General features: G+C 59.6%; 35 protein-coding genes and 8 pseudogenes. 19 read left to right on the forward strand and 24 right to left on the reverse strand.

The genetic code is table 11. The features are described from left to right. The first annotated feature begins 384 nt into the window (after positions 1–384). Entirely contained in the window at positions 385–810 is a 426-nt protein-coding gene (locus GJ633_RS01305; protein ID WP_231741178.1) for a nucleoside 2-deoxyribosyltransferase, read from the forward strand. 444 nt (positions 811–1,254) lie between these two features. On the opposite strand, the gene GJ633_RS01310 is transcribed toward GJ633_RS01305, so the two are convergent. Together GJ633_RS01310 and GJ633_RS01315 are read right to left on the reverse strand one after the other, a co-directional pair. Then, entirely contained in the window at positions 1,255–1,788 is a 534-nt protein-coding gene (locus tag GJ633_RS01310) for a nucleoside 2-deoxyribosyltransferase (RefSeq protein ID WP_156586514.1), read from the reverse strand. A 287-nt stretch (positions 1,789–2,075) separates the two neighbouring features. Next, a complete protein-coding gene (locus GJ633_RS01315) occupies positions 2,076–2,459 on the reverse strand; it encodes a hypothetical protein (RefSeq protein WP_156586516.1) in 384 nt (127 codons plus the stop codon). 62 nt (positions 2,460–2,521) lie between these two features. Here GJ633_RS01315 and GJ633_RS01320 point away from each other — a divergent pair, with 62 nt between their 5' ends. The 5 genes from GJ633_RS01320 (at position 2,522) to GJ633_RS01340 (ending at position 9,766) form a co-directional block, all read left to right on the forward strand. Continuing rightward, positions 2,522–3,445, forward strand: coding sequence for a nucleoside hydrolase (locus tag GJ633_RS01320; protein WP_197431170.1), 924 nt, complete (start codon positions 2,522–2,524; stop codon positions 3,443–3,445). After that, positions 3,442–5,121, forward strand: a complete 1,680-nt coding sequence (locus tag GJ633_RS01325; RefSeq protein ID WP_156586518.1) for an adenine deaminase — start codon at positions 3,442–3,444, stop codon at positions 5,119–5,121. Before GJ633_RS01320 ends, GJ633_RS01325 begins: the two co-directional genes overlap by 4 nt. A 240-nt stretch (positions 5,122–5,361) precedes the next feature. Next, positions 5,362–6,567, forward strand: a complete 1,206-nt coding sequence (locus tag GJ633_RS01330; RefSeq protein WP_156586520.1) for a CynX/NimT family MFS transporter — start codon at positions 5,362–5,364, stop codon at positions 6,565–6,567. A 611-nt stretch (positions 6,568–7,178) separates the two neighbouring features. Beyond that, positions 7,179–8,024: an energy-coupling factor transporter transmembrane protein EcfT gene (locus tag GJ633_RS01335; protein ID WP_156586522.1), complete on the forward strand. Its 846-nt coding sequence runs from the start codon at positions 7,179–7,181 to the stop codon at positions 8,022–8,024. Then, a complete protein-coding gene (locus GJ633_RS01340; protein ID WP_156586524.1) occupies positions 8,021–9,766 on the forward strand; it encodes an ABC transporter ATP-binding protein in 1,746 nt (581 codons plus the stop codon). Before GJ633_RS01335 ends, GJ633_RS01340 begins: the two co-directional genes overlap by 4 nt. An 81-nt stretch (positions 9,767–9,847) precedes the next feature. Here the strand turns inward: GJ633_RS01340 and cdd are convergent, their stop codons facing one another. Beyond that, on the reverse strand, positions 9,848–10,237 hold the full coding sequence (cdd, locus tag GJ633_RS01345; protein ID WP_156586527.1) for a cytidine deaminase: 390 nt from the start codon (positions 10,235–10,237) through the stop codon (positions 9,848–9,850). A gap of 112 nt (positions 10,238–10,349) precedes the next feature. Then, on the reverse strand, positions 10,350–10,778 hold the full coding sequence (locus GJ633_RS01350) for a nucleoside 2-deoxyribosyltransferase (RefSeq protein ID WP_156586529.1): 429 nt from the start codon (positions 10,776–10,778) through the stop codon (positions 10,350–10,352). A gap of 498 nt (positions 10,779–11,276) precedes the next feature. On the opposite strand from GJ633_RS01350, the gene GJ633_RS01355 reads away from it, so the two are divergent. Continuing rightward, on the forward strand, positions 11,277–12,206 hold the full coding sequence (locus tag GJ633_RS01355) for a queuosine salvage family protein (RefSeq protein WP_197431171.1): 930 nt from the start codon (positions 11,277–11,279) through the stop codon (positions 12,204–12,206). A gap of 285 nt (positions 12,207–12,491) precedes the next feature. On the opposite strand, the pseudogene GJ633_RS01360 reads toward GJ633_RS01355, so the two are convergent. Continuing rightward, positions 12,492–13,437: pseudogene (locus tag GJ633_RS01360) on the reverse strand (IS1595 family transposase). A 529-nt stretch (positions 13,438–13,966) separates the two neighbouring features. On the opposite strand from GJ633_RS01360, the gene GJ633_RS01365 reads away from it, so the two are divergent. After that, entirely contained in the window at positions 13,967–14,620 is a 654-nt protein-coding gene (locus GJ633_RS01365; RefSeq protein ID WP_156586533.1) for an ECF transporter S component, read from the forward strand. A 276-nt stretch (positions 14,621–14,896) separates the two neighbouring features. Here the strand turns inward: GJ633_RS01365 and GJ633_RS17495 are convergent. Further along, a pseudogene (locus GJ633_RS17495) lies at positions 14,897–15,044 on the reverse strand (transcription initiation factor IIB family protein); the annotation flags it as partial. 535 nt (positions 15,045–15,579) lie between these two features. Between GJ633_RS17495 and GJ633_RS01370 the strand changes: the two are divergent. Next, entirely contained in the window at positions 15,580–17,073 is a 1,494-nt protein-coding gene (locus GJ633_RS01370; RefSeq protein WP_156586535.1) for an MATE family efflux transporter, read from the forward strand. 236 nt (positions 17,074–17,309) lie between these two features. Here GJ633_RS01370 and GJ633_RS01375 read toward each other — a convergent pair. Together GJ633_RS01375 and GJ633_RS01385 are read right to left on the reverse strand one after the other, a co-directional pair. Beyond that, a pseudogene (locus GJ633_RS01375) lies at positions 17,310–18,309 on the reverse strand (IS200/IS605 family accessory protein TnpB-related protein); the annotation flags it as partial. Positions 18,310–18,817: 508 nt separating this feature from the next. Beyond that, positions 18,818–19,736: pseudogene (locus GJ633_RS01385) on the reverse strand (hypothetical protein). A gap of 122 nt (positions 19,737–19,858) precedes the next feature. On the opposite strand from GJ633_RS01385, the gene GJ633_RS01390 reads away from it, so the two are divergent. The 3 genes and pseudogenes from GJ633_RS01390 to GJ633_RS01400 all read left to right on the forward strand — a co-directional run. Then, positions 19,859–20,170, forward strand: coding sequence for a hypothetical protein (locus GJ633_RS01390; RefSeq protein WP_156586538.1), 312 nt, complete (start codon positions 19,859–19,861; stop codon positions 20,168–20,170). Between the two features lie 298 nt (positions 20,171–20,468). Then, entirely contained in the window at positions 20,469–20,675 is a 207-nt protein-coding gene (locus GJ633_RS17500) for a hypothetical protein (protein ID WP_231741179.1), read from the forward strand. An 11-nt stretch (positions 20,676–20,686) separates the two neighbouring features. Beyond that, positions 20,687–20,931 (forward strand): annotated as a pseudogene (locus GJ633_RS01400) (hypothetical protein); the annotation flags it as partial. Positions 20,932–20,947: 16 nt separating this feature from the next. On the opposite strand, the gene GJ633_RS01405 reads toward GJ633_RS01400, so the two are convergent. The 7 genes and pseudogenes from GJ633_RS01405 to GJ633_RS01440 form a co-directional block, all read right to left on the reverse strand. Then, the gene (locus GJ633_RS01405) at positions 20,948–21,769 is read right to left on the reverse strand and encodes an SWIM zinc finger domain-containing protein (RefSeq protein WP_156586540.1); all 822 of its coding nucleotides are present in this window, start codon (positions 21,767–21,769) and stop codon (positions 20,948–20,950) included. A 193-nt stretch (positions 21,770–21,962) separates the two neighbouring features. After that, positions 21,963–22,415 (reverse strand): hypothetical protein, encoded by a 453-nt coding sequence (locus GJ633_RS01410; RefSeq protein WP_156586542.1) that lies wholly within the window; start codon positions 22,413–22,415, stop codon positions 21,963–21,965. Continuing rightward, positions 22,412–22,924, reverse strand: a complete 513-nt coding sequence (locus GJ633_RS01415; protein ID WP_156586544.1) for a winged helix-turn-helix domain-containing protein — start codon at positions 22,922–22,924, stop codon at positions 22,412–22,414. The genes GJ633_RS01410 and GJ633_RS01415 overlap by 4 nt, the downstream gene beginning before the upstream one ends. A gap of 396 nt (positions 22,925–23,320) precedes the next feature. Further along, positions 23,321–24,219, reverse strand: a pseudogene (locus GJ633_RS01425) (DNA-binding protein). Between the two features lie 543 nt (positions 24,220–24,762). Further along, positions 24,763–25,947 (reverse strand): annotated as a pseudogene (locus tag GJ633_RS18395) (RNA-guided endonuclease TnpB family protein). Positions 25,948–25,967: 20 nt separating this feature from the next. Further along, a complete protein-coding gene (locus tag GJ633_RS16885) occupies positions 25,968–26,144 on the reverse strand; it encodes a hypothetical protein (protein ID WP_197431172.1) in 177 nt (58 codons plus the stop codon). A 314-nt stretch (positions 26,145–26,458) separates the two neighbouring features. Beyond that, positions 26,459–27,241 carry a winged helix-turn-helix domain-containing protein gene (locus GJ633_RS01440; protein ID WP_156586547.1) on the reverse strand — a complete coding sequence of 261 codons (783 nt, stop codon included), beginning with the start codon at positions 27,239–27,241 and terminating at the stop codon, positions 26,459–26,461. A 129-nt stretch (positions 27,242–27,370) separates the two neighbouring features. Here GJ633_RS01440 and GJ633_RS01445 point away from each other — a divergent pair, with 129 nt between their 5' ends. Continuing rightward, a complete protein-coding gene (locus tag GJ633_RS01445; protein WP_156586549.1) occupies positions 27,371–28,021 on the forward strand; it encodes an HAD family hydrolase in 651 nt (216 codons plus the stop codon). Positions 28,022–28,712: 691 nt separating this feature from the next. Here the strand turns inward: GJ633_RS01445 and GJ633_RS01450 are convergent. From GJ633_RS01450 to GJ633_RS01485, 7 genes and pseudogenes are all read right to left on the reverse strand, one after another. Further along, positions 28,713–29,279, reverse strand: a pseudogene (locus tag GJ633_RS01450) (hypothetical protein). Beyond that, positions 29,276–29,503 carry a hypothetical protein gene (locus GJ633_RS01455; RefSeq protein ID WP_156586552.1) on the reverse strand — a complete coding sequence of 76 codons (228 nt, stop codon included), beginning with the start codon at positions 29,501–29,503 and terminating at the stop codon, positions 29,276–29,278. The pseudogene GJ633_RS01450 and the gene GJ633_RS01455 overlap by 4 nt, the downstream one beginning before the upstream one ends. Before the next feature lie 204 nt (positions 29,504–29,707). Next, a complete protein-coding gene (locus tag GJ633_RS01465; RefSeq protein WP_156586556.1) occupies positions 29,708–30,319 on the reverse strand; it encodes a hypothetical protein in 612 nt (203 codons plus the stop codon). A gap of 69 nt (positions 30,320–30,388) precedes the next feature. Further along, positions 30,389–30,967 (reverse strand): helix-turn-helix domain-containing protein, encoded by a 579-nt coding sequence (locus tag GJ633_RS01470; RefSeq protein WP_321168851.1) that lies wholly within the window; start codon positions 30,965–30,967, stop codon positions 30,389–30,391. A gap of 157 nt (positions 30,968–31,124) precedes the next feature. Next, on the reverse strand, positions 31,125–31,703 hold the full coding sequence (locus tag GJ633_RS01475) for a hypothetical protein (RefSeq protein ID WP_156586558.1): 579 nt from the start codon (positions 31,701–31,703) through the stop codon (positions 31,125–31,127). Positions 31,704–31,768: 65 nt separating this feature from the next. Continuing rightward, the gene (locus GJ633_RS01480; RefSeq protein ID WP_156586559.1) at positions 31,769–33,373 is read right to left on the reverse strand and encodes an ATP-binding protein; all 1,605 of its coding nucleotides are present in this window, start codon (positions 33,371–33,373) and stop codon (positions 31,769–31,771) included. A 160-nt stretch (positions 33,374–33,533) separates the two neighbouring features. After that, positions 33,534–34,484 carry a DUF955 domain-containing protein gene (locus GJ633_RS01485; protein ID WP_156586561.1) on the reverse strand — a complete coding sequence of 317 codons (951 nt, stop codon included), beginning with the start codon at positions 34,482–34,484 and terminating at the stop codon, positions 33,534–33,536. 189 nt (positions 34,485–34,673) lie between these two features. On the opposite strand from GJ633_RS01485, the gene GJ633_RS01490 reads away from it, so the two are divergent. After that, positions 34,674–38,201: a type IV secretory system conjugative DNA transfer family protein gene (locus tag GJ633_RS01490; protein WP_156586563.1), complete on the forward strand. Its 3,528-nt coding sequence runs from the start codon at positions 34,674–34,676 to the stop codon at positions 38,199–38,201. Positions 38,202–38,267: 66 nt separating this feature from the next. Here the strand turns inward: GJ633_RS01490 and GJ633_RS01495 are convergent, their stop codons facing one another. Together GJ633_RS01495 and GJ633_RS01500 are read right to left on the reverse strand one after the other, a co-directional pair. Continuing rightward, positions 38,268–39,548 (reverse strand): RNA-guided endonuclease TnpB family protein, encoded by a 1,281-nt coding sequence (locus tag GJ633_RS01495; RefSeq protein WP_156586565.1) that lies wholly within the window; start codon positions 39,546–39,548, stop codon positions 38,268–38,270. Positions 39,549–39,773: 225 nt separating this feature from the next. Continuing rightward, on the reverse strand, positions 39,774–41,093 hold the full coding sequence (locus GJ633_RS01500) for a hypothetical protein (RefSeq protein ID WP_156586577.1): 1,320 nt from the start codon (positions 41,091–41,093) through the stop codon (positions 39,774–39,776). Between the two features lie 219 nt (positions 41,094–41,312). Between GJ633_RS01500 and GJ633_RS01505 the strand changes: the two genes are divergently transcribed. The 5 genes from GJ633_RS01505 to GJ633_RS01525 form a co-directional block, all read left to right on the forward strand. Then, positions 41,313–41,873 (forward strand): hypothetical protein, encoded by a 561-nt coding sequence (locus GJ633_RS01505; RefSeq protein ID WP_156586567.1) that lies wholly within the window; start codon positions 41,313–41,315, stop codon positions 41,871–41,873. Between the two features lie 15 nt (positions 41,874–41,888). Continuing rightward, positions 41,889–42,323: a hypothetical protein gene (locus tag GJ633_RS01510; protein ID WP_156586569.1), complete on the forward strand. Its 435-nt coding sequence runs from the start codon at positions 41,889–41,891 to the stop codon at positions 42,321–42,323. Positions 42,324–42,568: 245 nt separating this feature from the next. Beyond that, positions 42,569–43,843 carry an RNA-guided endonuclease TnpB family protein gene (locus GJ633_RS01515; RefSeq protein WP_156586571.1) on the forward strand — a complete coding sequence of 425 codons (1,275 nt, stop codon included), beginning with the start codon at positions 42,569–42,571 and terminating at the stop codon, positions 43,841–43,843. 741 nt (positions 43,844–44,584) lie between these two features. Next, complete coding sequence (locus GJ633_RS17515) at positions 44,585–44,743, forward strand: hypothetical protein (RefSeq protein ID WP_231741184.1); 159 nt, start codon at positions 44,585–44,587, stop codon at positions 44,741–44,743. A 103-nt stretch (positions 44,744–44,846) separates the two neighbouring features. Continuing rightward, the coding region (locus tag GJ633_RS01525) for a transposase (protein ID WP_197431173.1) at positions 44,847–45,088 on the forward strand (242 nt) is incomplete at its 3' end.

A 45,088-nucleotide genomic window follows, 5' to 3' on the forward strand; every position in this document is an offset into this window, starting at 1 on the left:
TTTTTTCTCCATCATCTTCGTCGTGACGCGGTCCATCGCGGGGAGCGCGGCGACCGCGTTCGTCCTGACCCGGCCGTCGCACTCGGGACATTGGTTCGCGCTCGATTCCGTTCGGACGTCTTCGTCGAAGCCAGTTTCGTAGATGTCTCTGGTTGCCATCGTTCGTACCATGTTTCGGGAACTCGCCAGTACGGCGAACCCCTCACCCATTGAGGGGGTAAAAAACTACACGTCAGCTACGTCAGTGACAAATGAATCAGATAAGAGACGATATGTTGAGACTTGGATCCCCTCCCCGCCACAGTACGTACATTGCCGGCTGATATCCGTTCGACCCTTGCTTCTACCAGTAATTATATATCATATATGGTTCATAAGTTAGATATGCGAATTTACTTCGCTGCACCACTATTCTGTGAGGCAGAGACAACGTACAACGAGCGTGTTTGTGGAATGCTAGAGGAGCGGGGTCACTCCGTGTTTCTCCCGCAACGTGACGGCTACGAGAATCTTGACGATCTACTGGATGATCCGGACATCGATTCAGTTGATGAGGCGAAAAACGAGATCTTTCAGCTCGACCGGCGGGAGATCCTCAACGCGGATCTATTGACAGCGATCTTGGACGGCCAGGTCCCCGATGAGGGAGTCGCCGTCGAGATCGGGATTGCACACGAAAACGACATCCCCGCGATCGGGCTAAAGACGGATCAACGGAACGACCCACTGAACGCGATGGTCTTTAGTCCGCTTGAGGAACTGACCGGATCCCCTGCTGAACTCGTCGAAGCCGTACAACACTACGACTGACGTCGTTCCAGTCTAGGTCGCGGATGTCCGACTCGGTGTGTGTGGTTCCGTCACATACTCGAACGAACCGTTCTTCCCGCCAGCGGAAGGTGAACTACTCTCGATCCGCTTCTCACCGTAGCTCGGGGATTGCCGACCGATACGCCAGCGATCGGGTGGATTGGCTTCTCCGAACCAGCACACCCGACCGGAAGTGTGCACTCGCCATCGTTTGCACCCTGTTCAAGGCCGATTTCGACACTCTCGGAGACGTCGTCTATTACTGGCTGATTCGTGGCGAACAGCATTATCGTCTGGCGCGTCGACGCGGATACGGACCCAGTAGAGATGCGGCGACCCTGCAATTCTCCGGTGAAATGCCACGTGGCATCCCAAGACAGAACTGATGAGTCAACCCGAGTGCATTCGCCCAGCTTCACTCATCAGTCCACACTTGGGACGGTACTAGAGGGCGTCGAGTTCTTCGATAATGAGATCCTCCAGATCTTCGAGGGATTCGTAGAGCCGGTGGTGCTCCGCTTCCCACTCACCGCCGTAATTATCGGCCGAAACGATGGATCCACCGCTGTCCCATATGAAGTACTCGACCTGCAAGTTCACGACGAGACCTTCGTTTTCGCCTGCGGTCCGGCTATCCGTCCGGTAGCCGACAATCGGTGTTCCGATCCCGTAGGCGTATCCGATCTCTGCAGAGGTGCCGCTGTCGGGGTCCGCGCCGTCGAGGTTTGCGAGGACGACATCTGCCTCGACGATTGCTTCACAGTTCCGTTGTCCGATACCCATCGCCCACTCGTTCAGAGCCTCGGCCCGGTCGACGCTCACGGGCTCACCCGCGAGTTCGGTGATCGAGTCATCCCCGAGGTCTGTCGGATAGATGCACTCATACCCGTTTTCTTCGAGTGACGGAATGAGTCGTTCACGGACGAATCGTTCACCTTGAGGTGTAAACACCTGTGGTCCAGCGAGGTATACCTTCATCGTGATACGCTACGTCTAGACGCACCGACATAGGTGTTTTGCTGAGAAGGGCTCTTATGGGATGGAAGCCTGGTAAGTCTCCCACGTGCGTGAAGAGGTACTGGGGTAGTCAAAGGCCGATGATTCAACAGCGTCTTAGAAGGCGTGGCTTTGATTGGCCTACCTGCCAAGGACGCACTCTCATGGGAGGCCGCCCGGATGCCGCCAGCATCCAGGCGGCGAACGCGAATAGGTGTAGCTTCCTTCACGCACAAATCGCTCCACAGGAACCAGGTACCACCTCGGAATCAGCCTTCATAAAGATGACTCGTCACGTCGCTGCTTTGGACGACGATGCCGAGGTTGTCGAAGAGTATGCCGGAGCCAAAGCGGCGCTCGAAGTAACCAGCAACTACTACACGATCTACGACATCCTCGACGAACACCTCGACGTGGTTGCCGCAGATCCAACCCAAACTCAAGCGGTCGGCTAGGCTGAGGTGAAAAACGACCGACTCGACGCGGAGTTGCGCGAACAACTTCGCCGAGCCGGCATGATCGCTGAGAGTTGCGTCCCGTCCGAAGAACTCCGACAACGCCGCGCACTCGTGCACGGCCGGGAGTGGTTGGTCGAGAAGGGCACGGACTTCAAAAATGAAGACCACCCCCTGCTGGACAAAACCTATATACATGATCGGTTGGCCGAAATCCTTCAGGAAAATAGTTTTAATCCTCGTTATCAGTGTGGTCTGTAGTGACCAGAAAGATTCTTTTCGACACCGATCCAGGGTGTGACGACGCGTCCGCGCTCTCGCTCGCACTGGCGAGTGACGAACTCGAGGTCGTCGGCGTGACCACCGTTGCAGGGAATACGACGATCGAGAATACCACCCGGAACGCGCTGTCCGTGTTGGAATTGCACGATCGAACTGACGTTCCAGTCGCCCGTGGTTGTGCCGCGCCGCTCTGGCGCCCACTCGAGACAGCGGAACACGTGCACGGTTCATCCGGCATCACCGGTTCACCACCGGTTCCCGACGTCGAAACGATCGATACGAGCGGGACCAGGTTCATGCTCGAACAAGTTTACGAGCACGGCGATGAACTGACGATCGTTGCCGTCGGTCCGTTGACGAACGTCGCTACAGCGATCGCGATCGAACCGGATCTCCCCGAGTTGATCGACGAGATCGCCATTATGGGGGGTGCTGCTCTCTGTCCTGGGAACTCGACGCCGGAGGCAGAATTCAACTTCTATGTCGATCCCGAAGCTGCCCAGCGTGTCGTTAGGGACGGGAATCCGCGTCTAATCGGACTGGACGTCACCCAGGACGCAACATTGACGGCCGAGTTCGTCGAAGAACTCGCGGAACGGGATGACCCACATCGCACGCTGGCCGCATGGTTCGGCTACTCGGAGGTCGACGCGATCCGCGAGGGGGAGCTTTCTGGGGAACAGGTTGTCCACGACGTGACCGTGATAATCGACCTCATTGACGACATCCTCGAATACCGTCGGTTCCCCGTGAATGTCGGCACCGACGATGGGGACTTCCGCGGTGCCGTGGTCTGTGACGTGAACGACGTCACCGGAACCCCGCCAACGGCGAACGTCGCACTGGAGGTCAACGTTCCCGCCTTCCGGAACCGGATCGCGGAGCTGATCGAGAAACTATGAGTTCCCAGACCCCTGTCGACCTCGTCGTTCGTGGAACAGTTGTAAACGTTCTCACGGGGAGCCTGGAGGACCGATACGTGGCGGTAGACGGCGGTGAAATCGTGGGGTTCGGTGATAGGCCTGCACGGGAGCGGTACGAGGCGGCGTATCTGGCGCCGGGACTGATCAACTCCCACATGCACATCGAGTCGACGATGCTCTCGCTGCCACGGTACGGCGAGGCAGTCATCCCGCACGGCGTCACCGGGATCGTCGCCGATCCCCACGAAATCGGCAACGTTCTCGGCGTGGACGGCGTTCGTCAGTTGACAGTACACGCCGATCACACGCCGCTCCGTGTTCGATTCACCGTCCCGTCGTCGGTGCCGGCGTCGGACCTTCAGGATACGGGTGCGACTATCGACCCGGCAGACGTAGAACGGTTGCTCGCGACCGACCGGATCGTCGGTCTCGCCGAGGTGATGGACATCGAGGGTGTGGTCGCCGACGATGCAGCGGTTCACGCGAAGATCGAGGCGACCCGCAAACGAGGATTGACCGTCGACGGTCACATGCCTCGAGTCACGGGGAACCGCCTGCAGATGGCGGCCCGGTTTCTCGATACCGATCACGAGAGCCGGGCGCTCTCGGAGGCACGCGAGAAGGTGGAAGCGGGAATCAAGATCCAACTCCGTCAGGGATCCTCGAGCGAGAACCTTGAGGAGCTCCTCCCGCTCGTCGACGAGGTCGACTCCCGCCGACTCATGCTGTGTACGGACAACTTCTACATTAACGACCTGCAAGAACACGGCGGGATCGACGAATCCGTCCGGATGATGATAGAATACGGCGTCGATCCCGTCGAAGCGGTGCAACTCGCTACGATCAACGTCGCCGAGACCTACGGGTTGCCCTACGGGCGGATAGCCCCCGGTGCGCCGGCTGACATTGTACTCCTCGACGATCTCGAGACGTGGGATGTGGACGCCGTCATGGTCGACGGAGTGATCGATCCGGTCGCCGATGTCACCGATCCGCCGCGTTATGAACTCGATCACAACACGGTTGATGTCGACCGGTTAGATCCTTCCGACTTTGCGTACCCTGCTCCCCACGACGGTCCCTGCAGGATCCGTGCAATCGATCATACCGGCGAGATCCCGACAGAACGTGTCGAAACGGTGCCTGTGGCGGACCGCGTGCTCGCCCCAAACCCGGAGGAGGATCTACTTCCGGTTGCCGTTGTTGAGCGCCACGGGAAAGGCGGCGGGATCGGTAAAGGGTTCGTTCACGGCTTCGCACTCGAGCGTGGAGCTCTGGCGAGTACGATCGCCCACGACGCTCACAACCTCGTCGTCGTGGGAGCCAGTCACCGGGCGATGGCGGAAGCGGCGAACGAACTCCGTGATGTCGGTGGGGGCCTCACCGCGTTCGATCCCGAGAACGGTACGACAACCCTGCCGCTGCCGGTTGCCGGCCTGATCTCCGAACGCCCTGTTTCCGTAGTGGCGGAACAGTTCAAAGCCGTGCAGACTGCTACGCGCGAACTCGGTACCGAACTAGCTGGCGGTATCATGGAACTGGACACCCTGACACTGGAGGTGATCCCGGAACTCAGAATAACGAACCACGGGCTGGTTGATGTCGAACAGATGGAACTCGTCGACCTCCTCGTCGCCGGCAGCGACGAAGAATGACTCCGGACGTCGCCCGTCTTCGGCGTAGAGCGCCACCTGCGCCGGAACGCGGACGAACCTTCGACAGTCGACAGCGTCCGAATTCCCGCGACGGTTTCCGATGTCCGCGTCGGCGAGGGTTTAGACTCTCACAAAGACGTGGTGTTGGCAGCCTCTCACGTCTTGGTTCACGACGATCCTATACCGAACTGTCGTTTCGCTGCCGAGGTAACCACAACAGTTTGACGAGAGGCCCATCCAATGAACCCTCCTGACCAGATATCCAAGGCTTCGATCCGGCGCTGGCTCGCGTTGGTAGGCTTGCTCGTGGCGGCCGTGAATCTCCGGCCGGCGATCGCCTCGATTCCGCCACTTCTCGAGTTACTCAGAGCTGAACTCCAGCTGAGCTACAGCGTTGTCAGTCTGCTTACGACGATTCCCGTCTTCTGCATGGGGCTCTTCGCGTTCGTAACGCCGTCACTGATCGATCGGTACGGACGCGGACACACCTTGATTTGGGCCGTCGTCGCGATCGGTCTCGCGACCGTAGCCAGGATCGGGAGTCACAGCGTGGTCGTTCTCTTTGGAACGACCGTGCTGGTCGGGATCGCGATCGCGATCACACAGACGATCCTTCCCTCGCTAGTCAAAATCTACTTCCCGTCACGCGTCGCGCTGGCGACCGGTGCGTATACAGTCAGTCTCACCGTCGGCGCGATCCTGGCGGCCGGGTTAACCGCCCCCTTATACGTACTGTTCGACTCGTGGCCGCTATCACTCGCTGTGTGGGGGATACTCGCGTTCGTTGCCGTTCCGGGATTGATCCCGCTCGTACGTGACGACTCGTCGGAGCCTGATCGCTCACCTCCTGACGCCTCGAAGAGTGGGCCGATCCCGTGGCGGAACCCGCTGGCGTGGATCTTGATGCTCTTTTTTGCGATCAGTTCGACGATATTCTACTCAGGGTTGACGTGGCTGTCGGCTCGATACGTCGCGCTCGGGTGGGATGAAGCGACAGCCGGACTGTTACTGACCGCCTTCATGGTCGCGCAATTAGGAGGGATGGCACTCGTTTCTGCATACGGAGATAAATCGATCGACCGCCGGCCGTGGCACGCACTCATGATCGCGATAGTCGTGATCAGTACTGGCGGCGTCGCGTTCACGCCGCTGTCGTATCCTTGGATCTGGGCGACGTTGCTCGGTGTCGGCACCGGCGGTCTGTTTACGCTCTCGCTCACGCTACCGATCGATTTCGCGACGGGAGAGAACGCTACCGATCGTCTATCGTCGATGGTGATGGGAGGCGGCTACATGCTCGCGGCTGTCGGGCCGTTCGTGACCGGGGGAATCCGTGACCTATTCGGCAGCTACGTCCCTGCGTTCGTCGGACTCACAATTCTGGGTGTCGTCCTCACAGTCTGTGCGGTCCGACTCTCCCCTCGCAGTTACGGAACGATCTCCTGAGGGACAACTGCTGTGCCCTACCCTACGATCTTCGACGGTCGTGTTGACAGATGTTAGGAAGCAGTTCGATCGGACTGTCGATAGGTGCCGTCGATGTCGAGTTTGGTTACACATGGACCCGTTTCCGTGGACGCCGATGTCTTCGATCAGAAATAAGAACTCTCTGCTCTGTTGAATCCGCAGAAGGCGTGCGAATCGGGTCACTCTGTACTCGGTTCAGGAGCGCTGTCGAGAGAATTTTGAGAAGGAATCTTGGCAGACAGGGAGAGAGATCGAAATCACCGAGTGAGTCGATCTAACACATCGACGACGAAGAGTGGAATAACCGCTCCTTCAGATACTGTGATCCCCGTGCAGTCATCAGATTCAACAGAGCAGAACTCTCTGGACTCGATCTTCATATTTTCGGGGATATACTCCCTCCATCCGCGAATCTACAAATTCACGAACTAGCAGACCTGCTACTATTGACACTAACACCCAGAGAACGTAGTATACTCCAAGTGGTAATACCGCTCCGATAACGGATAGACTTCCGTTTAGCGATATTCACTGACAAAAAAAGTCCGATCCCCACAAATCTTATGTCCCACTATAGCGCTTGATAGTGTATGTCAGCCAGGGACATCGATATAAACAAATTCATCAAAGAATCCACGGAAGGCGAGAGTGGTATACTACAGTATAAGCCCGGAGACACCTTGGTCCATAATCTGAACCCCGTTACGAAAATTGTCGTTGCGACCGGCCTCATCATCGGAGTGTGGATGTATCCCAACTTCGTCGCACCGGCGGTGATATTCGGGATCCTACTCGGAATCGTGTTCGCGTCCCGCCTGTACAGGAACATCCTTCCTGTGCTCGTGGTTGTCGGGGCTCCGCTCTTGTTCATGATGTTCACCATTCACGGCCTGTTCTATCCGGGGAACATGACACCATACTACACGATTAGTCCAGTTCCTGTTATCGAGTCAATAACAATCTACGAGGAGGGTCTCCTCTTCGCCGCGATGTTCTTCTTCCGTATTATGGTGTTACTGACGGCGCTGCTGTTGGCGATCGTCTCGACGCACCCGCGGGAGTTCGGCGTCGCGTTCACGGAGAAGGGTATGCCGCCGAAACTGGCCTACGTCTTCCTCGCGGCACTCCAACTGGTTCCCGATATGCGTCGCCAAGCGAACAGTATCATGGAGGCCCAACAGTCGCGCGGGCTCGACATCCACGCCAACGTTTGGCAGCGGCTCAAGGCGTTCTTCGCGCTTATGACACCGTTGATCATCGGGACGCTCATTTCGGCCGAAACGCGCGCCCTAGCGTTGGAATCACGTGGATTCGGACGGACAAAAACGCCGACCTCGTTGTTCGAGACGACTGAAACGACAGTTGACTACATGCTTCAGGCGTGTACCGTCGTTGGAGTTATCGCTGCTGTCGGCTGGAGGGTGTTCCTCGCATGACTGAGATCAATTTTAACGACGTGTCGTTCCGTTACACAACCAAACGAGACGTTGCCGCAGTACACGAACTCGATTTCACGATCGAATCTGGCGAGTTCGTCGGGATCACTGGTCCGAGTGACGCGGGAAAAACGACGCTGGCCAGACTGATCCCGGGATATATTCCTCACTTCTACGACGGCCAAATGGCCGGTACCGTTCAGGTTGGAGGCATCGACGTTCGCGAGAGTTCGATGCGAGAACTTTCCGATCAGGTTGGGTTCCTCTTCGAGAATCCCTTCAATCAGCTAACCGGGGCGAGTATGACAGTTCTCGAGGAGGTCGCGTTCGGTCTCGAACAGATGGGAGTCGAACGCGAGAAGATCTTCGGTCGTGTCGACGAAGCGCTGGAAACCGTCGGCATCGCAGACCTGATACGACGGAAACCCCAGGAACTGTCGGGGGGACAGTCCCAGCGCGTCGCGATCGCGTCTATCCTCGCACTCGAACCGGACGTGCTGGTTCTCGACGAACCGACCTCACAACTCGATCCGCACGGCACGGAGGAGGTGTTCCAAGTCCTCGCGAACATGGATCGGAAGGAGTACACGATGGTCATCATCAGTCACGATCTGGAACGGTTGGTTCCACACCTCGATCGATTGATGGTTGTCGACGGGGGGTCGGTCGCCCTAGACGACACGCCACAGAATGTCCTGTCCAGCGACGACGAGGTCATAAATCAGCTCAATGTTCCAGAGAGCATCGAGATCGGAAAGTACCTCCGAGACAAGGGACTGGTGTCCCCGGAGAAGCATCTCCCGCTGAGCGTCGCCGACACGGTCGAAGAACTCTCGCCGCATGTTCGCAGATCGGGACGGCCCGAACCGTCAACCACCAACGGCGGCGTCGACAGAGACGTCGGACCGGCGTCGAATCCCGCGACTGACGTTGAGGATCCGTTGATTAAGTTCGAGAATGTCGACTATTATTACAACAACGAAATCCAGGCGCTTCAGGACATCTCTATCGAAATGGCTGAGGGCTGCGTCTGTGTCATCGGCCAGAACGGTGCCGGCAAAACGACGTTCGTCAAACACCTCAACGGACTGTTGAAGCCGACGAATGGGACCGTCTACGTCAACGGAATCGACACACAAGATAACTCTATCGCTCAGCTATCTCGCCACGTTGGGCTCAGTTTCCAGAACCCAGACGATCAGATCTTCCACGACACCGTTGAGAAGGAGATCCGCTTCGGGCCGAAGAACCTCGGTTACCCCGAAGAGCGAATCGACGAACTTGTCGACAGACAACTAGAACGCTTCGAGTTAGAAGACGTCCGCGACGAGGACCCGTACAACCACGGACTCGCAACCCGGAAGCACATCGCCGTCGCGTCGGTGCTCGCCATGGACACGCCGGTAGTCGTCCTTGACGAGCCAACTGGGGGGCAGGACAAGCCGGGTAACGAACTGCTTGGAGACGTCATTGACGATCTAGTCTCCGAGGGAAAACTGGTGATCACCATCACACACGACATCCCCTTCGCGAGAGACCACGCTGATCGTGTGATCGCACTTTGTAATGCGGAAGTGTTAATAGACGGTTCGCCTCGAGAGGTGTTCAATGAGGGATCTACACTCGCCGAAACGATGGTCGAACCGCCAAAGGTCACTCAGATCGGCAAACAACTCGATCTGCCACGCACGTTGCTGACGAACGACGAACTCTTCAAGTACGTGGACACTTCGGCCGACTAGGCGGATCATCGTCGATATTTTCGGGTGCAGGAGGATTGTACTCAGCCGATCCATTCGAGAAGTGGTTGGTGGACTGTCGTTTTATTCGAGAAGCGTTTCGCTATCCATCGCGTGCGGAAGGATCTCTGCCATCGTGTATTTGACGTACCCATCACCTTCGTCAACGACGATCGGGAACTCATCGTCGCAGAACTCCCGCAAACTCTGTCGACACATGCCACAAGGGGCGTTTCCGGACTGTTGGGCCGACGTTAGCGCGAGGGCATCTAAGTCGGTGTGACCGTCACTGACGGCTTTCGAGAGTGCAACTTCCTCCGCGTGGAGCGTGTTCGTGTAATTCGCGAACTCAATGTTACAACCCGTGTAGACCACGCCGTCGGTCGTCCGGAGAGCGGCTCCGACCTGGTACTCGGAGTACGGCGCATAAGCTCGGTCCAGAGCGCGTTCCGCCTCTTCAAGGAGTTTCTCCATACCCACTATGGAAGAACTGTCCGTATAACTGTGCCGCAAACATATCAGGTGGTACTTATGTATAGAAAGCGGACCTATCAAGATACGTTTCTCGATTTCCGGAAGTCCAGGATCAGTCGGCGTAATCGTTGACCGTTTCAAGGAGTTCCTGTGGGGTTTCAACAAGTTCCTCGAGGGGACTGAAGACCATCGCGTTCAGTGGGTCGTTCCGTCGATCCGTCTTCAGCCCGATCGCGGGGATGTCGTTTTCGTGTGCGATGGCGATCTCGATTGCAACTCCCTCATCCGGGACCTGTCCGTCGAGGATCGCGGTCAACACGTCCGCCTCCAGCACTTCGTTCCTGTCCACACGAAAAATCTCGTGTTGAGCCTCTTCTACCGTGTCGAATTCGGGTTGCTGCAGGAGCTTTTTGACACCACCAGTGCCATCGCGCTGGGGGAGAAATGCGGAATGTCCAGCGTCTTCTAATGCCCCACAGACCCGTTCGTTATACTCTAGTTCTGCTTCACTGAACAACGGAGCTGCGAAGTAGATTCGCATACTGTTAGAACTTATAACTATTATATAAATAATTTTCTCTATTAATCATTTATCATATACATACGCTCAATGTATTTTTCCTCGAATCCATTGTCCGGCCGACAGTCTCATCTCGAGAAATCCCTCGAAGGCGATCGTTTCCTAGGAGTCACGGAGAACTGATCATGATCCGGACGAACCATCAACTGGAAATTCCGTAGATTTGTCTAGTACGAAATGGACGACTCCAACAGGGGAGATACCCACCAACACAGTGACCGTGATATTCCGACTTGGCGAATCTGAGACGTTTACCGGTTCAAACGTACGGCTATCCCGACCTGTTTATGTCGGGCGGAATCGGCATATTCATTCAATCCGACATTATAAATTCACATATCTATATTATACAATTTTGGGAGCGAACTAAGTACAATTCCCGCGTGGATCCACATCATGACAGCAAACCGTGTTCGAAGGACTGTTTCGGACGTCCTCTGCTGGTACGATCTCGATCACGTGACCGTTCACGCGGATAGGATCGAGGCGTTCCTCAAGGATCTGGCGATCGGGCAGGAGGGATCGGACCCATCAGGGCCCCAGGTCCTCAGCGAGGCCGAATACGGTCTCGACACGATCGTCGATTACCTGCTCGTGAGCAACTCTCTGAACTTCGTCTATGACGACATCGACACCCAACGGCGGTTCACGACGGAGTACGACGGCGAAATCTGGACTGGGGCCTACGCGCTGTGGGCGAGCATGCGACGTGCACTGGATGAGGGACGCCCCATCACAGATGGAGAATATCTCCGTACGCTCACTCTGGAAGAAACGAAGGACATCTTCCGTGGTGATCCGCCGATCCCGATGATTCAGGCCCGTCACGAGATCCTCACGAGCATGGGGACTACACTTTGTGACATCGCGGACGGTCACTTTCACACCGAGGTGTCTCTGGACGAACCACTCTGGTTGTTCGACGATGGGAACGGGCTCGTGGAGTGGCTGACCTCCGAGTTCCCCCGGGCGTACGGTGACGAACGGACATACAGCGGTGACACGGTCTATTTTGACAAGAAAGCACAGCTCTCCGCCGGCATCCTGTACGGTCGGTTCGCCGATAGACCCGGCTTCGAGATCCCCGATCTGGACGAGCTCACGGTGTTCGCGGATTACCTCATTCCGGCGCTCCTCCGTAACGTGGGGATCCTCGAGTACTCCCCGAGTCTGGCGCGAAAGGTAGACGAGAAGCGTCCGATCGCCGAAAACAGTCCCGAGGAAGTAGAGATCCGTCTCGCCACGGTCCACGTTGGCGAAAAACTCCTGGAACGGGTCAATGCCGGGCGGTCGGAGCCGATCACGGCTTACACTCTCGATCAGTTGTTATGGCTAGCCGGACGCGAGCGTGATCTCGTCCACCACTTAACTGAGACCACAGCGTACTAGTACGTTCGTCACCTCGAACTGTCGGATATTCAATTATTCTTGGAGAGGTTATCGAACGTTCGCAGAAGGGCAACTATGAGTGAACGGATCGCTCGGGCCCAGACACTGTCGGTGGACAGCCCGGCGTTACCGCCGCTTTCCCCGAAACCGGAGTCCAAAGACGTTGCTGCGCTGGTCACTCATACGACCGGCGACGCTGCATCGGCGCCAAGCTAGGGTCGAACCTTCGTCCGTCTGAAATTCGTTCTCGGCAGTAACAAAGGGCCGACATCAGCCCGGACGCTCTTACGCAGACTGGCGAAAAACATCAGCGGTGAAACAGTTAATGAGTCCGTAGATTGGTGCCCCAGCAAGATTCAGCGTTCGCAGGAAGCCATAGGTCCGAGCGGCCTATTCCAAGCCCTGCTTGGACAGACCACGGAACTTCTTGATCCATGGCTCAAACAGCGACCAGAGACACTCCGCTTGGTTGGTGTGAATGCCTTCTTCTGACACGTATCTCTCGTCGTACACGACTGATGGTGGTCCCGTTCCAGTTGCTGATACGGCGGATACTCATCAATCCAGACCTCTCCCAACGGCTGGGAGAGGTCTTCAGCCTCTTTCGATCAATAGCTTGAATTCGTTAGCGAACGTCGTTCCATCCCCGGCAGAGATCACCGAAGCACGTCGCAGCACGCCGCGACGAGCGTCATCTCATCGTCCTGCCCACCACTTCAGCGTGTGCGACTACCCCTAGACGACCCGCCGCGGGACAGCCCGTCCCGCGGTGGGTCGCGTCCTTTGAAACTCGAACACACCTGCTGACTCTCACCGACCTGTGTTGGCCCGTTGAGAGTATGATCAATACGATCCCAGACGACGTGGAAGCCGCGTTTCAGCGCGGTTTCCACGTTACGAATCGCCGAGGAAACCGTATTGTTGGCTCGCTCAAGCAGCGAAGCAATCTGGTTGATGCTGAGCAACGAATCAGCGTAGAATGCAAAGCGACGAGGGACTCACCGGGACGAGTTCCGCATCGTAGAACGGCGTCCCGAGTGTATAGGTACTCATGAAGCCGCAGCCGCGGCGCCAGATACGGTCGAGATCATCCCACGTTCGGACAGCTGTGGCTCCACAGTTCAGGAAGGGTGCCCTGGTCCCAGATCGTCTTGAGACGCCGTTCGACGCCCTCGTCGAGCGGCTCGGTCCGAAATTCCAAAGTGTCAAGCGACACAAGTTGTTGAACCATCCCACCTCATGCTACCGATTGTGACCAAACAACCTGCATTCGGCGGGATGCTTTCCGTACGACGGAATCTTTTCGCTAGGTTGAACAAGAGCGAATCCGGATAACTGCAACCACCTGAAACGTATCGTGGACAGGCATTTCGGCAACTTCAGTTCGTTTTCGACGGTCGGGGCGAGGCGCAATCCGTCCCGCTGACGACCCAAGCCGCCTCCCGGAGATCACACGCCGGCTCACCCAGCAGACAACCCTACCCCTAATGGGCAGACTGGTGAAGTCGGACAATGAACCGATAGAAACGGAGGAAGTCTCACCAGGGGGATTCGGACGTGAACCGGCTTCTTCCGACGAAGTCAGGTCTTTCCTCTGCTCCAAAGGCGTGGACGAAACTGTGTCTTGCCTCTTTTCGACCAATTCGTTTGCGTTATTTAGATTATATATGCGCCCGACCCAAGGATACATCAATATTGATTTTCCTGTAATAATACAATAGTTATAAGAAAATTGGTTCAATTCCTTGGTATGAGGTTCCATGTCAAGTGAAACTGTAACAGAACAGACGGCCAATGTGGAGACATCGTTCATCGGGAGCATATCCGACGAGTTTACAACGTTCGCCTGGGTGCTGATTCCTGTCGCGGTCGGGTTAAACCTGACCGGCGGGTTTCTCGTCCGCATGCTACGGATCCCGTTGTTCATGGACACGATCGGAACAGTTCTGTTGGCGATCATCGCTGGGCCGTTCGCGGCAGCACTCGCTGGCATAGTTACCAACCTCGTTCTGGGGGCGATCCAGTCGCCAACGTCGATCCCATTCGCGATCACGCAGGTAGCCATCGCGTTCGCTGCCGGCTACCTCGCATACAGAGGCTGGTTTAGAATCCTCAACCGAAAGGATTACCTGAAACTGATCGGGGCGGGTATCGTGATCGCGGCCGTATCGACGATCGTCAGCACCCCCATCGTCGTTCTTGTATTCGGCGGTGTGACCGGAAGTGCAACCAGTGCACTCACCGGATTCTTCTTGGCGACTGGTGCGGGGATCGTCGAAGCGGTGCTGAGCCAGCAGATCATCACATCACCAACTGATAAGATCGCGACGGTCATCATCTCCGTCTACCTGGCACGCCAGATTCCGACGCGGTACCTCACGAGCAAAGGACACAGAGCACTCTACGAGGAGTAATCGACGTTCCAGATCCGGAGTATCGTCGATATTCCTCTATGTAAATAAAATGGGCGCGGTGGCTGCAGGAACGGATCTCAGATGATCTCGCTGGGTAACTCGTCGGCCAGTCTGACGCAAGTCCCCTCGACCGTAGGCCCCGCCGTTTCGTCGATATGCCTTGGGGCGGTCAGATAGACGCAGGCGGCCGCGACGCTCGATGGCGGACAGCCGTTCGTGAGGGTTGTCCCATCGGCGCATTCTGCGCGTTCGTTCGCGCGCCGGCGAATGTGTGGTACTCTTCAATAACGAATCCGCAGTCCTCGCAGACAGTTTCCTTTATGTTCGTGGTGACGTGTCCTCCATACTCGGGACACTGGTTTGCGCTCGACTCCGTTTGGATGTCTTCGTCGAAGCCAGGCTCGTAGCTATCTCTGATTGCCATTGTTCTCACCATGTTCAGGAACTCCCAGTATAGCGAGCCCCTCACCCATCGAAGGATAAAAAGACGCTATCGAGTACGGAATTCGGTTCAGCTAGATCGGGACTCAAACGGCAGCGTCTGAGTTACTGTTGTGCACCCCTTTATAAATGAGTGCTCTGTTGAATCCGATGAAGACACGAGGATAACCGATTCACAGCTCCCATTTACTCCCGAATCTACGAGGTTTCAGTTAGCTTCACCAGTCAGTATCTGCTGGGAAAGACGACCTCACGAAACTCAGAGCTAGAAATCATTCGGAACAGCTGTTCGTCCAGCCAAATCCATGCCTGATCCTGACGCATTCTGTGGATTCAACAGAGCAGATAGAACCGGTCCGGACCACCCGCTCCGAGAGATGATAGCAATTCCATCCTAACCCCAGCAGGTGTACAATCACGAGCTGGGTCAGAGCCACTTGCATGGCTCACTATTCTCGGTAACTTTCCGATGATGAATATCCATACGTTTACAATCCTGCTGTCACAGGCACAGATATATGGCCGTTCGGGAGCGTCTGCAGGCGCTTCTGGAGCTCTTTCCGGCGGTACTTGACCGACTTGGTATCGCTGATCAACGACGGGGCGGTGAAGCCTTTCAGTTGGCCCTTCCCGTGATGGTCACAGGGTTGCTCCGTGTACTCCTGCGGATTGCCGACTTTCTGATGATCGGTATCGCACTTGGTGACGCCGCGATTGCCGGGCTCGAACTGGGATTTCAGTACTACTTTATCGGGTTTGGCCTCTCGCTCGCGGTCTCCTCGGGGACGATCAGCGTTGTCTCCCGACTTCAAGGAGCCGACCAGCCCGAAAGAGCGAATCTCGCAGTCAAACAGTCATTGTGGCTGGCCCTCGCCATCTCGATCCCACTCACTGTCAGCACATGGCTCTATGCTCCCTCACTCATCGATATCCTTACTGATGACCTGGCGACGATCAACTTCGGTGCGACGTATCTCTCTCTCATCATGCTGTCAATGGCCCCCCGATTCTGGTCGATGGTCGCTGCACGAGCCCTCGCTGGAAGCGCCGACACCCGCACCCCCATGTACGTGCGGTTAGTAACGCTACCGACGAACGTCGTTCTCAACGCGGTACTCATCTTCGGGCTGGGGCCAGCGCCCCCACTGGGTGTGGCTGGCGCGGCAATTGGGACCGCTGTTGCAAATGTACTTGCCGCTTTGGTCTTCCTCGCGCTCCTCCTGTCAGGGAAGTACGTCATCACGCTGAGAGTGGGTGGCAAACAGCTTGATGTCGGGCTCATCAGGGAGATTCTTCGGGTCGGCGTCCCCTTATCAGGAATGCGGCTGCTCCAGACGTTCGGCCGATTCCCATTCCTGTTCATCCTGGGTATCCTCGGGACACCGGCATTGGCAGCATATGCGATCGCCCGGCGGGTGATTCTGCTAGCGATGATGCCAGCGTGGGGGTATTCAACGGCAGCATCGACACTCGTCGGGCAGGCGATTGGGGGTGGGGAGGCTGATGAGGCGACCGCGTACGGCTGGCAGACACTGCGCATCGCGCTGGCGACTCAACTGCTCATTGCTACGGTTCTTGTGGGCGGTGCCCGGCCAATCGCAGCGACATTTGGAACCGAACATGTCGCTCTCTCCGCGAATTTTATTCGACTGTTCGGACTCGTGGTGGCAGGCTTTTCGATCTCACGGACGATGCGTGGAAGTCTACGGGGCGCGGGCGACACCCGTTGGCCGCTGTACGGGACACTACTTGGATCGTTCGTTGTGCGCCTTCCGATTGCAGCACTCGCACTCCCAGCAGGATTCACCATCACGCTTCTCGGGAGGGAGTTTCCGATCGGATTTAGTCTCGGCTTCACGGCTATCTACGCGGCGATTCTGGCTGACTACTACACAAAAGCCGGGGTAAACACGTGGCGGTTTTGGTCGGGCAAGTGGCAGGCGGTTGCTCTCGCGTCGAAAGTTGGGGAGACAGTTCGGGGAAGCAGTGACCAACACGACGGCACCGGATGAGCCCGCAGTCTGTCGCTGCCTGCCGGCATTCTTCGATCTTGACGAGGGTGCCGATGAACGCCCTCGGTACACACCGACCAGGCAACCATCTGGATGACTTGCTTGGGGAGTTGTGCAAGCCTAGTCCCCACCCAAGTCGTCGTCAAAGACGTGCAAGATTCGCGCTGTGTATGCGGCAAGCCGCGTCGAACATCATTGGAATCCGATAGAACTGCTATTGATAGTTATGAATAGGATCCTCTCTCACCGCACGCATGATCCCTGTTGAGAGGTATTCCGCGGATCCACTGTCGCAACGGGGATCCCTCTCTCAACGGCGTTGTAGCGAATCTGTGCGTGGTGTTTAGCGAATCCCCAGCCGTGAAGTCGGCGATTCATGTACTCCCCGTAGTCCATCGACTCCTATATGTAGGTGAGATCCTCGAACACGAGAACCGGCGTCTCGACTGACTCAGCGTACTCCACCTCTTCCCTCGTGACGGTATAGCGGATATCGTCAATTTGCGCCCACAACTCGTCGCCAAAGGTGTCTGCGATCCGTTCGCTCTCACGACTCTGGAGTCGCCGCATCGTGGTGAAGTAGCGCTTGCCGAGTCGACGAACAGTCTTCCCCTCATCCGACCAGAGTTCGGGATTTGTGGGGGAATCATGCTCGTTGCGGTGACACACCGTGACGAGACTTGTTTCCCCGATATCGACGCCAATGGGGTGCTTTCTTCGGCGGGAGCTAGGAGTTGAGCGCTATGTCACGGCTCGCGGTGAGATGGAAATACCACGGTTCCATCCCGCCTGATCAAGCGACCTTCCACCATGTCTGCGTCGCCAGCAATCACCGCTTCAAGCCAGTCCCGTTACTCAGGGTTCGGCTGTGCTGGTACCCAGAGGTGGTAGTCCTCGTGGTGTGGGATTTTGACGTACCACTCGATCGCGTTTTCGGACTTGTGGTCGATTTTTACCCCTTCGTTCGTGAAGCGGACAGGCTGGTCGTCACTGGGTTCATTTGCCCCATAGGTCGTCGTTAGTTGCGGGACGTACCGCTTCAGGGCGTTTTTTCGCGTAACTGCTCAGCTGGTAGTCACCAACGATGTCGTTCGCTTTCCCCAGTGTGGTACTGTTTGCGTCGAAGGCATCTTGAAGCGCCTGCTGGTAGGTTGACTGCGTCTTCCAGAGTTTCTCCCACTTGTGTGCGTTCGGGTCTACCAGTTTCAGTTCCAGCGTTTTCGTGAGGTCAGTCACGACTTACCACCTGCAGACACTGACCGGTCGTCTTGGAGGTCCCACCAGTTACTGGCTGCCTGCTGTCGCGATCATTTTTCAAGTTCCTGTGAACTTGACCTCATCTGTTTCTCCTCAGGCCGTCCGCGACTGGTTCGCCCCGCCCCCATCCTGGGGGCGATAAACACTCTCAGAAGCGATCCAGCCAAATTCCCCATTGCGACGCCGTTCAGGACTCGATCTGTGTATCGGCGTCCCCGGTGTGTTGCGAGTGAGAGAGCAGACTCACGTCCTGCAGGAGAGCTCTCGATGCCTCGATACGCTCTTGATCTGCGTCATCGAGTCCAGCCGCCTCGATACGGTTGAGATCGGTGAGAGAACGGTGCGGTCGATATCCTGGTGTGTTTCGTGCGTCCATTCGAAGCGCCTCGTCGATTCACGGCGCAGAGAATCCGCCCCAATCGCGGGCAGTTGTGGGGTCGAGTGCACCTATTAACCAATATTAGAACCGGTCTTGTCATTTTGTTGGTTAAGACAGGCCGCGCGTCGATGGATTCAGCCCATACCGACACGCACCGCACTCTCGACACTCCCAGATCACTTGCCCTGACCAAGTGTCATCAGGGAAGGTTCGTGAGTGTCAAACCGATGATCAGTTTCGTCGTCGCAGTGGTGGCACTCGAGTTGCTCCCTCGTCGGAATGCTGGGTGACTGGTCTTTCCAATCGCTGGCTTCGCTCGGTTCCCGAAGAGCGATCCCCGGCACCAGCCACAACGTGTCATCGGCGTTCTCAAGCATCGTGTCGAGACGGAGTTCAGCCAAGAGGGAGTCCCGCTTTCGTCGTAGAGGTGTGCCTCGGTCTCCTGTGCCTCTACAAACGTTGTACCGCTCTGGGAACCCATTCGGTCCCGGATAGCCGTGAGCAGCTGCTCACCGGCTGCTGAGGTAACGGTCGTTGCGTCCGGAAGCGATGGCCACTGGTCAACCAGCTGGGACGCAGGCTCGTCCTCAAGGTCGTAGATGAGTCGATGGTCATCGACGCCCTCCGCGGTCTCGCTACCGACGAGCAGATCCCCGGCGGCGGCTCCCCTCGCCACAGCGCCGTAGAACGTCGACGACTCGACAAGCGTGAACACGATCCCCACGAGTGTTGATTCCCGGCCAGTCTTCGCTGTCTTGGTGGTTATATCACTGAGATGATTGGTGAGACAGAACCGACATTTCGTCTGTCCGTCTGGGATCGACGTCCCACAGGATCGACACTCGCCGTCGGTGGCCGTCGGTTCGTCGGAGTAGCCACCCATGGTCGTCGCGACGCGTTGCCGCCGGGAGTCACAATCACAGCCGTTGTTGAGCTTCTCGTCTGGAATGTGGGACGCCTCGTCAGTCGGCCGCAGTGCCGCGAAGTCAGAATATCGGTTGTCTCGTGGCTTGTTCCGGCTTCGTATTTTAACTTCAGGTGGTCATAACCCCCTGCCGTCTTCCGTCTGTAGCAGATGTCATGAATATGTTCATGCGAACATGTTTTATACTATGAACAAGTAAGGGAGCGTAGCAACGAGGGTTTCGTATGAGCAGCAACGACTCCAAGCACGTCCAGACGGAGTTAAGCGAAGACGAATACGAACGCTTCCGGAAGTTCGCGAGCGAACACGGACTCTCGCTCAAAGAAGCCGGCCACGAGGCGCTCATCGAGTGGATCGAACGCCAGCAGCAAGCCGATCCAAACGACCCGGCATTCACCGTTCTCGATAACCTCGAGGACGAGTCCCTTCCAGCGTCAGCGGCGACGGACGCTCGCGAAGAGGACGATCTCGTCGACGAGTGGCATGGTAGCGACGAGTCGTTCACGCTCGCCGACGATCCGTCTACCCAGTCCTGACCACAGATGGCGGAGCCAGTCGACACCCCGATCGGCACAGTCATAGCCGAGCATTTTCGCCCAGGTCATGTCCGTCATCAGGTCGTCGTCGGCCCGAAGTTCCTGTACGCGTTGTTCAACCCCCGTGACCAGATGCATGCGGTCTCACGAGCCTTCATGACGTTCGTTCGCGACGGCGACCTTCCCTATCGCCGACTCATCGTCAACGACCACATCGTCGACGAGGTGGCCACGCGGCTAAAAAAAGCAAGCCTCGATACGGAAGGCAACGTCGTTCCTGACGACGCTCGACGAGAGTATGCTCTATCAGTTCGAAGGGATCTCCGCGGACGTCTTCGATGCCGCCAAAACGATGTTCGTCGAGTGGACCGACCTGGATGCATCATTCACCGACTTCGTCGTTGCCGCACACATGGAGGAGCTTGAGGTCGATCACATCCTCACCTACGACCGGCACTACGATGCGTTCGACGTAACGGCGCTCCCGTATCGCAGTGAGGTCTAGAGGTGCCAAGCATGTCCAAATCCTCGCGAGATGGCGTTCAGTCGTGGACAGAGTTCATGAGCGCCCGCGCCCCATTCAAGCGGTCGCCGAGACGCTCCGCGAACCTCGCTCGGTCGACTGGATCAGCGAGCAGCCACACGCCGCCTGGAGCACGACCGCCGAGGAACTCCAAGCGCTCGTCGACCAGAGCCAACTGCGTCGTGTCGGGGGCAGCGAGACGACGCGCTATCGGCCGGACTACACGCGACTTCTCTTTGTCGCCGCCGCGTGAGCTACTCGCCTGACTGCTCGCCCACCGTTTCTCGGAGTTCGACTGCTGCCTTCTCGAAGTGTTCCACGAGGAACGGCGTTCCCGACATCGCCCGCTCGGTGAGGAACTCAACGGCGTCAGTGACCGCATCAGCGTCGCGCTCCGCGGCCGCGACACAGTCGACGTACCCGTCAAGGGCCCGACTGAACGCACTCGAGAAGTGGTCATACGTCCCGTCGACGCGCTCCATGTTGTCGTCGAGGGACTCGACGAGTGCCCGGTAGACGGTCGCCGCCGACGCGTCCCGCCCCTGCTCGCGGTACTCGTTCGCGAGATCGAACCAGTGCGTGAAGTCGATGGGCTCGAAGACGACGTGGTACTCAGGGTTCGTCTCCTCGAACTGCCGGTTGATCGAGGTGCGAAGTTCGTCGACCGATCGCTTCGTCGGCTCGCCGACCCGGGCGAGAAACCGATCGCGGAGATCCGCATCGGTCGCGAGTTCTTCACGCAGGAACGCGCGGAGCTCGTCGACGTCGGCGCCGTCGAGCGCGGCGTCGAGTCGATCGCCGTCGTCTGGCGGTGGGTCGTCACCACACTCCAGCAACACGGCGACGACGTGCTTGCACGCTCCCGGCCCGTCGTACGGACAATCGCACCATGGGGCAAACCCGTCGGGAGTGAGGTCAACACGGACATCGTACTGACGGCTACCACTCACGACGGCGGTTACGGTGGTGTCGACGCGGTGAATCTCGCGGATTCGGCCCTCACCGCGGTATCGTTCACCGCGTTCGAAGACCGCGTCCGTGCAGATGTCCCGAACTGCGTCCTCAGTTATGTCCATATGCGTGGACGATGTTCCAGCGCGAACGAAAAAACCGATACGTCGCTCTCGCTTTCGTTCCGAACCGGAACGGTCTCGCTCTGCGAGAAGCCACAATACTGTCTCAGTACTGTACCAACAACACTACGGGGCACACCGGGAAATTGACGTGTCTCAAAGTGGAGATTCCTTCCAGACTCTCGCGGTACCCATCTTACGGTGGATTTGATGCGCTGTTCAATCGATCCAGATCCTCATTCTCGTACGCTGCTCGCCACATCGCATGGACGGCACGCGTCACAAGTGAGACCTCGGTCACGTCGACACAGGACGGTTCGGCGTCCATCGTCGCGGCCTCGGGCGGGGGATGGAAATGAATCTCGGGGGAGTGTGTATTCGGGTGACGATCGAAGCACCAGTTGATGTCGCCGCTATCGACGTAGTGAAACGAATACATACCCAGTTCGCTCCACTGAATATCGAGCCGAGCGTTGTCGGCGTCGCCGAGTCCATCGCTGAGACTGATCTGCAGTTTCGTGGGCGCGACGACATCACCGTACGACGTTGTGTCGACGAGTGGTTCGAGTTCGAGCCAGCAGTCACGAATCCGCTGAAGCGCCGGCAGATAGATCGGCCCGAACTCGCCGGCCCGGTCGTCGTCGCTCATACCGCGAGCTGGTGGCTAGCCTCGTCGTAGGCGAGTGCTGCGTGGGCGACAGCGAGATTCTGCCGCGTCGTTCGCCACGCCGTGAGGTCGTCCCACCCATCCGTCTCATCGGCGTCGAGTTGTTTTGCGAGTTCTTCCGGTGACACCACGTCGTAGCGATCTTCGTAGCGCCGGATCTCGGCTTTCATCTCCTTGATGCTGTCGAGCAACTCCGTCCGATCTGCTTCCTCCCGAAGCTCGCGGATCCGGGACATCAAGATCCGGTCGCTGTTGCGCCGATACAGCGTTGTTTGGCCGTCTCGTTCCGTCTCGGCGAACCCGGTGTTCACGAGCGTCTTGCAGTGGCGACGTGCCGTTGGCTCGCTCACGAGAGCCCGGTCGGCGATCTCGGCGGCCGACTGCCCGTCATGGGTCTGTTCGACGATTTCATACACTCGCTCGAACGGTGGGGTCTCCGCTTTCCAGTCCGCTTTGACCTGCTCGTTGACGTCATCCCACGTCTCGGTCATACTGGAGCTACGGGGTTTAAACAAATAATTTCCTGAGAAAACTATCTATGAGTCGTGCTTGTATAGGAGCGTTGTCAGGCTACCTGCTCCGCTAACGTCTGGTGCGTTCATCACGTCCGATCGAGGCGTGGCCACCTCGATGGCTGCGATAGGCAGCGAGCGAGAGGCAGATCTCACCGCAGGTCTCGCATTCGTACTCGCCATATCGATGTGTGGAGGCAACGTGGCTGCCGAGACAGCGGACGTCTCGATCGCGCCGGCAACCCATGGCAGCGCCAGATAAACCGCATCTGAGGTCGTGGCTGCGCGCGCAGCGAAGCGAGCACGGAGCGGAGGGTGGGGCGGTGGGGTCTGGGTCGGCCCGGCACACAACAAAAAGAACGGTGCGTCACTCGGCTACGCGTCCCACCAACGGCCGCGCTCAGGGAAGTGGATGGTGCTCCACCCAGTGACGGCCAGGGAGACGCGTCCCTCGTACCAGTTCCGGGCAGCCCCGTGAATGCGAACGTGTTCACCTTCCGCGATCCATGGGGCCTCTGAAGCCTTCCAGATGGTCACCCGGGTTTGCCCACTGTCGTCGGCGATGAGTCCGACTTGAGCGATACTTGGATGTGATGGATTCCAAAGCACCTCGATTTTACCGTCGATGCTCACCTCCTTGCGATCGACGTCGTCGAGTTTCCCGATGGGAACCACCTGTCCAGGTGCTGTCTGCAACTTCTCGAACACCCGCACGACTGCACTGGTCATGTCCGTGTCGTCGACGACCGCTTCGGCCAGACGTCGACTGATCGCCGCACGCGACCAGCCATCCAACCGCGTCGCGAGTCGGTTCGCTTCCTGATTGACCGTCGCCAGTACATCTTGGGAGAGCTCCGCCCGGGGGTCATCCCGTTCGGGGTCGGTTCTTGGGTCCACGCTTGCGGCACGCTTCTGGAACGCCCGCCGGCGCTGCTTGCTCCCGTGCGCGGCGACTTCCCGCGTGCGCTGTGCCCGACCATCCTGCGTGCCCAGCTTGGCTTGGGCACTAATGTGCTCCAGTTCGGCGTCCCGCGCTCGAATGCGCTCCTCCTGTTCGAGGGTGACACCGTGAATCCGCTCGTTGCTCGTGTCCGCGATCCCGTCCGGGTGGTTCGCATCCACCTTCGCTTGCGTCTCCTGTTCGACGGCCGCCTCGACGCCGGCGTCTCGTCGACGACTGGGAAGCCATCTTCATCGACCGCCTGACCGCCCGCGTTCTCGAATGCCTGTTCATCCACCGTAACGACCTTGCGACTCGAGTTGGTACTAGACATTGGGTACTCACCGTACCTATGAAGGCGCTCACGCGCCGACGCCGCGATGCTACTACATCATGGTTTTCCGACGACAACGACCGACAGAACCATCTGCGCGCTCTCGCTCGCGCCTTCGCGAGCGCCCTACTGGGCGCGAGCGAGAGCGCGCCTGCATGCGGTGGCCCCAACCAGCACCGCGCGCCGACCCGCCCGGAGCGAGCGGCCAGCGGAGAAAGCGTGGGGGGTGAGCAGCGACGCCGCGCAACCCCCCACGCTTTCCCGCTGGCGTCGAGGGCACATGCACTTTAGCCCGGAACGGCGACCGAGCGCACGCGAGGGAGCCGGACGCCCGGAATGGTCGGTCGCGAGCGACGCGGAGGGCGGAATGCGGCGCGCCGGGCGGGCCGTGACGTATACAGTAAAAAAAGTGCCTGCCCGGTGACTAGACAGACAACCTGGAGTGACATCCTCACCGCATCGGTGCCCCACACAGGAGGCGTTGCTGAGGTTTCAGGACTGCACTCGGGAGCGTCGTCACTGTGATCGGCTCTGCTCCCGAGGTCATGTGGCACTGTCACGGGTGCGCCCGCTCCGTGGCGTGTCATCGCTGGCCGGGTTCCAAGGACAGCTCTCACCCCACGGATCGAGGCGGCTGGCGATATTGGCCGCCGCGTTAATATCGGCCTGATAGATCGACACCCAGCAGTCATCGTTCGTGCAACGGAACTCCGCCTGTGCAGGCCGCGTCCCGATGTGTCCGCAGGCGTGGCAGATCTGGGACGTGTACGCCGGGTCGACGTACTGGACGGGAATCCCGGCGTCGGCAGCCTTGTCTGCGAGCCGCGTCTGTAGTCGGGCGAACGCCCACGCGTGAAGCCGCCGGGTCAGATGGGGCCCGACATCGAGGTCCTCCTGTAGTGACTCGAGGGCCTCTAGGACGATCACCGGCTGCTCGAAGCCGGCGGCGTAGTCGACGGCCCGGCGGGTCGCCGTCTCGATCTCGTCGTCGAGTGCGTTCCGGAAATACTCGGCCTGCTGGTCGATCCGTCACGCGGCGGCGTCGCGTTCCTGCAACCGCTGGAGCGTCCTCTGGAGCGTCTGATTGAGGTCGCGTGCCCGACCACCATCGACCAGCAGCGGGTCGACTGGCCGTCTGTTCCGGAGCGCACAGCCGGTCAGCAGGATCGCCTCGCCGACGTCGAACCCGACCGGGGTACGGGATTCGTGGTCGAATTTCGTGTCGGGGATCGGGAGCGACAGTGGGACGTGGAGTTCCCAGCGGCTGTGTCGGGCCTGGTGGACGAGTTGCAACTGTCCAGCAGTGGCGTCGCCGGCGAGCAGCTGGTCCCACCAGTTCCGCTGGGCCGGGTTAATGGCGAGTGCGATCCAGAAATTCGTTCCGCGGCCCGGCTGGGGGACTTCCCAGCAGAACGCGTGGGTGCGCTCCGCCGACTGATCGAACGTGGCGGCACGGTTGGTGAACCGGACTGGCTGTGCCGCGTTGAGGTCCGGCGTGCCGTCCTCGAGAAGCTGCGGAACGTGGCGCTTCAGCGCATCCTTCGCCTGATACGGGAGGTCGTACGGGGTCACGATGTCGTTGACCGCTGTCATCGTCGTCGCGCCGGCCTTGACGGCGGCTTCGAGAGCCTCGCGGTAGGCCGACTGAAGACGGCGAAGTTTCCGTTCCTTGTGCGCCGTTGGCTCGACGAGTGTCGCAACAACGGTCCGGATACGTTCGTTGGACATAGGGCTGAAGAGTCAGTGAATCAGTGGTCGACGTGTCCCCACATCCGCGGCACGTAGCCGGGATGTTCGATGTCATCTGCGTAGTCCCGAAGGAGTCCAATCAGGACGATCTTCGGGACACCGTTCTCGGCCTGTTCGACCAACCACTCTTCCAGTTCGACTTCAGCCTCCTCAATCTCGTTCAGTTCGACCGCCATCGGTCATCGCCCCTCCGGCTGTTGATACACCTGTCGCTGCTGCTGGTGTCGCATCTTGAATCACCTGTGCTGTGCAGGCACGACCGAACGCGCCTGCACCCTTTGCAGGCGCTCAAAAAACACTACTGGACTACACAGTCAGAATCGGGTGCTGTAGAACAGCTGTCATACTTGGCTCAGGGCGATAAGTACAGACGAGCTACGTAGCAGCAGCCCGGCCAGCCTTGACTACTGCCCGATACTGGAGATGCCAACTGAGAGTGCGTCACATTCACGGCGTCGGCAAATTGCACGCCGAGGTTCAGGACGGGTTCTCAGTGTGACGTGGCGTTGGCTTTGACTTGGTCGTACCTCTCCGCTGCCCACTCCAGGAGTTCCGAGTGTGACGGGGCCTCTAGCACTGAATGGGTTCGCATTCGTTCGTCGAACGCCCCGAGGAGGACCGTGTCATCGACGATTCCGAGTGCGTACTCCGGAACCGTACTTGATTCGTAGAGCGTGATGTTCTTGGACGCGTTGATAGCCTTGAGCGCCTCGTCGTAGTCAGGACTCGCAGATTCGTATCCCCCCCGCGGGACGACGATATCAAGCGTCAGATCCTCGGCAATACACTCGTGAAGTGTCTCGATGTAGAGCGGATTGACTGTCGGAAGGAATCCCCTGACAGAAGTCGAATTCATCACGCTCCGGCGGACGTGGTAGAGCGGCTCGAACGGGGTGTCGGTCGTGGACACCGTTATGTCACACGACGTCAGCGTGTCCGGACTGACCGGGAGACCGGCCGGGAAACGCTCGAAGAAGGGGCCGAGAGACGACCCGAGCTCAACCGCCGAGAGTGCGTCTCCCACTGCTTCGCACGCGATTTCACCCGCTACGGTGATCTCGTATCTGTTCTCCGTTACGACATGGGAGATGTACCCCTGTTCCTCAAGGGCAGTGAGGTTCCGCCGAAGCGTCGATCGAGGTAAGTCGAGTTCCTCGCCGAGCGCGTCGCCCGGTGCCGCACTCTCGGAGAGCAACCGCAGTAATCGGTAGCGATTCGGGGACGCAACGAGGAACTCTAGTCGCTCAAGTGCGACCTCAACTGAGCTCTCCATGACTCCGTCACAAGTGCTTTGACACTTCCTCGTTTCGATGCGCTACGTCCACCCCCTGAACACTGCTCACCCCTCGAACACCTCCCACCAGATAGCGTTATTCATCTGACGGAATAGCTTCCGTTCACGATGAGCTACGATACGGTACTGTTCGACTGTGATGGTGTTATCGCAGAAATGCCCGACAGGACGGCCATGACAGAGGCGATGCGCCGTGTACAGCGACGGTTCGAACTGTCCACTCCACCCGAGCAGATACTTTCAGACTTCTTGCGGGGCAACCTCTCGTCCATTACCGAGCGCTGTCGGTCGGCTGAAATCGAACGTGATACCTTCTTTGCGGCGGCCGCCCGCGAAGGAGTTCAGGCGCAACTAACCGAGATTCGATCGGGTCTTCGCTCAGTGTATGACGACATCGCCGCCGTTCGGCAGCTGAACTACCCGATGGGCGTGGTCAGTGACAACCATCCGCGCGTTCTCTCGTTCCTCCTGCAACAGTTCAACTTGGCGAGTTGCTTCGAGACGGTGCAGGGCTGTCGGTTCACGCCGTCCGAATTCCAACGCCGGAAGCCTAACCCATACAACCTCAAGATTGCAATGGAGACGCTTGATGCCGAGAGTGCATTGTACGTTGGGGACCGAGAGATAGACATCAAAGCGGCCGATAACGCCGGGATTGACTCAGCACTGCTACTACGCGACCACACGGCCGAGAGCGAGACTGATGTTGCTCCGACATACGAGGTCTCCTCGCTCTGGCAACTCCACAACGTACTCTAAAGTAGAGTTCCGAAGCCAACAAGACCGTTCATGCGACTCCGGCTTCACTGACGGAGATAGAAACACTCGTTCGTCGAATAGTCATCAGCGGCCGGAGGAAACGACCGAAACAAAACTCGGTGGGTAAATCTACTTACAAGTGGATTCAGCAATCCCTGGGATGAAAACGACCATTCTGTCCGTAGTTCTTTGGCACCTTGATCAGAGCTTTCCCAGTCGGGGATGAGCAGCCACGCCGCAGAACCCCCCGCGCTTCCCCGCTGGCGTCGAGACCAGATTCATTTTAGCCCGGAACGGGCGCTCGCGGTGCGGAGAGCGCCCGCACGCCCGGAATGGTCGGTCGCGAGCGACGCGGAGGGTGGCAGCGGCGAGCGGGGCGGCCGGTACGAACACACCCATCCAGCCGGCTACGTCGCGCAGCCGGCCATCTATCGTCCTGACGGATGCAGAACGGGCGAGGCCGTCTCGGTCACCGGGAGACTCGTCTCCCGAGCTCACGGCGCGAAGCACCGTGAACGTCCCCCGATCCCGCAAGCACCACAGGGACGTGGCGCGCAGCGGCGTCCTCGTGAGCGAAGCAAACGAGGGCCAGCGAGACGCAGTCTCGCGCGGTCGCGGGACGTCGAGCCGCCGAGGGCTTTCGGGTGTCGTCGCCGGCGCTGGGTGTTCGGCGTCGCCACGCGGAGACCGGTTACTCTTCGAGACGGTGGAGCAATTGCGTGACGTACGGACTGTGCTCCCAGCTCCGGTGCGGGCTGATCGTCGTAATCAGCGTTCGAGCCACCTCGTGGCTCAGATGGCCGTTCCGAGCGTAATCGGCGATAAGCCGTGGCGTCGGAACGATCCGTGGGCCCTGTAGCACGGCGTGAATCAGCGGGAAGTTCGTCCCGCCAAACTCGTCGGTGAGAAACCTATCGATCCCGAGCGCGTTCGCGAGGACGATGCCATCAGTTTCGCCGTCGTCGAGGCCGAACGTCGCTCGCGCATCCGGGGTGTCGTCGCGCACATGCGGATCTTCGACCGTGTAGTGGCCACGGGCCGCGAGGACGTTACTCGCGGCTGCGGCGTGGATATCCTGATACTGCGTGATATCGTGGAGTTCTGCGACCACTTCCGGAGGGACGACCGCATCACAGAAGGTGAGCAGGTACTGGAACAGGTCCAGAACGTCGAGCCCGACGGCTGCATCCACACGGGCACTGCGCGGCTGACGAGCGCGCCCGTGTCGCCGACGACTGAACAGTCGTCGGCCGCTCAGCAATCGTCATCGGCTCTGGTGTCGACTGTCGTCAGGTCCCCCTCGTAGATATCGATGTCGTCGGGGCCAGCGAGATCGAGTGGGTCCTCCTCGAGGTCAGCTTTGAGGAGACGAAATCGCTGGGCGGACGTGGCACCAACGAGGACTGTGAGCTGGTCAACGGTGAGCCCGGCATTGTAGTACGTAGTTGCGATCGCCTTCGGAAGTGGGTCTCCCTCGCTCATCGGTCGCGCAGCCGATCTCGAGCGGCTGCGAACCGAACTGGATCCGTATCGCCAGCGGCAGCCATGTCGTTTGCCGACTGGAGCTGAGAGTCAATAAGCCGATTCTGTTGGCGTGACCACTCTCTGTCGTCGTGCGTCCGAACGTACTCAGCCCATCGCTTGATCATCTCACGCCGTTGCTCCGTGTTCCGACGGTGGTTGTCCTCAAACTCCTGTGAGTTCAGCATAGTACTCTTCAACTCCAAGTTCGTTGACGTACGTTTCGAGCTGCTCCGTGTTAAATCGTTCCTCGAAGGTCAAGTACAGGTGGAGTGCATCTTCGAAATCCTTCCCGTTGAGACTGTTTGCAGCTTGCGCAAGTCGGAGTTTGTATGCGATTTGGAGTTCAAGCGGACTGATCTCGATCTGCCCCTCATCAAATGTCACCGTGAGGGGGTTCGAGAGGGCCTCACGCTCAACGTCGTTTGAAACAAACCATGTTTCGAAGTTCGGGTACATCTCTCCGTCCTCAGCAATTCGGATTCGGCTGCCCTCGCTCAACATCGAAAACATCTCATCAAGTGGCATTGCCATCCCCCAATATCCGTGATCTTTGAGTTCGGTAACTAACTGCTCAGTCTCAGTTTCGGATAACGACTCCAGAATGATGTCGATGTCCTCTGTCGATCGAGATCGCCCAGTGAGGATCGCGACGTACCCACTCACGATGACGTAGTTAACATCGCAGGCGTCGAGAATTCCTGTGAACTCAAGCACATCTTTGTCGAGTGCTGATAGCTCCCGTGACACCGTGAGCGTATGATCACTGAGTTCCATCAGTTTCCTCTATGGAACCACAATAAACTAAGCGCTGCGTCAGTCGTGTCAGGACACCTGTTTCGATGCTCATTCGTTGACTCCTTCTTGGGTGGCGTGACTTACGTCCGCTCCGGTCTCGTAGTGCTCGTGGACGACGGGCCGGAGCGCCTGCAGAATCATCTCCGCAGCTAGCGGTGAGATGTCCAGGTCCTCCGCCATCAGCCGATAGGTCACCTCACCGCGTTCACGGGCGACCGCGTAGGTGAGCGCCGTTGCGAGGCCGGCGACGCCGTGCCGGTGTATGTAGGTGTCGATGTCGGCGTCCGTCTCGCGGCGGCCGACGGCGTCGATGAGCGCCGGCGTGATCGTATACTCGCGGTCGCCCGCGGTCGTCGTCACGGTCAGGTCGATCTCCCGGGCGGCGTACCGGCGCGGCTGCTCGTCGTCGGTGACGTCGACGAGGCCGGCGTCGACGAGCCGGTTGACGTAGCTGTAGGCCGTTCCCTGTGCGAGCTCGAGATCGTCCATCACGTCCTGGACGGTCGCCTCGCTCTCCCGAGCGAGATACGCGTACAGCTGGGCCAACTGTGGCTCCGCGAGGAGGTCCGCGACCGACAGGAAGTCCTGGACGATGTCGCCGTCGGGGCGGTTTGAGGTGCGTGACACGATGCGTTCTTGATTACAGTTTACAGTGAACCAATAAAGTGTGTTTGGGGTCACTCTGTTGGCGTCGCGACGAGATGCTCCTTGTGGGCTGCCGCACCGGACGTCGTGAAGCCACCCGAGTCACAGCGACTGGGGGCTGCCAGCTACACAGATCCCGCTAGGCCGTTTCGATGAGCTGACCGTGGGCTTCTGTGAGTGATCCTTCGAACTGCCACGTCGCTTCACAGAACGCCGCATCTGTCTGGGCGTCCCACCGTGGGAACCCACACTGCTCGCTCACCGCAACCTGCCACGCCGGCGGCTCAACCTGCGCAAGGTTGTACTCAGGGATCGCGACGATGTACAGATACTCTTCGTCACCGTGGATCCCTTGTCGCGGATCCTCGATCCCGTGACCGAGCAGAAACAGCGGTTGCGCAAGATGCTGCATCCGGCTGGGATCACACACGTCCGCGGGCGACGATGCGTCGAGGCGCCGATCCGGCTCCCGTTTGAGATCGAGATACAGCGGCAGCGTGGTGAGCTTCTCGAGGAAGACGTACTGGGCCGCTGCGTACGCAGGCCCACGCACGCTCGCGGTCGCCTCTAAGAGTTGCTTGAGTTGGTGGAGCCGTCCGAGCACCCCCTCCGGATACCCGTCGGAGTGGGTGTACACCTGTGCGACTGGATCGGTCGGATCGGTCGTCCGGCCCTGATCGAGGTCACGGACGAACCGGAGTTGACATCGTGTCGACATCGAATCACACCGGCAACTGACTCGCCGGCACCCATCGCGGCGAGCCACAAACCCACAGACGTCACCTATCCGATCGAGACACCCCGGTCAGCGAACACCTGGGTGAACCCCCGCTCGTGGATCGCGGTCACCAGCTCGGTGTATGCCGCTCGCACCTCGGGGTCTTCGACGAGCTCACGAAAGCGGCTCTCGAAGCGCCGCCCATGCGCGGTCCGGTTCTTGTCCGACCGGTCGTGTGCCGCCTCGTGACACAGCGTCAGAAAGATATCGTGGCTCCAGACGACGCGTTTCGAACTCGTCACCGCCGAGTCAGTGACCACAATCTGCGTCCGGCCGTCCGTCCACGCGTCGGCTGTCGCCTCCCCCCACGCAATCGAGCGGTCGATCCCGATGGCATCGGCGAGCGCCCGAGCGAACAGTAGGTAGCGCGCCTGCCGCGTCGTCAACTCGGTATCCGCTAGCTGCGAGTACCCTTGCCAGACCCCCACCTGTTGGGCCCGCGTCGCAACGTCGAACGTATCCGGGAGCGTCACGTCTGTCTCGGGAGTGTCTGCAGCCTGCACCAACTGCTTGGTGGCAGGGTCCGTCGTATCGAGGATGATCGTCCCACGCTCGACGAGCGCATCTGCACCGTGGCTCGCTCCCTCTTGGACGCCGATCTGGGGGACCGTCTGCACCTGTGCGAGACTCACCGGCGTCTCGGTAGCGAGTTGGAAGAGATCGCGGTCCCGCCACCGCTCGCGCAGCGTCTGGTCGGTGGTCATGAGTTCGGCCATCATCGCGCGGGTCTGGCCGTCGAGTGCGGTATCACTAAGCTGGTCGTATAGCTCGATCCGGGCGTCAGCCAGGGTGTCTTGGATCCGCCCCCACCGTTCACAGCCCGACTGGACAGCTGTTCGCGCAAAGTTGAGCGTGAGGTTCCCTTTCGAGACGATACCCCCACCGACGCCGGCGTCGTGATCAGTCATCACGTAGAGGCCGTTGCTGTAGATGTCGAGCCCTTGCTCGGGCGCATGCTCCAGCGCAAGATACGCATCTGCCGTTTCCCGGGTGACCGCCACCCGGCTGTTGGCGACCGCGTCGAACGGATGGCCGCGATCGACGGACTCGCCGTTCACGACCACGTCGACGTCAGTCTGGAAGGTGAGATACCCGAACCGCTCGTGGAGGCGCTCGTAGATGCGCTGCCACCGGTAGCTGTCGGGATCGGGTACCTCGGTTTCGTAGTGATCGATTCTCACGCAGACGCCGTCGAACGCGTGGTCGGTCGCGAGTACAACCCCTTCACGCCCGCTCACCGTTCCGAACGGCTCTGCCTCGCGCCGATCCTGGTAGTCGAAACAGAGCGCGTGCTGGCCACTCCAGAGGCGGACGGCGCCTTTCGCGATAATCGCGCCGGTGCCGATCCCCCACTCACCCAGGGTGGTGTCGTCGGCACGGGTCTTTGTTCCGGCTCCGAGCACGGACAGATCCCGCGTGCCCTGTTCGGTACCGAGGTCGACGCCAGCGCCGTCATCACAGACGACGGTCCGATGTGGAGTGACGCTCACGAGCACACGCGAGGACCCGGGACTGTCGACCCCGTTCTGGACCGCCTCCCGAATTGCATCGGTCAGATCGGCCATCTGGTCTTCGATCAGATACTGCGCGACCTGATCGGCGGTGGTCATTTCGACAGTGTCGGTACGACTCGGGTCGGTCCCGGACGGGTCCGGGGACGTGGCCTGCTCAGACATGGTGGCCACCCCCTCAGGGCACCACACAAACCGACGATAGCGATCAAGTGATCAGCAGACTGGGACGGCAGCGACCTTGCGCTGGAGCGGCAGCTTACTTCTTCGAGTCAGGATCAGCGGAACCACTCTGCTCGGCAACCGCGTTGATCACAGTCGCGCTCGCCTCTCTGATCCGTTCACACCGCTCTAGGAGTTGATCTGCGTCGTCGCCGCTCCACGCTGCGAGATACAGCGCCGAGCCCTCCATGTCTAACCCGAAGTGACGCCCCACGATGTACGCCGTCGCCTCGGCTTCCAGCTCACGCGCCTCGCGAGTCGCGGTATCATCCGGGTCGTGAAGCAAGGCGTGCGCATACTCATGGACAAGCGTTCCCGCCACGGCTGCAGGTCTGGCTTCCCGCACCTGGATGTGGGTGTCGCCGTCGACGTGGCGACACACACCATCAGCGTCGCCGTGGGGCCACGCATCGGCGCCGACGACGTCGACGTGCAGCTCAAGGTCGCCGGCGGCTGCGAGTAGCGCTGACAGAAGCGCGTCGGCCTCACCACTCGCAGCCGTCTCCAAGTCTGGAAGCGGCTCGCCCTCAGTCTGGGAGACGTCGAACACGGGAACAGGTTTGAACCCGACGATGCCTTCGCTCCACTCCTCGGGCGGCGTGTCGTCGTACTCACAGTCGCTGTCCGCGTGGTACGAGGGACTGTTGCCACACTCGGGGCACTGCCGTGAGATCATCGGCGCCCAGATCCAGATGGCAGATTCGCCGTCTGTCACCTGGCGATTGAACTCTTCCTGCCACGTCCGGTATCCTGCGACCTTCGTCGCGTCAGGGCACTGTAAGGTGATGAGTAGCGTGTTCCGGTGGGAGTAGTCGTGGAACCGACTCTGAACCTCAAGCCACTGCTGGAACTGCTCGCTGGCGCGCGCCTCGTCAACCGCGTCCACGAGTTCACGAAGCCACTGGTCGATCGCTTGATGCATCTGGTCGGCGCGGGCGTCAGCGTCGCCGAAAGCGACGTGCCCGCTCGCGGGCTGGGATTCACTCATGTGCGCTCCCGCCCATCGGGAGCGCCACAAAATCCGGCAGGCGGACTCTCTGGGTACAGAGAGCGGTGCTGCACGAGAGGGGGAAATCCGGGGCAGACCGCTCTAGGCCAAGCAGGCGCCTCATCGATTCGATTCAGCTGTCTTTCCGGCGTTAGCTTCTTGGCTGATCGTGTGATTTGCTCGCACACAATGGGGCGTGCTGCTGACCCCACCCCGCAAACTGAGTCATCTGCCACACACCTCCGCATTCGCCCGACCGACACGCCGCTCACTGCAGCTGCCGTTGCACAGGGGTTTCGTCGCCTCCACGGGCTCACCACGAACGCGAGCTGGTGGGACCGATTGCGTGGGGCAACCCCACAGCCCACGATCGAGTGGCGGCTCCACAGCCCGGCAGGAACTGAGACCGACCTTGCGTTGTACGTCGGCGTGACAGACACGGCGATCGACACGCTGCGTGAGGCCATCCGAACCGCCTGTCCGAACGATTACGAACTCACGCCGGCGACCCCGCCGGCGCTGCCAGATCTGGCCGCCGAGGAGCCCGCTGCTGAGTCCGTTGCCGCCGTCGAGTGGGTCGGTGACGCGGACCGCCGTGATGACTGGCAAACGCGGCTCACGCCGCTTGCGGCGTTCACCGACGCCGATGACGCGCGCTTGCCGCTGGCGGCCGTCGCCGAGACGCTGGCCGAGACACCCGCTGCAGTCACGTATCAGGCGGTGTGTCAGCCGTTTCGCGACTATCGTGACACCGTTCGCGTGCGACAGCGCCAGCTCGATGCGGGACGCGACACGCCAGCCAGCCGGCTTGTCGCCGACTTCGTTGGAGAGTTTGAGGAAGCGGCGACAGCCACATCGGCGACCGACGCGACGACGACTGAGCGCAAAGAGGCACTCACAGCCACCGACCCGCAACACGCCTTCATCGTCAACGCGCGGTGTCTCGTCTGGGGGGAGGAGGCTGTGGAGGTTGCCGACCGGCTCGCCGGAACGCTCACGGACCTCTCTGGTCCCTTCTATACGGTCGACGCACGAGCCGACGTCGAGCCCGCCACGGTCGCCGCCGCGATCCGAGAGCGGACGGTGCATCCACCCCGCTATGACACCCTCACGAACAAGCTCCCGTGGACACGAAACCGGAGCCGCGGGATCATCGCGGATGCGGCGAGCGCCCCGGGGTTCGGGCTGGTTGATGGGCCCGCACTCACAGCCGGCGGGAGCCGTGCGGTCGCGCCCACCGCTGCTGACCGCACCGCGCTGCCACGGCCCCCGACGAGTCAGCTGACACGGTATCGTACAGCGGGGCTCACGGTCGGGCACCCGCTCGATCAAGACGGAACCGCGGCTGAGGAGCCGGTTGCTGTCCCGCCGTCGCTCCAGCCGCTCCACGTGGCGTGGTTCGGCAAAACCGGCTCCGGAAAGTCCACCAGCCTGATTACGGGGATGCTTGCGAACCACGCCGCCACCGACGGCGCAGACATCCTTATCACGCCGAAAGGCGACGCCATGGCCACGGCGTATCTGCGCGCCCACTACGCAGAGTACGGCTCGCTTGACGAGGTTTATTATTTCGACTGTGCGACAACGCTGCCTGCGGTGTCGTTTTTCGACATTCGCAATCAGCTGGCCGCGGGGATCGACCGTGCGACAGCGGTCGAAGACCTCACCGATCACTACATCGAGATTCTGGAAGGAGTGATGGGTCGCGATCGCTTCCGACAAGCGGTGCGGTCACCCGACATTATCCGACAGCTCGTGAAAGCGCTCTTCGATCCCGTCCACGGCAGCGACGCGTTTGCCCATCGTGAACTCCAGCAGGCAGCCGCCCGGTTTCATGAGACGGGTGAACCCCCGCCGGTTGTCGATGACGAGCTCCAGTCGATGCTGTACAACGTCGCCGCCAACAGCCAGCAGTCGTTCGACGAGCTGCTCCAAGGCGTTCACAATCGTATCGAGAAGATCCCGCTCGATGAGCGGGTGGGCCAGCTGTTTAATCATGTCCCCGAAGCTGGCGACCCACACTTCGATCTCCGGGACGTGATCGATGAAGATGCAGTCGTCATCATCGATACCGGCGCGCTACGACCTGCCAGCCAGCAGGCGCTCACGCGGACGGTGCTCTCGAAGCTGTGGACGGCGCTCCAGCGCCGCGCGCAGACGACAGACACCGAGACGCGCCCACTGGTCAATCTGTATCTCGAGGAGGCGGCCCAGCTTGTCACCTCAGGGATCGTCGACGACCTGCTGGCACAATCCCGGTCGTTCGGCTGTAGCGTGACGCTTGCCACCCAGTTTCCGGGCCAGCTTCGCGTCCAGAATGAAGCCGCGTACGTGGAACTTCTCAACAACGTCTCGACGATCGTCACCGGCAGCGTCCCGGTGGATGACGCACTCACCAAGCGGCTCGCGACGGCTGACCACGATCCGGCGGCGATCGCCAACCGGCTGCGCGCACTCGGCCGTGGTGAGTGGCTGGTGCGGCTCCCAGCACCGTTCAACACGCCGCCACCCCCACCGTTTCTCGTCGAAAGCGCGCCGTTGCCGCCAGGGCACCCGGATGGGGAAGGATTTCGACCGGCGCGCGAAACGGCGGTTGCCGCCCGGATCGACGCGTGTCGCGACCGGACACGACACGACGATGGGCTCGATCTAACGACGACACAGGCGACGACAGGCTCCAGCGATGAGGAGTCTGAGCCCGAGACGGCAGCTGCCGACAGTACCGCTGCGGAGCCAGCCCCGCGGGTTGATTCGGCGCTGCCGTACACGGAGCGGCTGCCCGATCCGGTCATGTACGACGAACAGCGCCACGCGCTCGTCTGTGTCGCCTGTGAGACCCGCTACGACCCATCGCCCGATGGGTTGCGGGCGGCGATCGGCTGTTGTCACGACCCGCAGACGGTCGACCGCGATGACTGTCCGATCTGTGATCTGCCGCTCAAGCTCACGTACGCGGAACGCCAAGACAGTCCGATCAGCGACGCTGGGCTGCGGTTTCTCCAAGCGGTGTACTCGGCCCACCAGGGCCAGTACGATCCCGAACTCGAATACGACATCACCCGCGACAGCATGCGCCGGCTGCGTGAGTACGTGGGGATCGACGCGGACGAACTCGACGAGCTCCAAGAGGCGGGGCTCGTTACGCGTGATTGTCGGTATCCGCACACGCTGTATACGGTCACGCCAGATGGTCGCGATGCGATCGGCGTACGCCACCGCGAAGGGGTGGCGCATGGCGCAGGTGCCGGCGATCTGAGCGAGTCGAGTCTCCACGTCGCGATGGTCGAGGTGGGCAGTCAGTTGCTGACCGCCGAGTATGTTGAAGATCCGGAATCGCCAGCCGCCACGGTTGAGCAGTACTACGAAGTCCCCGAGGGCCGGCTCGATGCGGCCGCCGTCGACGAGGCGGGTGACGTGGTCGCCGCGCTCGAAGCCGAACGCATCAACAACGACGCGACCCGTGCCATCCCGGACGATTACGATAAGCTCGCCGCCCAAAACCCGGCTGCCGCCGTCTGGATCGTCAAAAACCGAGAAGCTGCCCACGCGGTCGTCGAGGCGCTCAACACGCCGCCCGATGGCGAGCCACGGGTGACGAAGACCTACGGGAAACAGACGCGCCCCGCGGTGTTCACGATCGACCAGCCTGGCCTGACTGATGTGTACACATTCCAATCGGTGCGCGATACGCACCTGAATAGAGAGGAATCTATTTGACATCCTCCCCGCGCTGAAGCGCGAGGATTCCCACGGTACCGCACCGCTGGGTTGGGATATTGTGGTTTACGACGTTACCTGTTCTTGAGGTGCGAACGCACCAGTTTCCTTGTCAAACAGGAACGTCGATGGCTGTGCCAACCAGCCGTTACTCCTATCGCCGCCATCCGTAGCGGGACTCGGAGTTACTTTCTGTCGAATGTTCTCCGCACCGTTCACATCTGCGTTCGCCACCATACCACACTCATCGCAGACGTACAGCCCACGTTCAACACGATTCGTGTCGCGCTTGCGACCACAACACGAACACGACTTCGAGGTATCTCGCTCGGGCAACTCTTCGAGCGTGATGCCCTCCATCTCTGCTTTGTATTCGAGCAGGTCAGTGAATCGGTCGAACGCCCACGAATGGAGGTCAAGGTTACCGTGTTTGCCCCAGTCTGTTACCTCGCCATTCTCCTCATCCTCGCGGATGCCGGAGAGGTCACCGATCACGATGGTTCCGACTCCTTGGTCAACACATCGCTGAACGATGTGTTTCGAGAGCGTGTGGAAGTAGTGAGTGCGGCGAGCCGCCTTCTTGTGGTTCAGCCGCGTGGCCTGCTCGGAGTTCGAGTCGTCACACTGAGCGATCCGCTTGCTGAAGTAGTAGTCGTCCTGCTTCAGACAGTTGAGTGGGTATAGCTCGGCGTAGCCGTCCTCGTAGGCGAGTGCTGCGAAGTTGTTGATGCCGAGGTCAACACCCACCGTCTTTTCACCCGGTGCTTCGGCCACTTCGATCTCAACTTTACACACGAAGTGTAGCTCCCACTCCTCACCCGTCCAGACTGCCCGAACCTGTCGGACGTTCTCTACGGTGGAGAGGTCTACGTCGGGGCGAGTCTGGTATTCGCAGAGGATAAAGTCCGACCAATACTCCTTGAGGTTCGACCCCTTTGAGAGTCGAACACGGTTGTACTGGGTGTCGAGTTTGAAGCCAGCGGCTTTGAACGTTACCGTCGAACGCGGGTGTTCGTCGCCGTGTTTGCGGTAGCCGGGCGGGTTCGCTCTCGCATTTCCGTTACGTCGTTTGCCGTACCAGCTGTTGAACGCCTCAGCGAGTTCTTGGAGGACTCGCTGACTTGACTGCGAATGCAGGTCAGCATAGCGTTCGTGTGACTTCAGGTACGCGGTGAGCTCGTTGTGGTTGGGGATGTGATCGATTTCATCCCAAATCCGACTACACGTCCACCGTCCGACGTTCCAGAGTTTCGAGGCGGCGAACCCGAGCGAATCAAGATCGTCCTGTACCCGAGACTGATCCCGTATGGAAGCAGTGTAGGTGCGAGTGACGACCTGATACGCCATACGTAACCTATATAGATAAAATTACTTGAAGGCTTGGATTGGAGGCAGCGTGGAATATCCAGCTGTGCCATCGACCGGTGGAGTGTGAAAGGAAGTGTCGGATTCATCCCCGCGCTGAAGCGCGAGGCTTTCTCCTCGATTCTCCGTAAGGGAATACGCGGACGAAACCGTCGATTCCTGCAGTCGGGGCAGGCTGAGTGTCTCGGGGCGTGACCCCGAGGCGGTTCATCCGCGCGAAAACGGCCACCAGCCGCTCGACGCTTCTTCCGTGGCTGCCTCAAGTTGCTGGCGGCGCTCACGTTCCGCCTGAAGCTCCGTCCGGAGGCGTTCGTTCTCTGCCAAGAGCGATTCCACCCGATCGGTAAGCTCTTCGATCCGATCACGCCGTGCCTGGGCCCGCTGGGGGTTGGCTGCTGAAATTGCATCATCCGCACCCGACTCCGCCGCGTTCACAGTGGGGTCTGATGTCGGTGGAGACGAGACTGGTGACGTGGCTGTGGTCGCTGGGGGATCCTGTTGATCGGTGTCAGTCGACGCTGATGGCTGGTCGGTGGAACCGCTGGGGGTAGCCGGGGCAGTATCCGACCGGTCGTCCGCGTCCGCCTCCGGGGGGGTGTAGACGTCGTCGGTATGGGTAATCGCACGCTCGATTGTTTTGTCGCCGTAGGTGCTCCCATCGGCGTAGTGGACCGTATCCCACTTGTCACGGAAGAGGCCTGACCGGCGAAACAGCCGGTCGATACGGGCCGCATCACAGCCTGTCCAGAAGGCGAGCAGCCGACACAGCGCCATGTCGGCCTCCGAGTGGCTCTCGTACCCGCTCGTATTGCCATTCCAGAGACGCGTGAACTTCTCGCCGTTGGCAGCGGCGTGCGCCCGCGTGAGGAGTTCCTCGTCCGAAAGTGTAGCCACCCCGGTCGTCGGGGTGCTGGTATCAGTAGATGGGGACCCCTCGGCGGCGTGGGCTGGAGCCGACGTCCCGTCTTCCGCGGACGACGCGCCAGTGGACGTGTCCATCTCCGTAGCATGGAGCGTCTCGAGGGCTTGTGATCGCTGTTGGATCGTGGACGGTGTCTCACTGACGTGATCGCCGGTCACGGTAAAGAACCGAGACCGGTCGTACAGTTCGAGGTCGCCGGCGCGGTTCCGCCCCTCAGGGAGCGTCCCCGAAACGAGGACGTGGTACCCCGTTCCGGAGGGGCTCACTTCAGTGTAGGAATCGAGCTGGGAGATGATCCGGCTGGCCCACGCTGTGGGCTCGCCTGTCTCTGGATCCCGGCAGTCGTCGAGATCGATTCCGACGAGCGGATCGTCTGCGGTAAAGACGAAGCCCAGCCCGTCGACACTGGTTGTAGTGACAGCCTCACGAGCCGTCTGGAACCGCCGCCAGGTGTCGGGATCGGTCGTCGACGCAAACTGCGTCGTGCCGGGAACGATCGGCACTTTGGTTGGTTTGCCATCGCGCTCATGGGGGCGCCAGCAAACCCACTGGTCACGGTCGATGAGCGCTTGTGGGAGGGCGTCAGCCGTGGGCGGGAGTCCCATCGCTGTCGTGTATAATGATCCCATGCCACATGCAAATAGATGTTGCTGTCTCAAAGAGAGGATGACGTCCTCCTCGCCGTGAACGGCGAGGTTTCCTCACGCTGGAGGTATCGCTCACCTCCCATCACCGGCTGCCGAGCCGCCGCGGAACTCACGACCGACTATCCGATATATCTACTTTAGAAAAGATATATATCGATATAGCTCAAACGTCGACGCATGTCCGAAGACGAATCGAAGGAGGGGTCATCACTGAGCAACACCGAGACGGCGCGACGCCAGTGGCGTGAGGATCGGACGACGTTCCAGCGGGTGTACGACGTGATCACCGGCGTGACTGAGTACGAACGGGCCGATACGATCGCAGAGCGCGCGGCATGCTCGGCGGATGGTGCCCGAAACGCACTCACGCAACTGACGGAGATGGGCATCGCGACACGGCGTGGGAACCGTCCGGCGGAGTTCCGGCGGAACGACTCGTACTTCCGATGGAAGCGGATCGAAACGCTCGCCGATGAGCACTCGCTTCCCGAACTCCGAGAGCGGCTCAACGCGCTGATCGACGAAGACGCCGAGTTCCAAGACCGGTTCGATGTGCCGGACCCAAACGCGGTTCCGTCCACACGGCTCGCCGACAGCGATCACGCGACAGTGCACGAATATCTCGAGTCACTGTCGCGCTGGCGGACGGTTCGATACGATATCGAACTTCTCCAGGACGCCATCACGCGGGCCGAGCGTCACCAGCACGGCGACGATGGGGCCGGGATCTCCGCGTGACGGAGCGCTCAGCAGATGAGCGATGAACACGACGGCACGCCGGGGAGTGGCCGACTCGACCGAACGAGGATGGAAACGCTCGCACGGCGGTCCGAAACCCACCCGTTGGTCGTGTCGTGGGCGTTCACGCCGGATCGACTGTCCCCACGAGCTCTCGAGATCACACTCGATCCGTCAGCGTATCCCGCGTCTATTGAGGCTGTCCGCCTCGAGATTCACTGGTTCGTGACTGGAGACTACTACGTTCACTACGTGGAGATACGCACGGAGACACGCTACCAGTGCCGGTGGGATCGACATCCAAAAACGGATGCTCCACAAACGCACGTTCATCCACCGCCGGACGCTGGCGATGCCGAAGCCTCACCGGTTGGAACACACCACCTCGACGTGTTGTTCGAGGTGCTTGATTGGGTTAGTGAACATGTCTCGACGCTCCATGAGGCCTAATTCAGTATATTAAATTAGGTTGGCTCTGTTGAAATCCTCAGCAGGTGACACATTTTGGGTTGCTGTGGTCAGCACAAGACTTCCAACGCTCAATTATACGCAAGCAAGGAGAATACCTGACCCTTTAGGGTCAGGATGAATCCGACAACTCCTACACAATCCACCGTCGATAGCAAGACCGGATATTCCACGCCAACCGACATGATTAATAAAACACTGTTCATAACCAGTTATGAAGCCAGAAAATGAGTCGTACCGTCCGAACATTCGAGGCCACCATCACGAACCAGCAACAGGTCCGTGATGACCTCGATCAACTCGGATGGGCCGCCTCAAAACTCTGGAACGTCGGTCGCTACTACGCACAAGAACAGTGGGATGAAACGGGCGAGATTCCCGATGACGGGGAACTCAAAGCCGAACTCAAAGGCCACGAACGCTACACGGACTTGCATTCACAATCCAGTCAGCGCGTTCTCGAGGAACTCGCTGAAGCGTTCAACGGCTGGTTCGGCAAGCGTCGGAACGGCGACGACCGCGCCCGACAGCCCGGCTACCGGAAGCACGGAGACTCCCATCCACGTTCAACTGTGTCGTTCAAGCCGGCTGGCTTCAAACACGACGCACAGTTCACCCGCGTCCGCCTCTCAAAAGGTCGCAACCTCAAAGAACACCGCTCAGACTTCATCTTGTGCGAGTACCAGACTCGCCCTGATGTTGACCTGACTGAGTGGGACATTCAACAGGTTCGCGCTGTCTACAAACGCGACGAGTGGCGGCTTCAGTTCGTCTGTCGCACCACTATCGACCCGGAACCACCAGGAGATGAGGTAGCTGGTGTTGACCTCGGGATCTGCAACTTCGCCGCCGTCTCGTTCGGCGGTGAATCCGTGTTGTATCCCGGTGGCGCACTGAAAGAGGACGAGTACTACCTCACGAAAAAGAAAGCCAAGTGCGACGATTCCTCGTCCCGAGAGGCAACTCGTCTCGACAGTAAGCGAACGGGTCGCCGGACACACTTCTTGCACGCACTCTCGAAAGCTATTGTCGAGGAATGTGTCGAACGGAATGTCGGTACGCTTGTCATTGGCGACCTTGGCGGCATCCGAGAAGACGACGAGAACGGCGAACCACGCAACTGGGGCGACCACGGCAATCTGGACTTGCACGGGTGGGCATTCGACCGCTTCACGACGCTACTCGACTACAAAACGGAAGCCGAGGGCATCAACATGGAGTTGGTGTCCGAACGCGATACGTCGAAGTCGTGCTCGGCGTGCGGCCACACAGACGACAATCAGCGAGTTGAACGTGGGCTGTACGTGTGTGAGAAGTGCGATACGGTTGCGAACGCTGATGTGAATGGTGCGGAGAATATTCGGCAAAAGGTACTCCCGAGTCTCGCCACGGATGGCGGTGATAGGGATAACGGCTGGTTGGCACAGCCAGCGGTTCACTTGTTCGACCGTAGTGAGGGCTGTTTCGCCCCACGAGAACAGGTTGTGAACCGCGAACCCTAATATCCCAACTCAGCGGTGTGGTGCCGTGGGATTCCTGCATCTTCAGGCGCGGGAGGATGTCAAGATTACGGTCGGTTGTAGACATGAATATGTCTGAAAAATAGGATATCAATCGGGCCAAATATCACCCTATACACGGTGCGTAGCTCGTACAGAATCAGTTCTTGATTCGATCAGATCGGATCGGTCAGTACAAGACGTTCAGGATGGGTGACCGGCCGTCGACGGCGATGAAAGCGAAAGCAACACCGTTCCTGGTGCCGATAGCCCGGACGAATGAGCGCCCCCTCGTTGCCAACCGGCTACGATGTCTCCAAACACGTCTTTGCCGGCCGTCGCGACTGCCTTCTCACGGTCGGGTTCGACCGACGCCGTCAACGTATCCCGCGCTTTCTCGTTCAGCTCTACTACCGCGTATCGACCGATCCGATCGAGTGGACGTGGATCGCCCGGATGGATCACAACGAAACCTCGGCACTGGGCCACGACGTGTATCATGAAGGACTCCACGTTGATGTCGACCGACGGTCGGGGCCGGCCGCACACCTAAAACTCGCACACTCGCCGCTTCCAGCGAGCCGAGGCGCAGTGATCCGCGGCTGTGTGGACTACTTCAAACGCGAGGCCCAGTATTTCATCGACACCTACGAGGAGCGCCGGCCACCAGGACAGCCGCCGTCGTGGTCGGACGGCGGTGAACCATCACTCACGTTTATCCCTTCGCAACGGGTAGAGGGAAACATGAGCCGCAAAGCTCCGGCCGACGCCGACATCATCTCGGACGAGGAGCTCACCGAGCTGCTCGCCGACGCCGAGGGGACGACGCCCGAGGAGATCGAGCGCGGCGCCGCCGAGCTCGATCTCGCTTCTCCTGAAGAAGCGACTGTCGTCGACGAGTGACGTCGTCGGTGGAAGTGTAGGCTAGTGCCCGCTTGACCCCGCCTAAAGACCTGTCTCTTACCCACAACTTCTATCGCTGTAGTTCGTCGAGAAAGAGACCAAGATGCAGAGCGGTTCACGAAAGCGGCGGACTGACCTAGACGAGGAAGAGCTGTGTCAAACCGATGTTTCTGGCAAGGTTCGAAAGGAGTTCCAGTCTGCTGAGTTCGGTGACAAGCGGCTCACTGACCGATTGATGCAAGTCGGAGATCGGCTCGGCAGGGCACCTGCCGAGTCGATCCCAAACGCCTGCGAAGACTGGGCCTCCGCAAAGGCTACGTATCGATTTTGTGATAACGAGCGTGT

Source organism: Halorubrum sp. CBA1125 (assembly GCF_009742825.1).
Classification (GTDB): Archaea; Halobacteriota; Halobacteria; order Halobacteriales; family Haloferacaceae; genus Halorubrum.

Excerpts from the sequence above, each read along its gene's own strand:
- GJ633_RS01390 (WP_156586538.1), top strand. The coding sequence starts at position 19,859 with ATGAGCAGCAACGACTCCAAGCACGTCCAGACGGAGTTAAGCGAAGAC.
- GJ633_RS01505 (WP_156586567.1), top strand. The coding sequence starts at position 41,313 with ATGTCCGAAGACGAATCGAAGGAGGGGTCATCACTGAGCAACACCGAG.
- GJ633_RS01500 (WP_156586577.1), bottom strand. The coding sequence starts at position 41,093 with ATGGGACTCCCGCCCACGGCTGACGCCCTCCCACAAGCGCTCATCGAC.
- GJ633_RS01495 (WP_156586565.1), bottom strand. The coding sequence starts at position 39,548 with ATGGCGTATCAGGTCGTCACTCGCACCTACACTGCTTCCATACGGGAT.
- GJ633_RS01490 (WP_156586563.1), top strand. The coding sequence starts at position 34,674 with ATGGGGCGTGCTGCTGACCCCACCCCGCAAACTGAGTCATCTGCCACA.
- GJ633_RS01455 (WP_156586552.1), bottom strand. The coding sequence starts at position 29,503 with ATGAGCGAGGGAGACCCACTTCCGAAGGCGATCGCAACTACGTACTAC.
- GJ633_RS01475 (WP_156586558.1), bottom strand. The coding sequence starts at position 31,703 with ATGTCGACACGATGTCAACTCCGGTTCGTCCGTGACCTCGATCAGGGC.
- GJ633_RS01415 (WP_156586544.1), bottom strand. The coding sequence starts at position 22,924 with ATGACCGAGACGTGGGATGACGTCAACGAGCAGGTCAAAGCGGACTGG.
- GJ633_RS01465 (WP_156586556.1), bottom strand. The coding sequence starts at position 30,319 with ATGGAACTCAGTGATCATACGCTCACGGTGTCACGGGAGCTATCAGCA.
- GJ633_RS17515 (WP_231741184.1), top strand. The coding sequence starts at position 44,585 with ATGAGCCGCAAAGCTCCGGCCGACGCCGACATCATCTCGGACGAGGAG.
- cdd (WP_156586527.1), bottom strand. The coding sequence starts at position 10,237 with ATGGAGAAACTCCTTGAAGAGGCGGAACGCGCTCTGGACCGAGCTTAT.
- GJ633_RS01485 (WP_156586561.1), bottom strand. The coding sequence starts at position 34,484 with ATGAGTGAATCCCAGCCCGCGAGCGGGCACGTCGCTTTCGGCGACGCT.
- GJ633_RS01510 (WP_156586569.1), top strand. The coding sequence starts at position 41,889 with ATGAGCGATGAACACGACGGCACGCCGGGGAGTGGCCGACTCGACCGA.
- GJ633_RS01310 (WP_156586514.1), bottom strand. The coding sequence starts at position 1,788 with ATGAAGGTATACCTCGCTGGACCACAGGTGTTTACACCTCAAGGTGAA.
- GJ633_RS01370 (WP_156586535.1), top strand. The coding sequence starts at position 15,580 with ATGGCCGTTCGGGAGCGTCTGCAGGCGCTTCTGGAGCTCTTTCCGGCG.
- GJ633_RS01480 (WP_156586559.1), bottom strand. The coding sequence starts at position 33,373 with ATGACCACCGCCGATCAGGTCGCGCAGTATCTGATCGAAGACCAGATG.
- GJ633_RS01335 (WP_156586522.1), top strand. The coding sequence starts at position 7,179 with ATGTCAGCCAGGGACATCGATATAAACAAATTCATCAAAGAATCCACG.
- GJ633_RS01410 (WP_156586542.1), bottom strand. The coding sequence starts at position 22,415 with ATGAGCGACGACGACCGGGCCGGCGAGTTCGGGCCGATCTATCTGCCG.
- GJ633_RS01350 (WP_156586529.1), bottom strand. The coding sequence starts at position 10,778 with ATGCGAATCTACTTCGCAGCTCCGTTGTTCAGTGAAGCAGAACTAGAG.
- GJ633_RS16885 (WP_197431172.1), bottom strand. The coding sequence starts at position 26,144 with ATGGCGGTCGAACTGAACGAGATTGAGGAGGCTGAAGTCGAACTGGAA.
- GJ633_RS01330 (WP_156586520.1), top strand. The coding sequence starts at position 5,362 with ATGAACCCTCCTGACCAGATATCCAAGGCTTCGATCCGGCGCTGGCTC.
- GJ633_RS01325 (WP_156586518.1), top strand. The coding sequence starts at position 3,442 with ATGAGTTCCCAGACCCCTGTCGACCTCGTCGTTCGTGGAACAGTTGTA.
- GJ633_RS01340 (WP_156586524.1), top strand. The coding sequence starts at position 8,021 with ATGACTGAGATCAATTTTAACGACGTGTCGTTCCGTTACACAACCAAA.
- GJ633_RS01515 (WP_156586571.1), top strand. The coding sequence starts at position 42,569 with ATGAGTCGTACCGTCCGAACATTCGAGGCCACCATCACGAACCAGCAA.
- GJ633_RS01445 (WP_156586549.1), top strand. The coding sequence starts at position 27,371 with ATGAGCTACGATACGGTACTGTTCGACTGTGATGGTGTTATCGCAGAA.
- GJ633_RS01405 (WP_156586540.1), bottom strand. The coding sequence starts at position 21,769 with ATGGACATAACTGAGGACGCAGTTCGGGACATCTGCACGGACGCGGTC.
- GJ633_RS01365 (WP_156586533.1), top strand. The coding sequence starts at position 13,967 with ATGTCAAGTGAAACTGTAACAGAACAGACGGCCAATGTGGAGACATCG.
- GJ633_RS01315 (WP_156586516.1), bottom strand. The coding sequence starts at position 2,459 with ATGTATATAGGTTTTGTCCAGCAGGGGGTGGTCTTCATTTTTGAAGTC.
- GJ633_RS01305 (WP_231741178.1), top strand. The coding sequence starts at position 385 with ATGCGAATTTACTTCGCTGCACCACTATTCTGTGAGGCAGAGACAACG.
- GJ633_RS17500 (WP_231741179.1), top strand. The coding sequence starts at position 20,469 with ATGCTCTATCAGTTCGAAGGGATCTCCGCGGACGTCTTCGATGCCGCC.
- GJ633_RS01440 (WP_156586547.1), bottom strand. The coding sequence starts at position 27,241 with ATGGAGAGCTCAGTTGAGGTCGCACTTGAGCGACTAGAGTTCCTCGTT.